The 44375-nt window shown below is 75.0% G+C and carries 43 protein-coding genes and 1 pseudogene; 23 read left to right on the plus strand and 21 right to left on the minus strand.

Going from position 1 to position 44375, the window contains the following annotated elements; genetic code table 11:
- The first annotated feature begins 148 nt into the window (after window positions 1-148).
- Window positions 149-1777, plus strand: coding sequence for an alkaline phosphatase D family protein (locus ACPFP2_RS27355; RefSeq protein WP_424092744.1), 1629 nt, complete (start codon window positions 149-151; stop codon window positions 1775-1777).
- 93 nt (window positions 1778-1870) lie between these two features.
- Here ACPFP2_RS27355 and ACPFP2_RS27360 read toward each other — a convergent pair whose 3' ends face one another.
- The 3 genes from ACPFP2_RS27360 to ACPFP2_RS27370 form a co-directional block, all read right to left on the minus strand.
- The gene (locus ACPFP2_RS27360) at window positions 1871-2569 is read right to left on the minus strand and encodes a hypothetical protein (protein WP_424092746.1); all 699 of its coding nucleotides are present in this window, start codon (window positions 2567-2569) and stop codon (window positions 1871-1873) included.
- A 245-nt stretch (window positions 2570-2814) separates the two neighbouring features.
- Entirely contained in the window at window positions 2815-3924 is a 1110-nt protein-coding gene (locus ACPFP2_RS27365) for a DUF3626 domain-containing protein (protein ID WP_424092817.1), read from the minus strand.
- A 73-nt stretch (window positions 3925-3997) separates the two neighbouring features.
- A complete protein-coding gene (locus ACPFP2_RS27370) occupies window positions 3998-4471 on the minus strand; it encodes a VOC family protein (protein WP_424092747.1) in 474 nt (157 codons plus the stop codon).
- Window positions 4472-4612: 141 nt separating this feature from the next.
- On the opposite strand from ACPFP2_RS27370, the gene ACPFP2_RS27375 reads away from it, so the two are divergent.
- From ACPFP2_RS27375 to tsaA, 3 genes are read left to right on the plus strand one after another with little or no spacing between them, the layout of a single operon-like run.
- The gene (locus ACPFP2_RS27375; protein WP_424092748.1) at window positions 4613-5473 is read left to right on the plus strand and encodes an MEDS domain-containing protein; all 861 of its coding nucleotides are present in this window, start codon (window positions 4613-4615) and stop codon (window positions 5471-5473) included.
- Window positions 5470-6432 carry an anti-sigma factor RsbA family regulatory protein gene (locus tag ACPFP2_RS27380; protein WP_424092750.1) on the plus strand — a complete coding sequence of 321 codons (963 nt, stop codon included), beginning with the start codon at window positions 5470-5472 and terminating at the stop codon, window positions 6430-6432. The genes ACPFP2_RS27375 and ACPFP2_RS27380 overlap by 4 nt, the downstream gene beginning before the upstream one ends.
- Window positions 6429-6842: a tRNA (N6-threonylcarbamoyladenosine(37)-N6)-methyltransferase TrmO gene (gene tsaA, locus ACPFP2_RS27385; RefSeq protein WP_424092752.1), complete on the plus strand. Its 414-nt coding sequence runs from the start codon at window positions 6429-6431 to the stop codon at window positions 6840-6842. Before ACPFP2_RS27380 ends, tsaA begins: the two co-directional genes overlap by 4 nt.
- 61 nt (window positions 6843-6903) lie before the next feature.
- On the opposite strand, the gene ACPFP2_RS27390 is transcribed toward tsaA, so the two are convergent.
- The 6 genes from ACPFP2_RS27390 to ACPFP2_RS27415 form a co-directional block, all read right to left on the minus strand.
- Window positions 6904-7533, minus strand: coding sequence for an MBL fold metallo-hydrolase (locus ACPFP2_RS27390; RefSeq protein WP_424092753.1), 630 nt, complete (start codon window positions 7531-7533; stop codon window positions 6904-6906).
- Entirely contained in the window at window positions 7530-8618 is a 1089-nt protein-coding gene (locus ACPFP2_RS27395) for an S-(hydroxymethyl)mycothiol dehydrogenase (RefSeq protein ID WP_424092755.1), read from the minus strand. Before ACPFP2_RS27395 ends, ACPFP2_RS27390 begins: the two co-directional genes overlap by 4 nt.
- A 240-nt stretch (window positions 8619-8858) precedes the next feature.
- On the minus strand, window positions 8859-9965 hold the full coding sequence (locus ACPFP2_RS27400) for a CapA family protein (RefSeq protein WP_424092757.1): 1107 nt from the start codon (window positions 9963-9965) through the stop codon (window positions 8859-8861).
- Window positions 9966-10135: 170 nt separating this feature from the next.
- Window positions 10136-11035 carry an alpha/beta fold hydrolase gene (locus ACPFP2_RS27405; protein WP_424092759.1) on the minus strand — a complete coding sequence of 300 codons (900 nt, stop codon included), beginning with the start codon at window positions 11033-11035 and terminating at the stop codon, window positions 10136-10138.
- Window positions 11032-11928 (minus strand): SDR family NAD(P)-dependent oxidoreductase, encoded by an 897-nt coding sequence (locus tag ACPFP2_RS27410; RefSeq protein WP_424092761.1) that lies wholly within the window; start codon window positions 11926-11928, stop codon window positions 11032-11034. The genes ACPFP2_RS27405 and ACPFP2_RS27410 overlap by 4 nt, the downstream gene beginning before the upstream one ends.
- Window positions 11929-11989: 61 nt before the next feature.
- A complete protein-coding gene (locus tag ACPFP2_RS27415) occupies window positions 11990-13495 on the minus strand; it encodes a flavin-containing monooxygenase (protein WP_424092763.1) in 1506 nt (501 codons plus the stop codon).
- Between the two features lie 113 nt (window positions 13496-13608).
- On the opposite strand from ACPFP2_RS27415, the gene ACPFP2_RS27420 reads away from it, so the two are divergent.
- A complete protein-coding gene (locus tag ACPFP2_RS27420; RefSeq protein WP_424092765.1) occupies window positions 13609-14265 on the plus strand; it encodes a TetR/AcrR family transcriptional regulator in 657 nt (218 codons plus the stop codon).
- 9 nt (window positions 14266-14274) lie between these two features.
- Here the strand turns inward: ACPFP2_RS27420 and ACPFP2_RS27425 are convergent, their stop codons facing one another.
- On the minus strand, window positions 14275-15753 hold the full coding sequence (locus ACPFP2_RS27425) for a PLP-dependent aminotransferase family protein (RefSeq protein ID WP_424092766.1): 1479 nt from the start codon (window positions 15751-15753) through the stop codon (window positions 14275-14277).
- Between the two features lie 29 nt (window positions 15754-15782).
- On the opposite strand from ACPFP2_RS27425, the gene ACPFP2_RS27430 reads away from it, so the two are divergent.
- Together ACPFP2_RS27430 and ACPFP2_RS27435 are read left to right on the plus strand one after the other, a co-directional pair.
- Entirely contained in the window at window positions 15783-16394 is a 612-nt protein-coding gene (locus ACPFP2_RS27430; RefSeq protein ID WP_424092768.1) for a LysE family translocator, read from the plus strand.
- A gap of 7 nt (window positions 16395-16401) precedes the next feature.
- The gene (locus ACPFP2_RS27435) at window positions 16402-17124 is read left to right on the plus strand and encodes a B3/B4 domain-containing protein (RefSeq protein ID WP_424092770.1); all 723 of its coding nucleotides are present in this window, start codon (window positions 16402-16404) and stop codon (window positions 17122-17124) included.
- A 46-nt stretch (window positions 17125-17170) separates the two neighbouring features.
- On the opposite strand, the gene ACPFP2_RS27440 is transcribed toward ACPFP2_RS27435, so the two are convergent.
- Together ACPFP2_RS27440 and ACPFP2_RS27445 are read right to left on the minus strand one after the other, a co-directional pair.
- Entirely contained in the window at window positions 17171-17773 is a 603-nt protein-coding gene (locus ACPFP2_RS27440; RefSeq protein ID WP_424092772.1) for an MBL fold metallo-hydrolase, read from the minus strand.
- Window positions 17774-17921: 148 nt separating this feature from the next.
- On the minus strand, window positions 17922-18260 hold the full coding sequence (locus tag ACPFP2_RS27445) for a hypothetical protein (protein WP_424092774.1): 339 nt from the start codon (window positions 18258-18260) through the stop codon (window positions 17922-17924).
- 71 nt (window positions 18261-18331) lie between these two features.
- Here ACPFP2_RS27445 and ACPFP2_RS27450 point away from each other — a divergent pair, with 71 nt between their 5' ends.
- The gene (locus tag ACPFP2_RS27450) at window positions 18332-18745 is read left to right on the plus strand and encodes an archease (protein WP_424092775.1); all 414 of its coding nucleotides are present in this window, start codon (window positions 18332-18334) and stop codon (window positions 18743-18745) included.
- A gap of 96 nt (window positions 18746-18841) precedes the next feature.
- On the opposite strand, the gene ACPFP2_RS27455 is transcribed toward ACPFP2_RS27450, so the two are convergent.
- Entirely contained in the window at window positions 18842-20260 is a 1419-nt protein-coding gene (locus tag ACPFP2_RS27455; protein ID WP_424092777.1) for an RtcB family protein, read from the minus strand.
- A 341-nt stretch (window positions 20261-20601) separates the two neighbouring features.
- On the opposite strand from ACPFP2_RS27455, the gene ACPFP2_RS27460 reads away from it, so the two are divergent.
- The 4 genes from ACPFP2_RS27460 (at window position 20602) to ACPFP2_RS27475 (ending at window position 23185) form a co-directional block, all read left to right on the plus strand.
- Window positions 20602-21009 (plus strand): SSI family serine proteinase inhibitor, encoded by a 408-nt coding sequence (locus ACPFP2_RS27460; RefSeq protein WP_424092780.1) that lies wholly within the window; start codon window positions 20602-20604, stop codon window positions 21007-21009.
- A 146-nt stretch (window positions 21010-21155) separates the two neighbouring features.
- Entirely contained in the window at window positions 21156-22031 is an 876-nt protein-coding gene (locus tag ACPFP2_RS27465) for a pentapeptide repeat-containing protein (RefSeq protein WP_424092782.1), read from the plus strand.
- Between the two features lie 38 nt (window positions 22032-22069).
- On the plus strand, window positions 22070-22324 hold the full coding sequence (locus ACPFP2_RS27470) for a hypothetical protein (RefSeq protein WP_424092783.1): 255 nt from the start codon (window positions 22070-22072) through the stop codon (window positions 22322-22324).
- Between the two features lie 132 nt (window positions 22325-22456).
- The gene (locus ACPFP2_RS27475; RefSeq protein ID WP_424092785.1) at window positions 22457-23185 is read left to right on the plus strand and encodes a tyrosine-protein phosphatase; all 729 of its coding nucleotides are present in this window, start codon (window positions 22457-22459) and stop codon (window positions 23183-23185) included.
- Here the strand turns inward: ACPFP2_RS27475 and rnhA are convergent.
- Entirely contained in the window at window positions 23151-23645 is a 495-nt protein-coding gene (gene rnhA, locus ACPFP2_RS27480; RefSeq protein ID WP_424092787.1) for a ribonuclease HI, read from the minus strand. The two genes, ACPFP2_RS27475 and rnhA, sit on opposite strands and share 35 nt — an antisense overlap.
- Before the next feature lie 129 nt (window positions 23646-23774).
- Here rnhA and ACPFP2_RS27485 point away from each other — a divergent pair, with 129 nt between their 5' ends.
- Window positions 23775-24878, plus strand: a complete 1104-nt coding sequence (locus ACPFP2_RS27485; RefSeq protein ID WP_424092789.1) for a serine hydrolase domain-containing protein — start codon at window positions 23775-23777, stop codon at window positions 24876-24878.
- A 24-nt stretch (window positions 24879-24902) separates the two neighbouring features.
- Here ACPFP2_RS27485 and ACPFP2_RS27490 read toward each other — a convergent pair whose 3' ends face one another.
- Window positions 24903-26108, minus strand: a complete 1206-nt coding sequence (locus ACPFP2_RS27490) for a lycopene cyclase family protein (RefSeq protein ID WP_424092791.1) — start codon at window positions 26106-26108, stop codon at window positions 24903-24905.
- A gap of 80 nt (window positions 26109-26188) precedes the next feature.
- On the opposite strand from ACPFP2_RS27490, the gene ACPFP2_RS27495 reads away from it, so the two are divergent.
- Window positions 26189-27295, plus strand: a complete 1107-nt coding sequence (locus ACPFP2_RS27495) for a hypothetical protein (protein WP_424092793.1) — start codon at window positions 26189-26191, stop codon at window positions 27293-27295.
- A 63-nt stretch (window positions 27296-27358) separates the two neighbouring features.
- Entirely contained in the window at window positions 27359-28417 is a 1059-nt protein-coding gene (locus ACPFP2_RS27500) for a Gfo/Idh/MocA family protein (protein WP_424092795.1), read from the plus strand.
- Here the strand turns inward: ACPFP2_RS27500 and ACPFP2_RS27505 are convergent.
- Entirely contained in the window at window positions 28407-29657 is a 1251-nt protein-coding gene (locus ACPFP2_RS27505; protein ID WP_424092797.1) for an MFS transporter, read from the minus strand. The genes ACPFP2_RS27500 and ACPFP2_RS27505 overlap by 11 nt on opposite strands.
- Before the next feature lie 101 nt (window positions 29658-29758).
- Here ACPFP2_RS27505 and ACPFP2_RS27510 point away from each other — a divergent pair, with 101 nt between their 5' ends.
- The 3 genes from ACPFP2_RS27510 to ACPFP2_RS27520 are packed head-to-tail and all read left to right on the plus strand — an operon-like array spanning window position 29759 to window position 31907.
- Entirely contained in the window at window positions 29759-30583 is an 825-nt protein-coding gene (locus tag ACPFP2_RS27510; RefSeq protein ID WP_424092799.1) for a class I SAM-dependent methyltransferase, read from the plus strand.
- A gap of 42 nt (window positions 30584-30625) precedes the next feature.
- The gene (locus ACPFP2_RS27515; protein ID WP_424092801.1) at window positions 30626-31357 is read left to right on the plus strand and encodes a class I SAM-dependent methyltransferase; all 732 of its coding nucleotides are present in this window, start codon (window positions 30626-30628) and stop codon (window positions 31355-31357) included.
- Window positions 31358-31388: 31 nt separating this feature from the next.
- Window positions 31389-31907, plus strand: coding sequence for a pyridoxamine 5'-phosphate oxidase family protein (locus tag ACPFP2_RS27520; protein ID WP_424092803.1), 519 nt, complete (start codon window positions 31389-31391; stop codon window positions 31905-31907).
- A gap of 107 nt (window positions 31908-32014) precedes the next feature.
- Here ACPFP2_RS27520 and ACPFP2_RS27525 read toward each other — a convergent pair whose 3' ends face one another.
- Window positions 32015-32542, minus strand: coding sequence for a hypothetical protein (locus ACPFP2_RS27525; RefSeq protein WP_424092805.1), 528 nt, complete (start codon window positions 32540-32542; stop codon window positions 32015-32017).
- A 448-nt stretch (window positions 32543-32990) separates the two neighbouring features.
- Between ACPFP2_RS27525 and ACPFP2_RS27530 the strand changes: the two genes are divergently transcribed.
- The 3 genes from ACPFP2_RS27530 (at window position 32991) to ACPFP2_RS27540 (ending at window position 35380) form a co-directional block, all read left to right on the plus strand.
- Window positions 32991-33479, plus strand: coding sequence for a hypothetical protein (locus ACPFP2_RS27530; RefSeq protein ID WP_424092807.1), 489 nt, complete (start codon window positions 32991-32993; stop codon window positions 33477-33479).
- A gap of 94 nt (window positions 33480-33573) precedes the next feature.
- Window positions 33574-34197, plus strand: a complete 624-nt coding sequence (locus ACPFP2_RS27535; protein ID WP_424092809.1) for a class F sortase — start codon at window positions 33574-33576, stop codon at window positions 34195-34197.
- A 73-nt stretch (window positions 34198-34270) separates the two neighbouring features.
- Window positions 34271-35380 carry a magnesium and cobalt transport protein CorA gene (locus ACPFP2_RS27540; RefSeq protein ID WP_424092811.1) on the plus strand — a complete coding sequence of 370 codons (1110 nt, stop codon included), beginning with the start codon at window positions 34271-34273 and terminating at the stop codon, window positions 35378-35380.
- A gap of 7 nt (window positions 35381-35387) precedes the next feature.
- On the opposite strand, the gene ACPFP2_RS27545 is transcribed toward ACPFP2_RS27540, so the two are convergent.
- Window positions 35388-36392 (minus strand): phosphotransferase, encoded by a 1005-nt coding sequence (locus ACPFP2_RS27545; protein ID WP_424092813.1) that lies wholly within the window; start codon window positions 36390-36392, stop codon window positions 35388-35390.
- Between the two features lie 89 nt (window positions 36393-36481).
- Between ACPFP2_RS27545 and ACPFP2_RS27550 the strand changes: the two genes are divergently transcribed.
- Entirely contained in the window at window positions 36482-37249 is a 768-nt protein-coding gene (locus ACPFP2_RS27550; protein WP_424092819.1) for an SGNH/GDSL hydrolase family protein, read from the plus strand.
- Window positions 37250-37447: 198 nt separating this feature from the next.
- Entirely contained in the window at window positions 37448-38215 is a 768-nt protein-coding gene (locus ACPFP2_RS27555) for a TIGR02452 family protein (RefSeq protein WP_424092814.1), read from the plus strand.
- A gap of 31 nt (window positions 38216-38246) precedes the next feature.
- Here the strand turns inward: ACPFP2_RS27555 and ACPFP2_RS27560 are convergent, their stop codons facing one another.
- The 3 genes and pseudogenes from ACPFP2_RS27560 to ACPFP2_RS27570 form a co-directional block, all read right to left on the minus strand.
- Window positions 38247-38864: a disulfide bond formation protein DsbA gene (locus tag ACPFP2_RS27560; RefSeq protein ID WP_424092816.1), complete on the minus strand. Its 618-nt coding sequence runs from the start codon at window positions 38862-38864 to the stop codon at window positions 38247-38249.
- 140 nt (window positions 38865-39004) lie between these two features.
- Entirely contained in the window at window positions 39005-42376 is a 3372-nt protein-coding gene (locus tag ACPFP2_RS27565) for a DUF7507 domain-containing protein (RefSeq protein WP_424092821.1), read from the minus strand.
- 78 nt (window positions 42377-42454) lie between these two features.
- Window positions 42455-43849: pseudogene (locus ACPFP2_RS27570) on the minus strand (choice-of-anchor A family protein); the annotation flags it as partial.
- Window positions 43850-44375: the final 526 nt, after the last annotated feature.

Here is a 44375-nt window from a genome sequence, read left to right on the forward strand (position 1 = left end):
GGCCACCCCGCCCACGACGCAGCCGCACGCCACAGCCGCAGCACGAAGCCGAACGAGAGCCCGAGGGCGAAACCACAGTGGAAGGACAGGCGAACACTCGCCGCACGGGGCAGCGCGCACACCCCTCACCCCGGTAGACACATAGACCATGACGAACACCCTCGACCGTCGTACCCTCCTGCGTCTGGCCGGCGCATCCGCCGGCACCGCGGTGCTCGCCGGCGCCACCCTCGCCGGCACCGCTCCCGCCCACGCCGACAGCGCGGCCTTCCTGCACGGTGTCGCCTCGGGCGACCCGCTGCCGGACGGGGTGCTGCTGTGGACCCGGCTCACCCCCACCCCCGACGCGACACCGGGCTCCGGCGTCGGGCCGGACGTTCAGGTGGGCTGGCAGGTCGGCACCGACCCGGACTTCGCCACGGTGGTCGCGCAGGGCAGCGTGGCGACCGGCCCGGAGCGCGACCACACGGTGAAGGTCGCGGTGACCGGGCTGGCCCCGGCGACGACGTACTGGTACCGGTTCGGCTACGGCGACGGCTGGTCACCGACCGGCCGGACGATGACCGCCCCGCCCGTCGACGCCCCGGTCGACCAGCTGCGGATGGGGGTGGTGTCCTGCGCCAACTGGGAGGCCGGCTACTTCTCGGCGTACCGGCGGCTGGCCGACCGGGGCGACCTGAACCTGGTGGTCCACCTCGGCGACTACCTGTACGAGTACGGCACCGGCGAGTTCGACGCGGGCGGCACGGTGGTACGCCCGGTGCAGCCGCCCCACGAGACGCTCACCCTGGCCGACTACCGGGTGCGGCACGGGCTCTACAAGTCCGACCCGGACCTGCGGGCGCTGCACGCGGCGCTGCCCTGGGTGATCACCTGGGACGACCACGAGACCGCCAACGACGCCTGGTCCGGCGGCGCGGAGAACCACACCCCGGCCACGGAGGGCGCCTGGGCGGACCGGGTGGCCGCAGCGCGGCAGGCGTACCAGGAGTGGATGCCGGTGCGCATCGGCGAGGACGGCGCGATCTACCGCCGGTTCCGGTTCGGGCAGCTCGCCGAGCTGTCCATGCTGGACCTGCGGTCGTACCGCTCGCAGCAGGCCTCGGGGACGGCGGTGGACGACCCGCGACGCACCATCACCGGCGACGCGCAGATGGCCTGGCTCAAGCAGGGGCTGGCGTCGTCGACGGCGCGGTGGAAGCTGGTCGGCAACCCGGTGATGATGGCCCGGGTGGACGTCGGCGCGCTGCCGGCCTGGCTGCTCGGCCCGCTGGGCACGCTGCTCGGCATCCCGCAGAACGGCGCGGTGCTCAACGCCGACCAGTGGGACGGCTACAACGCCGACCGCAACGAACTGGTCGACCACCTGCGGGCCACCGGCACCCGCGACGTCGTCTTCCTCACCGGCGACATCCACACCTCGTGGGCCAACGAGGTGACCACGAAGTCGACCGGCCTGCTCGCCCCGGCCGCGGCGGAGTTCGTGGTGCCGTCGGTGACCAGCGACAACGTCAACGACTTCCTGAAGCTGCCGGCCGGCAACGGGCTCAGCGTGCTGGGCGCCTCGCTGATCCGGTCGACCAACCCGCACGTGAAGTGGACGGAGCTGGACGGGCACGGGTACGGCGTGCTGGAGGTGACGCCGCAGCGCTGCCGGATGGACTGGTACCACCTCGCCGACCGGACCCGCCGTGACAGCGCCAGCCGCTGGGTGTCGGGGTTCTCGGTGGGCGCGGGCTCGGCGAAGCTGCGCCGGGAGAGCGCGCCGTCGGTGTGAGTGGCCGCCGGGCGGGGGTCACTCAGCTCCCCCGCCCGGCGGTGAGACGCGGACCGGCCGGCCCCCGTGGTGCGGGGACCGGCCGGTCATGGGTCACCAGTGCTGCTGGACGATGTCCGCGGCCTGCTCCTCCCACTGCGCGTACGCGAACGGGAAGGCCGAGACCTGGACGGTCTGCGCGGCCGTGGTCAGCGGCAGTTCCTGCCAGCCGTGCACGTTCTTCAGCGCCTCGAAGAACGCCTGGGAGGCGTACTCGGGGTCGGTGATCTGGTCGGGCGTGCCCCAACCCGACGACGGGCGCTGCTGGAACAGGCCCTGCGAGTCGTGGTCGTTGTAGGCGCCGAGGTGGCCCAGGTTGTACAGCTTGGACTCCTGCAGCGAGGTGGCGATGCCGATCACCGCGCCGCGCTCCCCCACACCGGTCTCCTTGGCCTCGGCGATGATGGCCTTGGCGTTGGCGAGCTGCGCGTCGTCCAGCGGGATGCGCGACTGCGCGCCCTCGACGCCGTGCGGGATGAGTTCGTCCCGGCTCGGCTTGCCGGCCGGGACCTCGGTGGTCCGGCTGCCGGTGGTGAGCGCCGACTCGACCGTGGTGCCCTGGCGGCTCTTGCTCTTGCCGGTGGCCAGGTCGATGGCGGCGACGGCGCCCGCGTGCGGGGCGCTGGTGACGGGGGCGGCCACAGCCGCGGGGCCGAGCGCCAGACCGCCCAGGGCGGCGACGCCCGCGATGCTCAGTACGGTCCGGCGGTTCTTCGCGATGGCCGGGAGCCATCGAGTGAAGTCCTGCTTCACGATGGTTGCCCTTTCGATCGTGTCGACGCGCTCCGGGGTGAGCGCCCTGCGGGGGTGTTGCCTCGCCGACCGGGGTTTGCGGTGCCGGCGTACTGGGGACACAACCAGCTTGCCTGTGTCCGTCATTCCGGAAATGCCGCCCCGGCCTGCGGGTGCGACACGGGTCACCCGACGCTCCGGACACCTGGGCACGTTCCGCCCTTCGGGGTGACGGGCGATACCGGACGGCAGCCGCAGCCGCGACGTCAGGGGCGGGAAGCGCCGAACCGGACGAGCACGTGCCAGAGCATCTTGAGGTGCTGGAGCGTGTCCGCGCCCGGTCCCCGGTCCGCCCAGCGCTCGGGCTCGCGGACCACCGAGGCGGCGGCGCGGCCGATCACGGCGGCGTCGAGCAACTCCCCCGGGCGGGCGAACTCGGCGTGCACCCGGGCCGCGAGGGGCGGGATGTCCGGACCCCGGAACTCCGGGTCGACGTCCTGCACCGGCAGCGCGAACCCGGTGTGGAAGAGCAGCGCGACACCGTACCGGTCGGCGATGCCGGCCAGCACCCGCCCGGTGTCGGTGCCCCGGAACGACGGGTCGACGACCAGTGCCTGCACGTCCCGGGCCAGGTCGATGCCGCCGTGGATCTGCGCCTCGACGTAGTCGTCCAGGGCCCGACCGGCCGCGCCCGGCCGCCACGCCTCCCGCTCCCGCCGGCTCAGCAGGGCGGCCGCCAACCGACCGGTGTCCATCCCGGCGACACCGAGGCTGATCCCCGTCCCGGCGGTCGCCTCCAGCAGGGCGGCCAGGATCGGCTCGCACACGTCGTGGGTGCCGAGGTGCTTCGGGCCGAGGTGGCTGTCGCCGAAGCAGAAGGTGCTGCGCGCCAGCACCTCTGGGCGCAGCCGCAGGTGGCAGGAGCCGAAACGGGGGCACGCGCCGTCGGGGTGGTCGAGCAGGTTCAACCCGCCGTACGCGGGCCGCTCCTGCGGTCGTACGCCCGGCTGCTGGTACGCCCCGCCGAACAGCTGCTCCTCCCAGCGGTCCCGGTCCCCGCCCGGGTACGCGGTCAGCCCGCCGTTGGAGATTCCGGTGACGAACTGGCTGCGGTAGACCCCCTCGTCGGCCAGCGCCTCGGCCACGGTCCGGCCGCCGGCGAGCAGCCGGTCCGGGTGGAAGTTGACCGTCAGCCGCCCGTGCCCGGTGACCGCCGCGATCAGCTGCTCGGGCCGGTGACCGGCGCCGGACCCGGCCAGCCGGCGGGCGATGGCCGCCAACGCCACCGGACGGTCCCGCAGGGCCGTCTCCCGCACGTGGCGCAGCGCGGCGGACTGTGCCGGGGTCAGGACGACGGGGCGGGTGGCGGTCGACATGATCAGCAGTATCGGCACCGGCCCGACCGGAGTCGAGCGGGTTGCGGACCCGCCCGGCGGTGCGGCGGGCGGGTCAACGCGACCGGTGCCGATCGGTGCCGAATCCGTCCATGGTGGCCCGTTCGTCGAGGTCGCGCAGCTCCTGGAAGAGGGTGAGCTGAAGGCCCGCCGGGGCGTCCAGGCGGGAGTTGAGCGAGTGCCAGGGCGTGACGGTCGGCGGGGCGATCTCGGTGGCGCCGGCGGCCACCAGCCGACCGGTGGCCGCGGTCGTGTCGTCCACCTCGAACGCCAGGCGGATGCGCGGGGCGACCTGCCGCCCCACCTCCACCTCGTCGATCATGCGCTTCTGCGCCGGGTTGGCGATCTCCAGGGTGGCCCGGCCGGCGTCGAGGATCACCACCCGGGCATCGCCGTCGCCGGTGAACGCGGCCTGCTCGGGCAGGCCCAGGGCGTCGCGGAAGAACGCGACGGCGGCGGCATGGTCCTCGGCCTCCACCACCAGGCGCAACTGTCGTACGGCCGGGGGTCGGTTGTCGTCGGTGCTCACCGGTCGATCCTAGGCCGGCCGCTGGGACGCGACCGGGCCCGTCCACCTGCGACGCAGTCGCGCAGCGGGCCGCCGGAGCGCGTTGGGGTGGGTCTGGACGAGCGGTTACAGTGAGGGCGCGCCGACCGGAAGGCGATGACGGTGACAGCAAGCGCGGTGGTCGACCAGGTCCACCTCGGTGACCACGTCTGTTGGGTCCACGACGACGAGAGCGACGGTCTACGGGCCGCCGGACGGTTCGTCGCCGGCGGGCTCCGGCTCGGTCACCAGACGCTCTGGTTCACCGACTCCCTGCCACCGGCCTCCGTCCGGGCCCACCTCGAGGGGCAGGGCGTGGCCACCGAGGCGGCGCTGGCCGGCGGCCAGCTGCGGATCGTGCCCGCCGCCGAGGCGTACGTGTCCGGCGGCCGGTTCGTGCCGGAGGCGATGCTCGACGCCCTCGCCGCCGAGATCGACCGGGCCCGGCGGGCCGGCCATCCGGGGCTGCGGGTGGTCGGCGACATGGGGTGGGCGCTGCGCCACGGCGCCTCCGTGGCCGACCTGTGCCGCTACGAGGCCGAGGCGAACCGGCTCTTCATCGACGGCCACGCGGCCGGCATGTGCCTCTACGACCGCCGGTTCTTCCCCACCGACTACCTCCTGCCGGCCTCCACCGCGCACCCGGCCACCGTCGGCCCCGGCGCCGGTCGCGCGTGGACGCCCCTGCTGCGGGCGTACCGCAGCCGGAACCCGAACGGGCTGCGGCTGGTCGGTGAGATCGACCGGAGCAACCGCGGCGCGTTCGTCGCCATGCTGGACCACGTGACCGGGCGGGCCACCAACGAGCGGGCCGTCGTGCTGGACGTCTCCGAGCTGAGCTTCGCCGACGTGGGGGCCGCGAGCGCCCTGGCCCGGGCCCGCCGCAACGCGCCCTCCCCCGTCCGTCTCGTCGGCTGCCACCCGGCGTTGACCCGCCTGCTCGACCTGGTCGACGTGACCGGCCCGGCGGGGGGCACGGCGTGACGATCGTCGGCACGACCGGACCGCGACCGGGCGGCCTGGTGCACGAGGGGCTGTTCTACCGGGACCGGACGGAGCTGCTGGCCGCCACGGTGCCGTTCGTCCGCGACGCGTTGGCGCGCGACGAGCCGGTGCTGGTGGCCGTGCCGGCCGACCGGCTCGGGCCGATCCGGGCCGGGGTCGGGGCCGACGACGGCCGGGTCCTCTACACGGACATGACCGAGGCGGGATGCAATCCGGGGCGGATCATCCCGTGGGTGCTCCAGGCGTTCCTCGACCGGCACGCCGACCGACGGGTCCGCATCATCGGCGAGCCGGTGTGGGCGGGGCGCACCGAGGTGGAGCAGCCGGCCTGCGCCCAGCACGAGGCGCTGATCAACTCGGCGTTCGCGGACCGGGACGCGCACATCCTCTGCCCGTACGACGCCGCCGCTCTCGCCGCCGGCGTGCTCGCGGACGCGTGCCGTACGCATCCGGTGCTGGTGGACGCCGAGGGGCGCCGGCCCAGCCCCGCCTTCGCCCCGGCGCAGGTGGTGGCCGGCCACAACAAGCCGCTGCCGGTGCCCGACGAGCCGGTGTCCGTGCTGCGCTACGACCTCGGCTCGCTGCCGGAGGTACGCCGATTCGTCACCGCGCACGCCGCGGAGGCCGCGCTGGACCCGGACCGGGTCGCCGACCTGCAGATCGCGGTGACGGAACTGGCCACCAACAGCATCGCGCACGCCGGTGGCGGCGGGGTGCTGCACGTGTGGCGCACCGGTGAACACCTGGTGTGCGAGGTCCAGGACGACGGTTGGCTGGACGATCCGCTGGCCGGGCGGCTCGCGCCCCGGCACGACGGCATCGGCGGGCGCGGCCTGGTGATCGTGCACGCGCTCTGCGACCTGGTGCTGGTGCACAGCACGGCGGCCGGCACCACGGTCCGGTTGCACATGCGCCGCGCCGGCGGGGCCGGCCGGTGAGCGGGGCGTACGAGCTGCGGCCGATCGGCCGGGTCGAATCGCCGCTGACCGATCCGGCGGACGCGCCCCGGCAGGGCGACGAGGGCGCGCCACAGGCCTGGCTGGTCTTCTCCCCGGCCGTCGCGACCGGGCTGCGCGACCTGCGGCCCGGCGTCGAGATGCTGGTGTTGACATGGCTGGACCGGGCCGACCGGGACGTCCTCGCGGTGCATCCGCGCGGGGACCGCAGCCGGCCGGAGACCGGTGTGTTCAGCACCCGCTCCCCGCACCGGCCCAACCCGATCGGGCTGCACCGGGTGCGGGTGCTGGCGGTGGACGGCCTGCGGCTGCGGGTCGCCGACCTGGAGGCGGTCGACGGCACGCCGGTGCTGGACGTCAAGCCGGTGCTCGGCCCGCCCGACGAGCGCTGATCTGCGGCCGGGCGGCGAGTTCGGCGCCGGCGCGGCCGGGTTCGAGGCGGGCGGGGCCCCGTCAGTGCCCTCGGGCGATCCATTCGTCGAGGTGTGGGGCCTCCGCGCCGACGGTGGTGCTGTCGCCGTGTCCGGTGTGCACGACGGTCTGCGGCGGCAGGGTCAGCAGCCGGGTGCGGATGGACTCGACGATGGCGCCGAAGTCGCTGTACGAGCGGCCGGTGGCGCCGGGTCCGCCGGCGAAGAGGGTGTCGCCGGTGAAGACCGCGCCGCGGTCCGGCACGTGGAAGCTGCACGCGCCGGGGCTGTGCCCGGGGGTGTGCAGCACCCGCAGGGTGCTGCCGCCGACTTCGACCTCCTGCCCGTCGGCCAGGTCGCCGTCGGGTGCCCGGTCGGGGTGGACCAGGTCCCAGAGCACCCGGTCGGCGGGGTGCAGCAGCACGGGCGCGCCGGTGGCCTCGGCCAGTTCGGGCGCGACCCGGACGTGGTCGTCGTGGGCGTGGCTGGCCAGGATCGCCCGTACCCGCCGGCCGCCGACGGCGCGCACGATCGCGTCGACGTCGTGCGGCGCGTCGATGACGACGCACTCGCTGTCGTCGCCGAGCACCCAGACGTTGTTGTCGACGTCGAAGGTCTGCCCGTCGAGGGAGAAGGTGCCCGAGGTGACGGCGTGGTCGATGCGGACGGTCACGGGAAGACCACCACCGAGCGGAGCACGTCGCCGTGGTGCATCCGGGTGAACGCCTCCTCGACCTGCTCCAGCGCGATCTCCTCGGTGACGAAGGCGTCGAGGTCGAGCCGGCCCTGCCGGTACAGCTCGGTGAGCAGGGGGAAGTCGCGGCTGGGCAGGCAGTCGCCGTACCAGCTGGACTTGAGCGCTCCGCCGCGGCCGAAGACGTCCAGCAGGGGCAGGTCGACGGTCATCTCGGGGGTGGGCACGCCGACCAGCACGACGGTGCCGGCCAGGTCGCGGGCGTAGAAGGCCTGCTTCCAGGTTTCCGGGCGGCCGACCGCGTCGATGACCACGTCGGCGCCGAAGCCGCCGGTGGCGGCCCGGATCGCCTCGACCGGGTCCTCGGCGGAGGCGTTCACGGTGTGGGTGGCGCCGAACGTGCGGGCCCAGTCGAGCTTGCGGGCGTCGCTGTCGACCGCGATGATCGTCGTCGCGCCGGCCAGGGCCGCGCCGGCCACCGCCGCGTCGCCGACCCCGCCGCAGCCGATCACCGCGACGGAGTCGCCCCGGGTGACCTGCCCGGTGTTCATCGCCGCACCGAGGCCCGCCATCACGCCGCAGCCCAGCAGGCCCACGGCGGCGGGCCGGGCGGACGGGTCGACCTTCGTGCACTGGCCGGCGTGCACGAGGGTCTTCTCGGCGAACGCCCCAATGCCCAGGGCCGGGCTCAGTTCGGTGCCGTCGGTGAGGGTCATCCTCCGGGCCGCGTTGTGGGTGTCGAAGCAGTACCAGGGGCGACCGCGTCGGCAGGCCCGGCACTCGCCGCAGACGGCCCGCCAGTTGAGCACCACGAAGTCGCCGGGCGCGACCTCGGTGACGCCCTCACCGACCGTCTCGACGATGCCGGCGGCCTCGTGGCCGAGCAGGAACGGGTAGTCGTCGTTGATGCCGCCCTCGCGGTAGTGCAGGTCGGTGTGGCAGACCCCGCAGGACTGCACCTCGACCACTGCCTCGCCGGGCCCCGGGTCGGGCACCACGATGGTGGTGACCTCGACCGGCGCGCCCTTACGCCGTGCAATGACTCCCCGGACGTGCTGGCTCACGCTCTCCTCCTGCTTCCCGGCCGGTGGCGGCCGCGCGTCGGTCACGCATCCCCACCGAACCTAGCGCGATCGCCTCCCGCGACCCGCCGGTCCGCCGGACACACCGCCCGCGCGCCGGTCGCGCGCCGCGACCACGCCGGCTCCCTCCCGGGTACGCGGACAGCCCCACCCGGTGTGGCCAGGTGCTGCCGGTCCACCGTCCGGGCACCCCGTCGTCGGTCGCTTCCCGTGACCCGGCGGTCAGGCCGGCCGCAGGCCGATCAGGCCGTCCCCGTCGAGCGCGAAACCGGTCCGGAACGGGCCGCCGAGGCGGTCGAGCAGGTCGGCGAGCCAGCGCGCCTCGGCCGGCGCCGCCCGTCGCAGTCGCATCCGGCGCATCCGCATCGGGGCCAGGCGCAGCCGGGCCAGTCCGTCGGCGTCGAACGTGGGCAGGTGCAGCAGCCGCAGCTCCGGGCGGTACGACTCCTGCCCGCCGATCCCCTCGTAGTCGTCGACCAGGTCGCCGGCGCCGTACAGGATCAGCGCGCCCCGGTGCACCTCGATCGGGCGGGGATGGTGCGAGGAGTGGCCGTGCACCAGGCGTACCCCCGCCTCCACCAGCCGGTGCGCGAACCGCACCTGCTCGCGTGGCACGTCGTACCCCCAGTTCGATCCCCAGTGCACGGAGACCGCCACCAGGTCCTCCGGGCCCGCCTCGCGGTCGATCCGCTCGACCAGCACGGCGGCGCACGCTTCGCTCGCCTCCGGCAGGTACGCCACCCCGGCCCGCCGGTCGGTGGCCGCCCAGTGCGGCGGCACACCGCTGGACGGGGTGCCCACCGACCAGAGCAGCAGGCGGCGACCGGCGGCCAACTCGACCCGGGCGGGGCGCCACGCCTCGTCCTCGTCCCGGCCGGCGCCCACCGGCATGATGCCGACCCGACGCAGCGCGTCGAGGGTGTCGGCGAGCCCGTCCGGGCCGAAGTCGAGCACGTGGTTGTTGGCCAGCACGCAGACGTCGAGCCGGGCGGCGGTGAGGCAGGCCAGGTTGTCCGGGTGCATCCGGTAGTGGATCCCCTTGCCGGGGGCGAAGTCGTCCCGGCCGGTCAGCGCGGTCTCCAGGTTGACGATCCGCGCGTCGGGCCGCAGCTCGTCGAGGAGCCCCAGCACGTCCCCCCACGGCCAGTCCGGCGACGCCGGGCGGGGGATCGGCCCGGACACCGACTCGGCCAGCTCCACGTACCGGCGGGCGTCGGTGACGGCCTGCTCGCGCAGCTCCGGCGGGCCCGGCCGGGGCAGGATCTGGTCCACGCCCCGGCCGGTCATCACGTCCCCGCTGAGGAAGAGGGTCACCTCGTCGTCCGGCACGCCGCCGCATTCCCGCCGAGAGCCGCTTCGCACCCCGAGGGCCACGGGAATCGCCCGGACGGGGCGTGAGCGGCGGCCCACCCACAGGCCCGGCTGGTCCGGCTCGGGGCGAACCCCGGGGCGGGCACCGCCCGCAACGTCGGGGTGGCGCTGGCCCCCGACGCGTCGGGTCAGTCGGTCGCCGTGACCGTCGCCGGCCGGCCGCCGCCGACCGGCCGGGCCTCGGCGGTGGCGAGGAAGTCGACCAGCATCCGGTGGAACTCCTCGGCCCGCTCGACCTGCGGCAGGTGGCCGCAGTCGGTGAACAGGTGGGTACGGGCCTTCGGCAGCCGGGCACGGGCCGCGTCGAGGTGCGCGGCCGGGAGGATCAGGTCCCGATCGCCCCAGACGATCAACGTGGGGATGTCCCGCTCGGCCACCCGGGCCAGCAGCTCCTCGCGCCACTGGGGCCGTACGCCCCGGAAGGTGCCGAGGTGCCGGCAGGTCTCCAGCATCACCCGCGCCGTGTACGGCTGCCCGGCCAGCTCCAGCGCGTGCGCGATCCGCTCGTCGGTGGCGAAGGACGGGTCGTGGAAGAGGGTGCGCTCCACGCGGCGGGCGGCGGCGCGGCTCGGGCGCAGCAGCAGCCGGCCCAGCGGGCGTAGCGTCAGCAGCCGCAGCGCGAGGGTCACCTCCGGCCCGAAGCCGGCGCTGTTGACCAGCGCGAGGCTGGCCACCCTTGCCGGTTCGGCGGCAGCGACCTGCATGGCGACCGCCCCGCCGAGGGAGTTGCCGACCAGGTGCGCGGGCTGGTCCACGCCGACCGTGTCGAGGTACCGCCCGACGAAGCGGCCCAGCGCCGGCAGGGTGCACGGCTCGGCCATCGGCATCGAACCGCCGTAGCCGGGCAGGTCGACGCTGTGCACCCGGAACCCCGACGCCAGCAGCTCGTGCTGGTCGGTGAAGTCGCGCAGCGAACGTCCGATGCCGTGCAGCAGCACCACCGGCGGGCCGTCGCCGTCGACGCGGTGGCGTACCCGCCGGCCCTCGACCGTGACGTGCCGGGGACGCGGCCCGGCCCCGGCGCTCACGCCCGCTCCCCGGTGGAGAGGTCCGGCGTGGCGGCCGGGCGGGTGGCCCGACGGGCCGGGTCGGCGGCGGCCCGGTTCAGGCCGACGGCGAGGATCCGCCCGTACGAGGCGGGGGCGACCCGGGCGAGCAGGTCGGGCAGCTTCGCCGACCAGCCGATCAGCACCCGACCCCGGCGCCGCCGCACGCCGCGCAGGATCACCTCGGCCGCGGTGGCCGGTGGGATGGACAGCAGCTTCTCGAACTGGCGCAGGCCGGTCTCGTACTCCTCACGGGCCACGCCGCTGCCCACCCGGGCGTTGCGGGCGATCGCGGTGGCGATGCCGCCCGGGTGCACCGAGGTCACCCCGACGCCGTCGTCGCTCAGTTCGTGGCGCAACGCCTCGGTGAAGCCGCGCACGGCGAACTTGCTGGCCGAGTAGGCCGCCTGCCCGGCCGGGGCGATCAGTCCGAAGAGGCTGGAGACGTTGACCAGATGGGAGCCGGGCTCGGCCTTGAGCGCCGGCAACAGCGCGTGGGTCAGCCGGACCACCGCCCGGAAGTTGATGTCGAGCACCCAGTCGAACTCGTCGAGGGTGACCTGGTCGAAGCGCCCGCCGAGGGCGACCCCGGCGTTGTTGGCCAGCAGCCGCAGCCGGGGGTGGCGGGCGCGGATCTCCTCGGCGACCCGGTCGGTGGCGGCCGGGTCGGCGAGGTCGACCACGTGGGTGTCGACCTGGCGCTCGGGGTGCGCGGCGCGGATCGCCGCCGCCACCGCGTCGAGCCGGTCGGCGTCCCGGTCGAGCAGGACCAGGTGGCTGCCGCGGCGGGCGAGCCCGTGGGCGAGGGCCTCCCCGATCCCGCTCGCGGCGCCGGTGACCACAGCGGTCCCGGCGGTGAAGACGAATGGTCGCACGCGGCCTCCTTGCGGCGCGGATGGTGCCTGGTGGTGGTGTGGTACTGGGCGTGGGGCCCGGTCAGGCGACCGGCGCCCCGGCGGTACGGGTGTCGGCGGACGCGGCCGATCCGGTGGCCCGGGAGAAGCGGACCCCCTCGTCGACGAGCCGGCCGTGCTTCATCAGGATGACGTCGCGCGCGTAGTTCTGGTAGAGCCGCCACGGGGCGCGGGTGCCCTGCTTGGGCAGCGCGTCGAGGCTGCGCAGCACGTACCCGGACTTCAGGTCGATCAGCGGCGCCCGCGCGGCGTCGGCCGGGGCGAGCGGGGTGACGATCTGCTGGCCGGTGTCGTCGAGGTGGCGCAGCAGCCGGTTGACGTACGTGGCGACCAGGTCGGCCTTGAGCGTCCACGACGCGTTGGTGTAGCCGATCGTCATGGCGAAGTTCGGCACGCCGGAGAGCATCATCCCCTTGTACGCCACGGTCCGGCCCAGGTCGACGTCGACGCCGTCCACGACGAGGCGCATTCCGCCGAGGGCGAGCAGGTTGAGCCCGGTGGCGGTGACCACGACGTCGGCGGGCAACTCCTGCCCGGAGCCGAGCCGGACGCCGTGCGGGGTGAAGGTGTCGATGGTGTCGGTGACCACCGAGGCGCGTCCCGCCGCCACCGCGTCGAAGAGGTCGCCGTCGGGCACCACGCAGAGCCGCTGGTCCCAGGGGTCGTAGCGGGGTGCGAAGTGCCGGTCCACGTCGTACCCGGCGGGGAGCCGGCCCTTCGCGGCGCGGCGCAGGAAGGCCTTCACCATCTTCGGCGCGCGCCGGCTGAGCTGGAAGTTGGCGGTGCCGAGCAGCACGTTCTTCCAGCGCACCACCGGGTAGACGGCCTTCTCGGGCAGCCAGCGCCGCAGCGTGTCGGCGACCACGTCGCGCGACGGCAGCGAGATGACGTACGTGGGTGAGCGCTGGAGCATGGTGACGTGCGCGGCCCGCTCGGCCAGCGCCGGCACCAGGGTCACCGCCGTGGCGCCGCTGCCGATCACCACCACCCGCCGGCCGGTCACGTCGAGCTGCTCCGGCCAGTGCTGGGGGTGCACCAGCTGCCCGGCGTACCGGTCGACGCCGGGGAACTCGGGGGTGTAGCCGGCGTCGTACCGGTAGTAGCCGGAGCAGGTGTGCAGGAACGAGCAGGTCAGCACGACGGCCTCGTCGGTGTCGTCGCGGTGGGCGTGCACGGTCCAGCGGGCGGTGGCGCTGTCCCATTCGGCGCGCACGACCCGGTGGTGGAAGCGGATGTGCTCCTCGACGCCGTACTCGCGGGCGGTCTCGCGCACGTAGTCGCGGATGGCGTCGCCGTCGGCGATCGCCTTCGGGTTCGTCCACGGCTTGAAGGAGTAGCCGAGGGTGAACATGTCCGAGTCGGAGCGGATGCCGGGGTAGCGGAACAGGTCCCAGGTACCGCCGATCGCGTCGCGCGCCTCCAGCACGGCGTACGTCGTGTCGGGACGGTCGCGGCGGAGGTGGCAGGCGGCGCCGACGCCGGACAGGCCGGCGCCGACGATGAGCACGTCGACGTGGTCGCAGGCCATGGCATCTCCCGGGGCGAGGCAGTGGACCGGACCCTATCCACCGGCGTCGACATGCGTCAACACCCTGTCGAGAAGGATCGACACCGCGTCGAGCGCGGGTATCATCGACGCCCATGACGACCGCCCGCACCCCCGCGCCGACTCCGACCGGCCGCGGACGCCGCTCCGGGCGCTCGGCGGGCGACGACCGTGAGTCGGCCATCCTCGCCACCGCCGAGCGGCTGCTGGGACAGCGGGCCTTCGGGGAGATCTCCATCGACGACCTGGCCCGTGGCGCGGGCATCTCCCGGCCGACGTTCTACTTCTACTTCCCGTCCAAGGACGCGGTGCTGCTGACCCTGCTGGACCGGGTCACCGAGGAGGCCGACCGGGCCGCCGGCGACGTGCTGGTGCACCTCGCCGACGACCCGCGCGCCCGGTGGCGGGAACTGATCAGCCGGTTCCACGCCACCTTCGGCGCGCACCGGAACGTGGTGCTCGCCTGCGCCGAGGTGCGCGGCACGAACGCCGAGGTGCGCCGGCTCTGGGCGACGGTCCTCGAACGCTGGGTGCAGGCCGTCGAGGCGGCCATCGAGGCGGAACGCCGCCGGGGCGCGGCCCCGCCCGGCCTGCCCGCGCGGGACCTGGCGATAGCGCTGAACTCGATGAACGAGCGGGTCTGGTACGCCACCTTCGCCGGGGACGGGCCGGCGGTGGCCGAGCGGGACGTGGTCGACGTGCTGCTCGACGTCTGGCTGACCGGCATCTACCGCACCACCGCCCCGGCCTGAGCGCACGGCTCACCGGCCGCGCAGCACCGCGCCGAGGGTGGCGATCCCCTCGTCGATCTCGCCCGGCGGGTTGGCCGCGTAGCCGAGGACCAGCCCGGCCGGGTACGGGCGCTGGGCGTGCCAGGACAGCGGTTGGGTCTTGACGCCCCGGCGCAGCGCCTCGGCCGCGAGCACGACGTCGGGCGGGCCGGCAGGGTAGGTGACGGTCAGGTGCAGCCCGGCCGCCGCGCCGTGCACGGTGGCCCCGGGCAGGTGCCGGACGACCGCCCGGATCATCGCGTCCCGGCGGCGCACGTGCCGGCGGCGCAGCAGGCGCAGGTGCCGGTCCAGGTCGCCGGAGGACATCAGCTCGGCCAGCACCAGCTGCGGCAGGACGGCGTTGCCCAGATCGGCCATCCGCTTCGCGGCCACCAGCGCGTCGCGCTGCCGTGGCGGCGCCAGCACCCAGCCCACCCGCAGCGCGGGGGCGAGCAGCTTGGACACGCTGCCGGTGTACCAGACCTGCTCGGGCAGGGCGGCCCGCAGGGCCGGCACGGGCGGGCGGTCGTACCGGTGCTCGGCGTCGTAGTCGTCCTCCAGCACCAGCCCGCCGCCACGCGCCCACTCCCGCAGCTGCCGCCGGCGGTCGCCGTGCAGCACCACGCCGGTCGGGAACTGGTGCGCCGGGGTGAGCAGCACGGCGGGGTGCCCGGCGGCGGCCAGCGCGTCGACCCGCAGCCCGTGCTCGTCCACCGGCACCGGTGGGGTGTCCAGCCGCCAGTTGCGCAGGTGCTGGCGCACGCCGAGCGAGCCCGGGTCCTCCACGGCGACGGTGTGCACGCCCTCGTCGTGCAGGACCTGGGCGAGCAGGCCGAGGGCCTGGGAGACGCCGGCGACGACCACCACCTCGTCCGCCTCGGCGCGGATCCCCCGGGTGCGGGCCAGCCGCTGGGCCACCGCGAGGCGCAGGGCCGGGGCGCCGCGCGGGTCGCCGTACCCGAGGGCGGCGGCGTCGAGGTGGCGCAGCACGACGCGTTCGGACCGCAGCCACGCCGCGCGCGGGAAGGCCGCCAGGTCGGGTACGCCGGGCGACAGGTCGATGCGGGCGGGTGCGGTGCGCAGCGCGTCGAAGATCTCGACGCCGGGCGACGGCACGAACAGCGCCTCCGGCGGTGGCGGGGCGGGGGCGACGGGCGCGAGCGGCGCGGCGGCCGGCGCGGCGACGACGACGGTGCCGGCCCGGCCCCGGCCGGCGACCTGCCCCTCCTCGGCGAGCCGCTGGTACGCCTCGACGACCACGCCCCGGGAGACCCCGAGTTCGTCGGCGAGCACCCGGCTCGCCGGCAGCCGGGCGCCGAGCGGGACCTGTCCGTCGGCGATCGCGGCGCGGAGCCGGCCGGCGAGCCAGTCGGCCCGGCCACCGGACGGCGCGGTCCCGACGTCGAGGTGCAGGAAGTCGGAACCGGCCGTTATGGACCTGTCGGTCCGGTCAGGTTTGGCCCTGGGCACCGGACCATTGTGGCAGCAGGGTGGAGGGCGTGAGCATCGCCTTCCTGTTGGCCACGCTGGCCGTGGTCGCCACCCCGGGCACCGGGGTCGTCTACACCCTCTCCGCCGCGCTGTCGCGGGGGCGACGCACCGGGGTCGTCGCCGCGTTCGGCTGCACCCTCGCGGCGATCCCACACCTGGTGGCGGCGGGCACCGGCCTGGCCGCGCTGCTGCACGCCAGCGCGACCGCCTTCGACGTGGTGCGGTACGCGGGCGTCGGGTACCTGCTGTACCTGGCCTGGGTCACCGCCCGGGACCGCGCCGGCCTCGTGCCCACCGACTCGCCGGCCGACCGCCCCGCGCACCGGGTGATCGTGTCGGCGGTGCTGGTCAACCTGCTCAACCCGAAGCCGACGCTGTTCTTCGTCGCGTTCCTGCCGCAGTTCGTCCCTGCCGGCGCGCCCGACGGCACCACCCGGATGCTGCTGCACGGCGTGGTGTTCATGCTGGTCACCTTCGTGGTGTTCACCGCGTACGGCCTCTTCGCCGCCGCCGTACGCGACCGGGTGCTCGTCCGGCCACGGCTGACCGACTGGCTGCGCCGCGCCTTCGCCGGCTCGTTCGTGGTGCTCGGCGTCTCCCTGCTGTTCGCCGAGAGGTAGGACCACCATGCGTTTTCAGCACAGCGCGACTGTCCGGTCGGCGCACCCGACCCTGGTGGCCGCCGCGCTCACCGCCGACGGGCTGACCCCGCACGTCGACGTGCGCGAACGGGTGGCGCACCTCCTGGCCACGGCTTGCGACCGGCTGTCCGAGGGCCCGGAGGGCGGCCTGCCCGAGATCCAGGCCTGGCGGCGCGCCTTCGCCGCGACCGGGCTGGCGCCGACGCGGTACCGGTGCGCGGCCGAGTCGCTGCTGCGCCGCCTGCGCCGCGACGGCGACCTGCCCCGGCTGCACCCGCTGGTCGACCTGTGCAACGCGCTCTCGGCCGCGTACGCGATCCCCGTCGCCGCGCTGGACCTGGACCGCGTAGACGGCGATCTGGTGGTACGGCCCGCGACCGGCGACGAGGAGTACGTCACCTTCACCGGTGACGTCGAACGTCCCGAGCCCGGCGAGGTGGTCTTCGTCGACACGGCGGGCCGGGCGCACTCGCGGCGGTGGACGCACCGGCAGAGCGGCTGGTCGGCGGTGCGTGACTCGACCAGCCGGGTGCTGGTGGTCGCCGAGGCGCTGCACGTGCGCGCCGGTGCGGACGTGCCGGCGTTACGGGACGCCCTCACCGGCGCGCTGGCCGAGGTGTGGCAGGTCGACGCGCACGGCGCCGTGCTGACGGCCGACGCGCCGGTGTTCGACGTGACCGGGCGCGGCGACCCGGGTCGCGTGACCTGATCCGTCCCGGTCAGCCGGTGTCACGGCGGCGGTGGCGCGACGGCGCTCAGGCCGTCTCGCCCGGGGCCAGAGGGCGGTAGCCGTGCACCGTCTCGCCGAACCAGCCGTGCACGCTGGCCATGCCCCGCTCGTTGAGCTGGGCGTCGTGGATCGGGTACGCCCGCTCGGCGCCGACCGCCCGGGCGAAGCCGATCGCCTCGGTCAGCTTCAGCCAGGAGCCCTGTGCGGGCAGCAGCAGCGTACGCACCGGCTGCTGCGGCAGGTGCAGGGCGTCGCCGGGGTGGTAGACCTCGCCGTCGATGACGTACCCGAGGTTGGCACAGTCGGGCTGGTCGTCGTGGATGACGGCGTGCCGGCCACCCACGGCGGTGACGGTGAAGCCGGCCGCGTCGAACCGCTGCCCGGCGCGGACCCGGGTCACCGGCAGCGGGGCCAGGGCCGGCAGGTCGGCGTCCTCCGGGGCGAAGACCGGCACGCCGAGGCCGACGAGGCGGAGCACGTCGACGTGGTCGGTGTGCTCGTGGGTGACCAGGACGGCGTCCGCGCCGGCGAGGGCGCGCGGCTCGCTCCAGGTGCCCGGGTCGACGACCAGCACCCGCCCGTCGCGTTCGAGCCGGACGCAGGCGTGGGTGTACTTGGTGATCCGCATCGGCCGACGCTATGCCCTGCGCCCCGCTCCCGCCGCCCCCGTCCACGCCCGACTGCGCGACTTCGTAGACCCGTGACCGCGTCGGTGGGGCTCGCCGTGGCTCCGGCCGGCCCCACCGACGCCTCCGCCCCGGCCCGGGACGCGGCGATCAGGCCGGGACGGCGCCGCCGCCGTCGTCGTCGCGCATGATCTGGTCGAACTCGCCGGAGGTGATCTCCTGCCGGCGCAGCCGGCGGGCGTTGGCGGCGAACCGGCCGATCGCCGCGCCCCGGGCGGAGACGTCCTCGTCCTCGGCGGGCTCCGGCTCGCCGTGCAGGCGCCGCAGCGCGGCGGCCAGCTCGGCGTCGGCGGCCGGGCCCGCGCCCCAGTGGCGGGCCAGCTCGACGGTGCGACCCAGGGTGTCCTCGCCGGGCCGCTCGGCCCGCAGGGCGGCGCGCATCATCAGCTGGAAGGTGACGGCCAGGGCGTCCGCGTCGTCGGCGATCATGGCCACGACGGTAGCGCCGGAGTGCGACAGTTCCGCCGGAGCGGGCCGTACGCGACCGGCATGATCGGGGCATGGACCGAGGGCACCGCGCCGTCCCGCACACCGCCGACGTACGCGTCGAGGCCTGGGCGCCCGACCGCGAGGGCTGCCTCGTCGAGGCGGTCGCCGCGCTGGTGGAGACCTTCGTCGACACCGCCGGCGCGCACCCGCACGGCGAGACGACACTCGAGCTGCCGGCCGGCGACGACACCGACCTGTTGGTGGGGCTCCTCGACGAGGTGATCTTCCGGTTGGAGACCGAGGGGACGCTGCCCCTGGTGACCGAGGCGCAGGCCGCCGACGGCGGGCTGCGGGTGCGGTGGCGCACGGTGGACGCCGACGCGGTGGAGCTGGTCGGCGCGGTGCCGAAGGCGGTCTCGCTGCACGGGCTGCGCTTCACCCGCGACGGCACGGGTTGGTCCTGCGTGGTGACCGTCGACGTGTGACCCGGCGCCCGCCCGCCACGGGACACGGGGCGGCCCTTCGACGTGCCGGGGAACACCGTGCGCCGACCTGCGGTCGGCCGGTCGCCGACCAGCGGCTCAGCCCTTGACCACGCCGATCGGGACCAGTCGCGCCACCCGCCGGCACAGCCCGGCGCCCTCGGCCGCCTCGACCACCGCCGCGACGTCCTTGTAGGCCGCCGGCATCTCCTCGGCCAGGCCGCGCCGCGACGCCCCGCGTACGGCGATGTCCCGGGCCTCGATCTCCCGGCGCGGGTCGTGCCCGCGGACCGCCTTGGTGGCCTGCCGGCGGCTCTGCACCCGGCCCGCGCCGTGGCAGGTGGAAGCGAAGGCCGGCGCGCCGGGCACCCCGGTCAGCACGTACGAGCCGGTGCCCATCGAGCCCGGGATCAGCACCGGCTGGCCGACCGGACGCAGGTCGTCGGGGAGGTCGGGATGCCCGGGCGGCAGGGCCCGGGTGGCGCCCTTGCGGTGCACGCAGAGCCGCCGGGTGTCCCCGTCCACCCGGTGCTGCTCGATCTTCGCCAGGTTGTGCGACACGTCGTAGACCAGGTCCAGCGCGCGTCCGGTGCGGGTGGCGAAGACCCGGCGGGCCGCCTCGGCCAGCACCTGCCGGTTGGCCCGCGCGTAGTTGGCGGCGGCGGCCATCGCGCCCAGGTAGGCGCGCCCTTCCGGCGACGACACGGGCGCGCAGGCGAGCTGCCGGTCGGGCACCTCGATGCCGTACCGGGGCATGACCTGCTCCATGGCGCGGACGTGGTCGGTGCAGATCTGGTGCCCGAGGCCGCGCGAACCACAGTGGATCATGACGCAGACCTGACCGGGCCGCAGCCCGAAGGCCGTTGCCACCTGCGCGTCGTAGACCTCCTCGACGGCCTGCACCTCCAGGAAGTGGTTGCCGGAGCCGAGGCTGCCCACCTGCTGCTGCCCGCGCTGCACGGCCCGTTCGCTCACCTGGGCCGGGTCGGCGTCGTCGACCGCGCCGTAGTCCTCGCAGCGTTCCAGGTCGCGGGCGTTGCCGTGGCCGCGTTCGACGGCGTACCGGGAGCCGCCGCGCAGCACCGCGTCGAGTTCGGCGCGGTCGGCGAGCTGCCACACCGCGCCCCGGCCCATCCCCCGCGGCGTGGCGACGCTCAACCCGTCCATCACCGCGTCGAGGTGGCCGGCCAGCTCGGCCCGGTCCAGGTCGGCGGCGAGCAGCCGCACCCCGCAGGAGATGTCGAAACCGACGCCACCGGGCGAGACCACGCCGTCGGTGGCCAGGTCGGTGGCGGCCACCCCGCCGATCGGGAAGCCGTACCCCCAGTGCACGTCGGGCATGGCGTACGAGGCGCCGACGATGCCGGGCAGGGTGGCGACGTTGGCCACCTGCTCCAGCGACCGGTCCCCCGCCGCGTCGGGCAGCAGGGACCGCGACGCGAACACCACCCCGGGCACCCGCATCGGATCGTGCCGGTCGATGCGGAACCGGTACGGCGCCTCCTCGACCAGGTCCATGCCCCGCGGCTACCCGCCGCGCCGGCCGTCACACCTGACGGACCCGCAGGCCGGCGCGCACCTGCGCCGGAAGGAGTGGCGGGCGGGCCGGGCGCGGGTCGCCGGTAACACCGGCGCAACCGATGGGTCGGGCCGGAGACCTTTGCGACAGCCGGCCCGGTGAACGGACGACCAACCGGGCAGCGTGTCACACCTGACGTCCTCACGGAGACAGGCGGTGTAACAACTCGTGACGCTTCGCGTTCACACCGTCCTCCTAGGGTTTGCCCCGGCCCGGCCACACGACGGCCCGGCCGTCCACCGGCCCCCACCAGGGGCCCCGCAACCGGAAGGACGTCACCATGTCCCTCGCCCGACGCGCCGCCGCCGTCGTCACGGCCGCCATCCTCGCCGTCGCCGCGGCGATGCTGCTCCCCCGGCCGGCCGAGGCCGCCCCACGGGTCGGCCCGCACACCCCGTCGGTGCTGGTGTTGCAGACCGAACGGCAGGACGAGCAGCGCACGGCCCTGCTGCTGTGCGGCCCGACCGGCGGCACCCACCCCGACGCGGCGACCGCCTGCCGTACCGTGGCCCGCGTCGACGGCGACCTCGCCGCGCTGGAGTTCGACGAGGGGCCCTGCACCTACGAATACGCACCGGTCACGGTCCACGCCTGGGGGTACTGGCAGGACCGGCCGGTGAACTGGTCGGAGACGTACGGCAACCGGTGCCTCATGCTGCGCGGCACCGGCGCGCTGTTCGACTTCTGACCGCAGCGGCGCGGCGCCCGTTCCTGGGGAGCGGGCGCCGCGTCCCGCCCCTCCCCGCCGCCGGCACTGCCTGCCGCCGGACGGACAATGGGCCGGGGCCCGATCCGGCGGCCCGGAAACGCCGAAACCGTGGGAGACCGCTCACCGTGTCCGGAACACCCCCGGAAGGGGAACTGCGCGCCGACTGCGCCCGCTGCGTCGGGCTGTGCTGCGTCGCCCCGGCGTTCGCCGCCTCCACCGACTTCGCCCTGGACAAGCCCGCCGGGCAACCGTGCCCGAACCTGCGCCCGGACTCGCGCTGCGACATCCACGACCAGCTGCGCGAGCGGGGCTTCCCCGGCTGCACCGTGTTCGACTGCTTCGGCGCCGGGCAGCAGGTCACGAGCACCTTCGGTGGACAGGACTGGCGCGACGACCCGAGGACCGCGACAGCGATGTTCGCCACCTTCACCGCCGTACGACCGCTGCACGAGCTGCTCTGGTACCTCACCGAGGCGGTGACGCTCACCCCCGACGGCCCGCTGCGCGACGAACTGCGCGACGCCGTGCGGCGGACCCGGCAGCTCACCAGCGGCAGCCCGGACGAGCTGCGGGCGATGGACGTCGACGCGTACCGGGGGCAGGTCAACCCGCTGCTCGCCCGGGCCAGCGAGCAGGTCCGGGCCGGCCACGACGGCGTCGACCACCGGGGGGCGATGCTGCTCGGCGCCGACCTGCGCCGGGCGTACCTGATCGGGGCGAACCTGCGCGGGGCCTGCCTGGTCGGCGCGGACCTGCGCGGCGCGGACCTGCGGGCCGCCGACGTCACCGGCGCGGACCTGCGCGGGGCCGACCTGCGCGGCGCGGACCTGCGCGGCACCCTCTTCCTGCACCAGTCCCAGCTCGACGCGGCCCGCGGCGACCGGGGCACCCGGCTGCCGGCGGCGCTGCGTCACCCCGGGCACTGGTCGGGGCTGACGCTCACCCCCGTGCACCGACCGCGCCCGCCCGGGCGCGCCGGGGCGGGCCGACGCGGCCGGTGAGGTGTTTGCCGGCCCACCAGACGGGCAGGTAGGTCGGCATGACCGACGAACAGCGCACCGACCGGGCCAGCACCGACGAGCCGGACGGCACCTCGGCGTACGAGGCGTCGCTGCGCCCGCCGGGCGACTCCCTGCGCGGCACCGAGGACACCGGCGACGACTTCGCGGACCTGCCCGCCGAGGAGCACCTGTCGGCACGGGAGACCAGCCGGGCAGGGTACGACGTGGACGCGGTCACCGGGGCGGGTGACCCGTCCGAGGAGGAAGCGGTCAACCCCGCCAGCGAGGTGTAGCCGGCCCGACAGGCGTGGGCCCGGTCGGCGTCGTCCGGCCGGGCCCGACGTGTGCCACGGCTCGCCGTGATCACCGCCGTGTCCGGCGTCGTGGGACCACGCCGCCGACGGCGGATCGGTAGGGTGCGGCGGGTGGGCAGGCAGATCCCGTTCGACCGGTTACACAACTTCCGGGACCTCGGCGGCTGGCGGGCCGGTGACGGGCGCACGGTGCAGTGGGGGCTGCTGTACCGGTCCGACTCGCTGCACAAGCTGACCGGGGCCGACCTCGACCGGTTCCGGGCGCTCGGCGTACGCACCGTGATCGACCTGCGCTACCCGTCGGAGATCGCCGCGCGCGGCCGGGCGCCGCAGCTGCCCGACCTGAGCTGGCACAACCTCAGCGTCGAGCACCGCCCCTACGATCAGGCCGAGATCGACCCGGACGCGGACCCGTGGCGGTACCTCGCCGACCGGTACGCCGAGGTCGCCGTCGACGGGGCCGGCGAGCTGCGCCAGGCGCTGGAGACGATCGCCGCCGCCGACGGGCCGCTGGTGTTCCACTGCGCGTCCGGCAAGGACCGCACCGGCCTGCTCGCCGCCCTGCTGCTGGCCCTGCTCGACGTCGACGAGGAGCAGATCGCCGAGGACTTCGCGCTCACCGAGGCGGCCACCGACCGGCTGGTCGCCGACTGGCGGGCCGCCCACCCGGGGCGCACGCTGCGCTGGCCCTGGTACGGCCGCGCGCCGGCCGACGTCATCCGGCTGTTCCTGGCCGACCTGACCGCCACGCACGGCTCGGTGCGCGGCTACGCCCGCGACCGGCTCGGGGTGGACGACGCCCTGGTCACCGCCCTGCGCGGGCGGCTGCTGGCACGCTGAGGGCGGCCCGCGCCTCGGCCATCCCCCGGTTGGCCAGCGCGTCGGCCCGCTCGTTCTCCGGGTGGCCGTTGTGCCCCTTCACCCACAGCCAGGTCACGTCGTGCCGGGCGCAGGCCGCCTCCAGCCGCTGCCACAGGTCGGCGTTCTTCACCGGCTGCTTCGCCGCCGTCCGCCAGCCGTTGCGCTTCCACGAGGCCAGCCAGCTGGTGATGCCGTTGCGCACGTACGTGCTGTCGGTGTGCAGCCGGACGGTGACCGGCCGGGTCAGCGTCTCCAACGCCTCGATCGCGGCGGTCAGCTCCATCCGGTTGTTCGTGGTCGGGGTCGCCTCACCGCCGCACAGCTCCCGCTCGTGGCCGCCGTAGCGCAGCACGACGCCCCAGCCTCCCGGACCGGGGTTGCCGCTGCACGCCCCGTCGGTCCAGATCTCCACGACCTTGTCGCACTCCGCCTGCGCCATGCCGCAGAACCTACCGGTGCCCGCTGCCGCCACCGGCGCGCGGTCGCTCCGGCGGCGCGTCGCGCCCGGCTCTCCGCCGGGCGAAAACCGGCGGCGTGCCGGCGGCGGGCTCTGGCAGAGTCGGCGTCCATGACCGATGGACCGGACGGACTACGCGCCGAGGTGCGCGCGACCCTCGACGACCTCGTCGGCAGCGGCCGGGAGACCGGGGTGCAGGTCGCGGCGTACCTGCGGGGCGAGCCGATCCTCGACGAGGTGGCCGGCGTCGCCGACCGGGTCACCGGACGCCCGATGACCGCCGACACGCCGATCTTCGGCGTCTCCACCGCCAAGGGGCTCACCGCCACCGTGGTGCACGTGCTCGCCGAGCGCGGCGCACTCGACTACGACCTGCGGGTGGCGGACGTGTGGCCGGAGTTCGCCCGCCACGGCAAGGACGGCGTCACGCTGCGGCACCTGCTCACCCACACCGCCGGGCTGCCCACCCTGCCGGCCGACGTGACGCCGGAGGACTTCACCGACTGGGACCGGATGTGCGCCCTGATCGCCGACGCCGTCCCGCTCTGGACGCCCGGCGCGCGGATCGCGTACCACGCGTGGACGTTCGGCTGGCTGGTCGGCGAGGTGGTCCGCCGGGTCACCGGACGCCGCATCTCCCAGGTGCTCGCCGAGGAGGTCGCCGCGCCCCTCGGGGTCGCCGGTGAGCTCTTCTTCGGGGTGCCCGAGGCGGACCTGGACCGGCTGGCCCGGCTGGAGGACGCCGGCCTGTCCGCGATGCTCGACGTCGCCGGCGCGCACCTGCCGAACCTCGACCGGGTCGCGCCGCCCGCCGTCCGCCCGGACGCGACGATCGGCAGCCGGCCCGACGTCCTGCGGGCGGACGTCCCGGCGGTCGGCACCCTCACCGCCCGCGCCGCCGCCCGCACGTACGCGGCACTGATCGGCACGGTCGACGGGGTGCGCCTGATCTCCGCCGAGCGGCTGCACGCGGTGTCCACGGTGGCGGCACACGGCACCGAATGGGTGTTCGGCGCCCCGACGGCGTTCGGCCTCGGCTACGCCGTCGACGACGACGGGGCGTTCGGCACCGCCGGCAGCGGCGGCAGCCTCGCCTACGCGTACCCGGAGCTGGGGCTGGCGGTGGCGGCCACGCGCAACCGGCTCGGCGCGAACGACGGCGACCCGATGGAAGGGCTGCGCAGGCTGATCCGCGACGCGGTGCGCGCCGGCTGAGCCCGGCTCGGCGACGACCGGAGGCTAGGCGTCCGCGCGGCGGCGGTCCCGGGACCCCGACGCCGGCGTCAACCGGGCACGCAGCCGGCCGGCGGCGTCACCGAGCACCGCCGAGGTCATCGGCAGCAGCGGGCTGGACCGCATCACCGCCAGGTCCTCGGCGACGCCGGTGGCGCCGTCGAGGAACCGCAGCACCCGCTGCGGCGGGTTGCGGTCGAAGAGCCGGTCGAAGAACTCCGGGCCGCCGACCGCCCGACGGTCCAACGCCCGCAGCGCGACCGCGTCCATCCACAGGTGACGACCCGGGTACGCCGGTCGGGGCACCGGGGCCCGGCCGGCCGCCACCGCCCGGGCCACCTGCTCGGCCTGCCGGCGCATCGCGGAGAAGGTGAACCCGGTCGACGGGCGGGTGGCCCCACCGGCGGTGCCGAGGCGGACCACCCGGGCCGACGGCCGGCGCTCGAACGGCGCGTCGGTCATCGGGATCACCCCGTCCTCCACCTCCCGTACGGTCAACGCGCCCAGGTCGAGCCCGAGCAGCGCGGCGTAGCCGCGCAGCGCCGCGTCGTACGCCGCGTCGTCGATCGGCGCCGGGGAGAACTCGGTGTACTCGACCAGGGCGTACCGGTCGCTGACCGGCAGCACGTAGCCGAAGGAGACCCCCCGGGCCGGCTGCGGGGTGCGGAAGTCCATCAGCACCGCCCGGTCCGGGTCGAACACCGGCGTGGCGGACTCCAGCCACCAGCCACGGAAGTGCTGCAACCAGCTCGTGCGGCCGGATCGACGGGGCGGCCGGGGGCTGGAGTCGAGGACCCAACGGGCCCGCAGCAGCGCCGCACCGTCGCCGTCGCGGACGGTCACCCCGGCGCCGTCGTCGTCGAGCGCGTCGACCGCCGCGTCGATCCGGGTGGCGCCGAGCCGCCGCTCCGCCTCGGCGGCGCGCTCGTACAGCGGGCCGGAGCGCAGCATCGCGTACCGCAGCGGGGCGAGGTCGAGCACCCGCCGCCGGGCCGTCGTGGTCACCTCCACCCGCCGCCAACTGGCGCTGAGCATCGGCTCCAGGTCCGCGTCCGGGGCGCCCCAGAACGCCCAGGTGCGGTCCTGGCCCCGCTTGCGCACCGGGTCGAGCACGGCGACGCGCAGCCCGCGCAGGTCGTGCCGGTCCAGCGCGGCGAGCACCAGGGAACCGGCGCCACCGCCACCGACGAGGGCCAGGTCGACGTTCTCCACCCGCCCACGCTGTCACACCTGCCTGCCCCGCCGGGCGCGGCCCCCACGGCGGTCGCCCCGGGCCGGTACGGTGCGGCGGCATGAGCGTCCGACACGCCAACGCCCTCACCGCCCGCTGGACGTCGCACCTGGACGACCGGCAGAGCGTGCTCTCCGGCGCGGGCGCGTACCCGCTGCTCGCCCTGCTCGCCCGGCACGCGGCCGGTCCCGCCCGCGACGAACTACGGGCCGTCGCCCCCGACCTCGGCGACCTCGGCCTCGACGGCTCCCCCACCACCCGGCTCGCCGTCGGCTTCTGGTCCCGCCGTGGGCTGCCGCTGGGCGAGGCGTGGCGGCGCGACGTGCCCGCCTCGATGCGCGGCGAGCTGACCGGCGACCCGACGGTCGACCAACCCGTCCTGGACCACTGGGCGGCCACCCGCACCGACGGGCTGGTCGACCGGATGCCGGTGCGCGTCGACCGCGGCACGGCGCTGGTGCTGGCCGCCGCACTGTCGGTGCGCACCGACTGGACCACCCCGTTCGGCGAGGGCTGGTCGCAGCCCCGGCAGGGCCCCTGGCAGGGCCGCCGGCTGGCCACCCTGCGCCGCAGCGACGGCGACCTGACCGCGCTGCGGGTGGCACGGACCGAGGCCGGAGCGGTCAGCCTGCTGACCGTGCCCGGCGACGCCGACGTCGACGTGGTGCTGGCCCTCGGCGAGCCCGGCCGCCCGGCGCCGGCCGTCCTGCCGGCCGCGATCGGCGCGCTGACCGGCGGCCCGACCCTGCCGCAGCCCGCCGGACCCGGCGTCACCGAACAGACCGTCGAGGCGTTCGACGACCGCCCCGAACTGCGCGTCGCCACCGTCGCCTTCGCCGTCGACGCCGACCACGACCTGCTGCGCCGGCCCGACCTGTTCGGGCTGGCCGCCGCCACCGGCGACGGCGACCACTTCCCGGGCATCTCCCCACAGCTCAGCGTCGACCAGGCCCGGCAGACCGTACGGGCCGAGTTCTCCGCCACCGGGTTCCGCGCCGCCGCGGTCACCGCCGTCGCCGCGCGGGCCGGCTCCGCGCCGCCCCGGCACACCGTGCCCAAGCGGGTCCTCCGCCTCGATGTCGACCGCCCGTTCGGGTTCCTCGCCGTGCACCGCGGCACCGGCCTGGTGCTCGTCGCCGGCTGGGTGACCGACCCGACTCCCGGCTGACCGCACCGGCCCGCGCCCCGCCCGGGGCGTAGGTTCGGAAGTCGGACCGGCGGAGGGGGCACGATGAGCGACGCGCTGCGGGTGGGGCTGCTGGGGTACGGGATCGCCGGCCGGGTGTTCCACGCCCCGCTGATCGCCGCCACCCCGGGGCTGCGGCTGCACGCCGTGGTCACCACCGACCCGGACCGCCGCGAGCAGGTCCGCCGGGAGCACCCCGACGCCCGCCTGGTCGACGACGCCGACCTGCTCTGGCGTACCCCACTGGCACTGGACCTGGTCGTGGTGGCCACGCCGAACCGGCAGCACCTGCCGATGGCCCGGGCCGCGATCGACGCCGGCCTGCCGGTCGTGGTCGACAAGCCGCTCGCCGCCACCGCCGCCGAGGGCCGGGCGCTGGTCGACGAGGCGCACCGGCGAGGCGTCCCGCTGACCGTCTTCCAGAACCGCCGCTGGGACGGCGACTTCCGCACCGCCCGACGACTCGTCGCCAGTGGCGAGCTGGGCCGCGTCACCCGCTTCGAGTCCCGCTTCGAACGCTGGCGACCGGCGATCAAGGCGGGCTGGCGGGAGAGCGCCGCCCCCGGCGAGGCCGGCGGCGCCCTCTACGACCTCGGCGCCCACCTGATCGACCAGGCGGTACAGCTGTTCGGGCCGGTGCGCACCGTGTACGCCGAGGTGGACCGACGCCGGCCCGGCGCGCTCGTCGACGACGACGCGTTCGTGGCGCTCACCCACACCGGCGGGGTCCGCTCCCACCTGTGGATGAGCGCGGTCGCCGCGCAGCTCGGCCCCCGGATGCGCATCCTCGGCGACCGCGCCGCGTACACCACCTACGGGCTGGACGTGCAGGAGGAGGCGCTGCGCGCCGGAGGCCGGCCGGACACGCCCGGCTGGGGCGAGGTCCCACCCGAGCGCCACGGCCACCTCGGCGTCGACGGCGAGCTGCGCCCGCTGCCCACCGAACCCGGCCGCTACCAGGACTTCTACGCCCAGCTCGCGACGGCGCTGCGCGACGGCGGCCCGCTGCCGGTCGACCCGGCCGACGCCGTCGCCACCGTCGAGCTGATCGAACTGGCGCACCGCTCCGCCGCCGAAGGGGTGGTGCTGCCGGTCAGCTCATGACCGGCTGCCGGGCCGGCGGGTCGGCGTACGCGGCGGCGACCGTGGCCCGGTCGAACACCCGCCAGGTCGCGGCCGACACCGCCACCGCCACGACGAACCCCACCCAGTACGGCGCGGTCAACCCGAACGCGCCGGCCACCACCCCGCCGAGCAGCGCCCCGGCGCAGTTGCCACCCGCGGCGACGAACAGCGTCGTCGCGCTCACCCGGCCCTGCAACGCCGACGGGGTCAGCCGCTGCCGCAGCGAGCTGAACACGATGCCCCACAGCGCCCCGTGCACCCCGAAGGCGAACAGCGCGGCACCGATCAACCAGGCGCTGGTCGAGGCGGCCAGGGCCAGGTGCAGGCCGGCCTCGACGAGCAGGCCGACCCGCACCGTCCAGGTCGCGCTCACCCGGGCGACCAGGCGGTCGCCGACACTCGCGCCGAGCAGCCCACCGACCGACATGCAAGTGAAGAGCAGTCCGTAGCCGACCGAGTCCAGGCCCAGGCGGTCGGTGGCCAGCAGGACCAGCACCGCCATGGCCGCGGTGAGGGTGAGGTTGAGCAACCCGATCAGCACCGCCATGGTGCGCAGCAACCGCTGCCCCGCCAGGAAACGGAACCCTTCGACGATCTCCGCGCGCACCGACCGGGTCGCCGGGCGGTCGGCGTCGGCGACCCCCCGGTACGACCCGGCGACCAGCGCGACGAGGACGGCGCTCAGCGCGTAGGTGCCGGCGTTGACCGCGAACGGGATGCTCTCGGCGACCACGAAGAGGAACCCGCCGAGCGGGCCGGCCAGCATCCCGTTGGCCAGCGTGGTCCCACCGCCCAGCCAACCGTTGGCCCGCTCCAGCCGCGCCCGGGGCACCACCGCCGGCAGCATCGCCTGACTCGCCGCCCGGAACACGATCTCACCGCTGTTGAGCAGGAACAGCACCGCGTAGAGCAGCGGCACCCCGGCCCGGCCGGTGAGCATCGCGCCGGCCAGCACGGCGAGGGCGAGCACCCGCACCACGTCGATGACCACCATCAACCGACGGCGGTCCACCCGGTCGGCGAGCACCCCGCCGGGCAACGCGAACAGCAGCCAGGGCAGCCACGCCACCCCGGCGGCCACCGACACCACCAGCGGGTCGTCGGTGCGCGCCGCCACGTACAGCGGCGCGGCGACCGTGGCCATGCCGCTGCCCAACGCCGACAGGGTGCTCGCCGCCCACAACCTGGCGAACCGCCCGTCCAGTCTCTCCCCCGTCACGGCCAGGCAACCTACCAGCGCCGACCCGCCCCGCCCGAGGCGTTATCCGGACAGCCGAATCGCCGTTGTACGCCCACCTCACCGTGTGGCACGGTCTGCCGGTGACCGACTACCGCGACCTCAACCGGGCCAACTGGGACGAGCGCGCCCCCGCCCACGCCGCCTCCTCCGACTACGCGGTGCGACGCTTCGCCGCCGACCCGGCGTACCTCAGCGAGGTGGTCCGCTTCGACCTGCCGCGCCTCGGCGACGTGGCCGGGCTGCGCGGCGTGCACCTGCAGTGCCACATCGGCACCGACACCGTCTCGCTGCACCGGCTCGGGGCGCGGATGACCGGGCTGGACTTCTCCGGCGCGTCGCTGGCCGAGGCCCGCGCCCTGGCCGAGCGGGCCGACGCCGCCGTCGACTTCGTCCAGGCCGACGTGTACGACGCCGCCGGCGTGCTCGACCCGGGCGGCTTCGACCTGGTCTACACCGGTGTCGGGGCACTGTGCTGGCTGCCCGACGTCCGCCGCTGGGCGCGGGTCGTCGCCGCGTTGCTGCGCCCCGGCGGGCGGCTCTTCCTGCGCGAGGGGCACCCGATGCTGTGGGCGTTGGACGACGCCCGCCCGGACGGGCTGCTGGTGGTCGACCACCCGTACTTCGAGCGCCCCGAGCCGACGGTGTGGGACGAGCCCGGCACGTACGTCGACACCGACGTGACGTTCCGGCACAACACCACCCACGAGTGGAACCACGGCCTCGGCGAGGTGGTGACGGCGCTGCTCGACGCCGGCCTGGAGCTGACCATGCTGGTCGAGCACGACAGCGCTCCCTGGGACGCGTTGCCCGGCCGGCAGGTGAAGGACGCCCACGGCGAGTGGCGGTTGACCGACCGGCCCTGGCGGCTGGCGCAGACGTACACCCTGCAGGCCCGGCGGCGGTAAACCGGTGGCCTGCTCAGCCTCGTCGATGCTTGGCTGCACGGTATGAGCGGACTGAACGACCCGGCCTTCTTCGACCGGTACGCCCACGAGTACGACGTGCGGGACAATCCCGATCCCGCCCCCGCCGTCGAGTTCCTGGCCGCTCTCGTCCCCGCCGGTGGGCGGGTCCTGGAGCTGGCGATCGGCACCGGCCGGGTCGCCGTGCCGCTCGCCCGGCGCGGTGTCGCCGTGGAGGGGATCGAGGGTTCGCCGGCGATGCTGGAGCGGATGCGGGCCAAGCCGGGCGGCGAGGACATCCCCGTCGTCGCCGGCGACATGGCCGATGTCGACGTGGACGGCCCCTTCCACCTCGCCTATCTGGTCTTCAACACCCTGTTCAACCTGCCCGACCAGGATCGGCAGGTGGACCTGTTCACCGGGGTCGGCCGGGTCCTCGCCCCCGGCGGGCTGTTCGTCGTCGAGGCGTTCGTCCAGGACCTGCGCGACTTCGACCGCGACCAGCGGGTCGCCACCCGCCGGATCACCGAGGACTCGGTGCAGATGGAGTTCCTCCAGCACGACCCGGCGGCGCAGGCGGTCACCTACCAGCGGGTGACCTTCGACGCGCAGGGTACGACGCTGCGGCCGCTGCGGCTGCGCTACTGCTGGCCGGCCGAGTTGGACCTGATGGCCCGCCTCGGCGGCATGCGGCTGCGGGAGCGGTGGAACGACTGGGACCGCAGCCCGTTCACCGCCGCCAGCCGCCAGCACGTCTCGGTGTACGAGCGGGTCTGACGACGCGGCGGCGACGATGGGAGGATCTGGCATGCCCGTCACCAACCCCTGGCTCGCCGGCCCCGCCCCCACCGCCCGCCTCGACCGCGACCGCCTCGAAGAGCGCATCCTGAACCTGCTGTCGTCGCAGAACATGTGCGTCCTCGCCACCGCCGGGCCGCACGGTCCACTCGCCACCCCGGTGCGCTACTTCCACCTCGACTTCACGGTCATGTTCACCGCCGCCGCCGACTCGCCGAAGATGCGCAACATCGCCGCCGACCCGCGCGTCTCGGTCGGGATCTTCGCCCCGCTGGTCGGGCAGGCCAGCAGCCGGGGCGCGCAACTGTTCGGCCGGGCCGGGGTGCGGCACCCGGGCGACGCCGACTTCGACCACCACTGGCCCGCCGTGCGTTGGCAGTCCGACCACGTGGAACGGTCCCGGTCGTTGGACGATCCGCCGACCGGCCCGCTGGTCGTCGTCGAGGTGGAGCGGATCGTCTACACCGAACACTGGCTGCGCCGCGACGGATACGCCCCACGCCAGTTCTGGCGCCGCGTCCCACGGTAGCCACCGCACGGCCGGCGCTCTCGCGCCGACGCCCGGTCAAGTCCCCCTCTTCGCGAGGCTGAAGGCCGTGCCGACGGCATGGGTGACGTCACCGCCCCTAGTGCATCCTAGGAGGCTAGCTGCCCGACTACGCCGGTCAGGCGCGCGGGTGGACAGGCAACCAGGCGGCTGCCTGTGGTGGACAAGCAGCCGAATGGTTGCCTCGTCCGGTAGCGGCGCTCCGCCTCCGCCGCGGACCCCATCCACCGCTGGTCCCGGGCGATCCCGCGCCGCAACACCTCGTCGAACCCGATGTCGACCCAGATCCGCAGGTCCCACCACGGATCCAGCTCCGGGCGCTGGAGGAACACCCCGTCGGCGAGCAGCACCGCGTTGTCCGCCGCGACGTGCCACGGCCCGTCGACGGCAGCGCGTGCCGGCAGGTCTGCGACCGCGTCGCGGTAGCGTCGGTCGCCGCCGGGGCCGAGGGGCCGCAGCAGCAGGTCGCGGATCGCGGTGTGGTCCCAGGAGTCGAGGTAGTAGCTCTCCGGCGAGTCCTGCGGGTACGCGGTGCGCCGCGCGACGAGTCGCTTGAAGTGGTCGATGCCGACCCGGACCACCTGCCGATCGGTGCGACCCCGCACCGCCTCGGCCAACTCGTCGGCGAGGGTGGTCTTCCCCGCCGGAGCCCGGTCCTGCCCCGGTTCGGCCCTGCCCGCACCGTCCTGCCTGGAGCAGGCACTCGTCCCTTTCCCGCCGACTCGTCCCCGGCCACGACTGCGGGCACCGGTCCGCCGACGATTTCCGGCGATCCGGGCCGGACCTCGCGCACGGATACGACCGCCCCGGACGGCCGCAGACCGGCCGAACCGGACGAGGGGGCACGCCCCGGAGCAGCCCGACGGGTGGTGTGTGCGTTCCTGGCCGGGCATTTCCGCAGCTCCCGGCCAGACAGAAAACACGTGACGGCAACGAGGATTTCTCATTTTGGCCGACCTCGGGGCCCAACCCTCCTAGTGTTGGCCACACCGGTGCTAGTTACGGAGTTGGCCACCCGAACGACGTCCCACGCAGACAGCGGACGAAAAGTGAGGGAAGACGCGTATGAAGGCACAGAGAGTTCTCGTATCGGCAGCGCTCGGCGTGGGACTCGGCATGCTCGCCCTGCCCGCCGCCGCGCTCGCGCAGACCACGGTGTCCCCGTCCACGACGCCGGTCGGCGGCACGGTGGTGCTCACCGCGACGGGCTGCAATCCGAAGGCCGGAGATGCGATCTTCCGCGTCACCGGGCCGAACCGGGACCAGAACGTCCGCTCGACCACCGCCGCGGCCGGCGGCGGGCTGAGCGCCGAACTCTTCACCGCCGGCTTCACCCTCGGCACCTACACGGTGACCGCCACCTGCGGTGACGGCAGCTCCGCCGGCACCGCCACGTTCACCGTCACCCCGATCGGCGGGGCGCCCGCCGGTGGTGGTGGCGGCGACGGCGCCCCTGCCGGCCTGCTCGCCGCGGGGGGCGCGCTGGCCGGAGCCGCCGCGATCGGGGCGACCGTCCTGGTGCGCCGTCGACGCCGGGCGGCCACCGTCGCCTGACCGCAGACACCACACGAACCATCCCTCGGGACGGGTGCCCGCGCCGCAGACGGCGAGGGCACCCGGACCACATCGCCATCGGGGAGGCGCGGCGATGACCCGTTTCACCCGTACCCGGGCGGCGGTGGCCGCGACGACCGTGGCCGCCACGGCCGGGATCGCCCTGATCGCCGTGGGGCTGACCGCGACCCCGGCGGCTCCGCCGCAGCCCGGCGCGGACGCCCGCGGCACGGACCGCGGCAGCTCCCCGGGACCCGTGCTGCCCCGCTCGGAGCCACGGCGCATCGAGATCCCCGCGATCGGCGTACGCGCCGAACTCGTCCCGGTCGCCGGCGACCCGAACGGCACCCTGGAGGTGCCGCCGCTGGACCAGCCCGCCGTGGCCGGCTGGTACCTGCCGGGCGCGAGCCCCGGCGAGGCCGGCAACGCCGTCGTCGTCGGACACGTCGACACCCGCGACGGGCCGGCGGTCTTCTTCGAGCTGGGCCGGCTGCGCCCCGGGGACACCGTCCTGGTCACCCGCGGCGACGGCCGGGTGGTGACCTTCGTCGTGGACGGCGTCGGGGCGTACCCGAAACGGAACTTCCCCACCGCGATGGTCTACGGCCCGGGCGGGCCCGGCGCGGCGCTGCGGCTGGTGACCTGCGGCGGGCGCTTCGACGAACGCTCCCGCGACTACTCCGACAACATCGTGGTCCGCGCCACCGCCGTGTCCTGATCCACCCCGCGGCCGGCTGCGGCGCCGCCGTACTACGGTGGGCCCTCGGCAGGGCGAGGCGGAGGTGGACCGGGTGCGACGGCGAGCGGTGGCGGCACGGCTGGTCCCCCGGCTGGGATCGCTGGTCGGGCGGCTGCTCCGACTCGACGAGGGGGTGGACGCCCCGGCCGCCCGACGGTCCAACCCGGACGCCGTGGTCGACTGCGCGGTCTACGCGCACGGCCGTCGGGAACCGGGACGCCCGCACTACGCCGACGCCCACGCCCGCTCCCGCCGGGGCCGCGGCACCTTCGTCTGGCTCGGCCTGCACGACCCGGACCCGGCGGTGATGGCCCAGGTGGGCGAGGTCTTCGGCCTCGACGAGCTCCTCGTGGCCCAGGCCCTCACCGACGGGCACCGCCCCACCGTGCAGCGGCACGGCGACGTGACGCTGCTGGTGGCGCGTACCGCCGGGTACGTCGAGCACAGCGAACTGACCGCCACCTCGGAGGTGGTCGACACCGGGGACGTCATGGTCTTCCTCGGCGACCGGTTCGTGGTGACCGTCCGGCACGGCGCCTCCGGCGCGTTGGCCACGGTCCGCGAGGAGCTCCAACGCCGCCCGTCGGTGCTGGCCCAGGGGCCGTGGGCGGTGGCGTACGCGGTGACCGACCGGATGGTGGACCTGTACCTGGAGGTCGCCGCCCACCTGGAGCACGACCTGGAACGGGTGGAGGAGAGCGTCTTCGCCCCGGACCGCTCCCCCGACATCCAGCACGTCTACCAGCTCAAGCGGGAGCTGGTGGAGTTCAAGCGGGCGGTGCTGCCGCTGGCCGAGCCGATCCGCGCGCTGGTCGCCGTCCGTGACGGTGGGCCGCCGCCCGGGCTGCGCCGCTGGTTCGTCGACGTCGAGGGGCGGCTGGCCCGGGCGGTCGACCGGGTCGCCGCGTACGACGAGCTGCTCAACTCGGTCCTGCAGTCCCGCCTCGCCCAGCTCGCCGTCGAGCAGAACAACGACATGCGCAAGATCGCGGCCTGGGCGGCGATCGCCGCCACCCAGACCGCCGTGGCCGGGGTGTACGGGATGAACTTCGCGCACATGCCCGAGCTGAAGTGGACGTACGGCTACCCGGCCGCGCTGCTGGTGATGGCGACCGCCGCCATCACCCTGCACCGGCTGTTCCGCCGCTCCGGTTGGCTCTAGCACCCCGTCACGGCCGGTCGAGGTCGGCCAGTTCCCGGGCGAGCTGAGCGGCGAGCCAGGCGACCCGGCCCGGATCCGATCCGACGGTGATGCCGCGGCTGGGCATCTCGACGGTCATCAGCAGGTAGAGGTGGAGCCGGTAGAGGCCGCAGCGGCGGCGCGCCCCGTCGTCGTCCAGCCCGACCGCAGGGCCGGCCGTCCGGTAGCCGCGCAGGAAGGCGTCGTCCGGCTCGTCCTCGGTCCGGCGCCCGAGCAGCGGTGAGACCAGGTCCATCACCGGGTCGCCCCACAGGTGACGCTCACCGTCGACCAGGCCGGTGAGCCGGTACGCGCCGTCCGGGCCGGCGTCGGCGAGGACGTTGCCGGCCCAGCCGTCGAAGTGCAGCAGCGCCGGACGGCGTACCGCGTCGAGCACACCGGCGTGCCGGTCGACCAGTTCCCGCAGCCGGGACGCGGGCACGGGCAGCGGCACCGCCCAGTCGACCGCGTCGGCGAGCAGGTCGTCCAGCATCGCGGTGAACGCCGCCCGCCAGGTCGGCCCGGACGCCCGGCCGTCGTCGTAGCCGTACCGGTCGCCGGTGACCCGGTGCAGCGTGGCCAGCGCCGCGCCGAGTTCCGCCCGGACCGACTCGGCGGGCACCCCGTCCGCGGCGAGGTCGGCCAGGGTACGGCCGGACAGGTGACCGACGAGCAGCCAGTCGCCGAGGTCGGCGTCGCTGCCGTGGTGCAGCAGTGGCGGGACCGGTACGCCGGGCGCCCGCTCGGCGACGAGCCGCAGGTAACGTGCCTCGGCGGCGATCAGTCCTCGCTCGTAGCGCAGCAGCGGCACCTGCGGCGGTGGTCCGACCTTGAGCACCACGGTGCGCCCGTCGTCGAGGGTCACCCACCAGACGGCGGCGAAGCCGCCCCCGGTCAGCGGTCCGCAGTCGGTCACCCGGACGGCCGCGCCGAGCGAGGCGGCGACGTAGCGGCGTACCTGGCCGGGGTCGAGCAGGCGTCGGGTGGGGCTCATCCGGCGTACGCTATCCGCCCGGCGGCCCGGCCGTCGCCCGCCGCGGGCCCACCGGGCACGTCGACGGACGCCCTAAGCTGGCGGTCGTGATGTGGCGGCGGTACGTGGCGATCGGTGACAGCACCACCGAGGGACTGGACGATCCGGACGGCGCCGGCGGCTACCGTGGCTGGGCCGACCGGTTCGCCGAGGCCGTCGCCCGCGCCCAGGGCGGCCTGGAGTACGCGAACCTGGCGATCCGGGGCCGCACCACCGCCCGGATCCTCGCCGAGCAGTTGCCGTCGGCCCTCGACCTCGCCCCCGACCTGTGCACGGTGGTCGCCGGCATGAACGACGTGCTGCGTCCCTCCTTCGACGCCGCGCGGATCGCCGCCGACGTCGGGACCATGCAGCGGGCCCTGGTCGGCCAGGGCACGACCGTGCTGACGTTCACGCTGCCCGACCCGGTGCCGGTGATGCCGCTGGCCCGTCCACTGCGCGGCCGGATCGTCGCCCTCAACGCGGCGCTGCGCCGGGTCACCGCCGACACCGGCGCCACCCTGGTGGACTTCGCCGCACACCCGGTCGCCTCCGACCCTCGACTGTGGAGCGACGATCGCCTGCACGCCAACAGCGCCGGCCACCAGCGGATCGCCGCGGCGCTGGCGTACACCGCCGGACTGCCCGGGCACGACGACTCGTGGACCCGCCCGTTGGATGTCCTGCCCCGGCGGCGCGGCCACGAGGTGCTCCGCGCCGAGCTGGCCTGGACCCGCCGGCACCTGCTGCCCTGGCTGGGGCGGCACCTGCGGGGGCGGTCCTCCGGCGACGACCGGGTGGCGAAGCGTCCGGTGCCGCTCCCGGTCGAGCCGGCCTGAGTCGGCATCGACGTCGCCGGGCGCGGCGGTGACTGCACGCCGCCCGGGCCGGTGGGCGCGGCGGCCTGCGGCGCCGGGCGGTGGCGGCGGGCCGGGACAGGCCGACGCCGGGTCGCGGACGGGGCCGACACCAGGCAGATGCCGGGCCGGGGAGAAAAGCCGGCGGACAGGATCGTCTCGGGTCGGCATGATGGCCCGGTGAACCGCACCCAGCGGGCGGCGCTGGCCGCCGAGACCGACCGCCTGGTCGCCGAGGGCCGGTACGGCCCGGTGCCCGCCGCCACCCTGCACCTGCCCGACGAGCCGCTGCCCGAGCCCGGCCCGGTCGGGGCGTCCACGGTGCAGGTGACCGACGAGACCACCCTCGCCGCCGCCCGACGGCTCGCCGCCACCGGCGCCGACCCGGTCGCCTGCCTGAACTTCGCCTCGGCGAAGCACCCCGGCGGCGGGTACGCCACCGGCGCGCAGGCCCAGGAGGAGAGCCTCGCCCGGTCGTCCGCGCTGGTCGCGAGCCTGCGCACGGCCCCGCAGTTCCACGAGCACCACCGGACGCTGCGCGACCCGCTCTACACCGACCGGGTCGTGCACTCCCCCGACGTGCCGGTGTTCCGCGACGACGCGGGGCAGCTGGTCGAGCCGTACCGGGTGGCCTTCCTGACCGCGGCGGCGCCGAACGCCGGGGCGCTGCGTCAGCCGGCCGACCTGGCCGGGGCGCTGCGCCGGCGGGCGGCGCGGGTGCTCGGCGTGGCGCTGGCGCACGGGCACCGGCGGCTGGTCCTCGGGGCGTGGGGCTGCGGCGTGTTCCGCAACGACCCCGCGCAGGTGGCAGCCGCCTTCGCCGATCTGCTCGGCCCGGACGGCCGGTACGCGGGCGCGTTCGACCTGGTGGTCTTCGCGGTGCCGGACGCGACGAACCGCGGTCCGTTCGCCGCCACGTTCGGCGGCGGCGAACGGTCGGCGGGCTGAACGGCGTGGCGCGGTCGGCGGGCTGCGCGGCTCAGCGCTCGATCGGCGGTCGGGTGCGGGCGCGCTTGAGTTCGAAGAAGCCGTCGGTGCCGGCGACCAGCACCACGCCGTCCCAGAGCCGGCCGGCGTCCTCGCCGCGCGGGATCGGGGCCACCACCGGCCCGAAGAACGCGGTGTGCCGCCCGGCCGGGTCGGTGACGTGGATGGTCGGGGTGCCCAGGTCCTCGCCGACCGGGTCCAGGCCCGCGTGGTGGCTGGCGAGCAGCGCCTCGTCGTACCCGGTCTGCTCGGCCGCGTCGGCCAGGTCGACGGGGAGCCCCACCTCGCGCAGCGCCGCCTCGTAGAGCTCCCGCCCGATCGGGGCGCGGTCGTGGTGGATCCGGGTGCCCAGGGCGGTGTAGAGGTCGCGCAGCACCTCGTTGCCGGCCTTCTGCTCCGCCGCGACGGCGACCCGGACCGGGCCCATGCCCGGCTCCAGCCACTCCCGGTACCACTGTTCGAGGTCGTCGCGGCCGTCGTTGAGCACGCTGAGGCTCATCACGTGGAAGCGGACCCGCACCGGGCGGACCCGCTCCACCTCCAGCAGCCAGCGGGAGGCGTTCCACGCCCACGGGCAGCGCGGGTCGAACCACATGTCGGCCGTCGTCATCGTCGGTCCTTCCAGGATCGGTGTGCGTACCGTCGATCCTGGCGATCGGATCGGCCCAGCAGGAGTGCCGATCCGCGTCGGTCGGAGTGGGCCGATCCCGGCCGGGCCGGCGTCACCGCCGGCCCGGCCGGGCCGTCCGGTCAGGCCGGGTCGCCGGTGCGGCGACGGCGGGTGAGGAGCACCAGCGCCACCCCGAGCAGCAGGGCCACCACGGCCGCGCCCGCGAGCACCGGTACGGGGAACACATCGCCGGTCACCGGCAGCTTGCCGCCCTTGACCGGGATGGTCAGCCGCGACTCGGGCGAGACCGGGGCCGGCCCCGCCGGCGGGGTGCCGGTCGCCGTCGCGGTGTTGGTGATCGACCCGTGGCGCACGTCGGCCCTGCTGACGGTGTAGACCGCCTGGCAGGTCACCGACGCGCCGGCGGCCAGCGTCACCGATCCGTTCGGGGCCCGGTCCGGCCCGCAGGTGATCGGGCCGAGGTTCGCCGGGTCGGCGGGCGCGACCAGGGTGTCGGTGACGGTGACCCCGGTCAGCGCGACGGCCCCGACGTTGCTCACCAGGAATTGGTACGGCACCCGTTCGCCCGCCCGGTGCGCCTTGTGGACCGGCGAGGACTTGACCACCGTGATCGCCGCGTCCCGGGTGGCGGTGACCGTGGCCGAGGCCGGTTCGGAGCGGACCGGGTCCAGCGGCGGCGCGCCCGGCACGTCCGGCGGAGTGCCGGTGGCGACGGCGGTGTTGGTGATCCGGCCTGCCTTCAGGTCCGCCTTGGTCACCGCGTAGGTGGCGGTGCAGGTGACGCTCTGGCCCGGGTCGAGGGATACCTCCCCGTTCGGCACGTCGCCGCAGCTGATCGCGGGCGACGGCCCGGTGCCCGAGAAGCTGGTCTCGTCGACCGTCACGGAGGTCAGCGTGGTGTTGCCGGTGTTGGTGACCACGTACCGGTAGGTGACGGTGTCATCGGGGCGGGACACCACCTGCGGACTCACCGACTTGGTCAGGCCGATCGACGGCTTGAGCACCGGCAGGTCCAGCGGCGACGGCGGGGACACCGGCCGCGGGCCGAACGGCGGGGTGCCGGTGGCAGTGGCCACGTCGAGCAGGGACGCCTGCGCGTAGTCGGCCGGCGAGACCGTGTACGTGGCCCGGCACTCGATCGACTCACCGGGGGCGAGGGTGACCTGCCCGTTCGGGATGTCGTCGGGGCCGCACACGATCGGTGACAGGAAGGCCCGGTCCGCCGGGAAGAGCAGGGTGTCGTTCACCGTAACCCCGGTCAGGGTGAGTCCACCGGTGTTGACCACCAGGTACCGGTACCGGACCTGCTGCCCCACCTCGGTGATGCCGGTGGTGGTGGAGGCCTTGACCACCTGGACGGCCGCCTCGATGTCGGCGTCGGGAATGGTGAGCGACGACGGCGAGGACTCCACCGGCGCGGTGGCGCCCGGCGCGGTGCCCCGGGCGACCGCCGTGTCGCTGACTCCGCCGTTGTCCAGGTCGGCCTGGGTCACCGTGTAGGTCGCCGTGCAACTCGTCGAGGCGCCCGGGGCCAGGGTCGTGGCCGCGCAGCTGACCGGGCCGAGGTTGACGTTCGACGACGGCGGGGTCTGGGTGTCGACGACGGTCACGTCCGTCAGGGTGAGCCCACCGGTGTTGACCACGTGGAAGTCGTACGGCACCTGCTGCCCGACCGCGTTGATGGTGACGGTGGTGGACGCCTTGACGACGGCGATCGACGCGCCCACCTCGGTGGCCGGGATGGTCAGCGAGGACGGCGGGGACTCGACCGGCGTGGTGGCGCCGGGCGGGGTGCCTCGGGCGATCGCCGTGTCGCTGACCGCGCCGTTGTCCAGGTCCGCCTGGCTGACCGTGTACGTGGCGGTGCAGGTGGTGGACTCCCCGGGCGTCAGGGTCGTCACCGGACAGGTGACCGGTCCCAGGTTCGCATTCGACGAGGGCGGCGTCTGGGTGTCGACGACGGTCACGTCCGTCAGGGTGCGCCCGCCGGTGTTGGTGACCAGGAACTCGTACGGCACTTGCTGTCCCACGGCGTCGATGGTCGTGGTGGTGGAGTGCTTGACCACGGCGATGCCGGCCACCACGTCCTCGGCCGGGATGGTCAGTGCCGACGGGGCGGACTCGACCGGTGTGGTGGTGCGCGGCGGCGTGCCCCGGGCGACCGCGGTGTCGGTGACGCCGTCGTTGTCGAGGTCGGCCTGGGTGACGGTGTAGGTGGCGGTGCAGGTGGTGGACTCCCCCGGGGCGAGCGTGGTCACCGGGCAGGTGATCGGCCCCAGGTTCGCGTTCGACGAGGGCGGCGTCTGGGTGTCGACGACCGTCACGTCGGACAGCGTCTGGTTGCCGGTGTTGGTGACCAGGAACCGGTACGGCACCTGCTGGCCCACGGCGTCGATGGTGGTGGTCGGCGAGTGCTTGACCACCGCGATGGCGGGTGTCGGCTCGCCGGTGACGGTCAGGGACGACGGCGGCGAGACCACCGGGTCGCCACCGCCCGGCGGCGTGCCCCGAGCGGTGGCGGTGTCGGCGAGCACCCCGGCGTCGAGGTCGGCCTGGGTGACGGTGTACGTGGCGGTGCAGGTGGTGGACTCCCCCGGGGCGAGCGTGGTCACCGGGCAGGTGATCGGCCCCAGGTTCGCGTTCGACGACGGCGGCGTCTGTACATCGGTCACCGCCACCTGCGTCAACGTCAACCCGCCGGTGTTCACCACCAGGAACCGGTACGGCACCTGCTGCCCGACCGCGCTGATGCCGGTCGTCGTCGACGACTTGGTCACCGCGATCGAGGCGGTCACCCCGGCCTGCGGGATGGTCAGCGTCGACGGCGGCGACTGCACGGGGGTGGTGCTGCCCGGCGGGGTGCCGCGCGCGGTCGCGGTGTCGGTCACGCCGTCGTTGTCCAGGTCGGCCTGGGTGACGGTGTACGTGGCGGTGCAGGTGGTGGACTCCCCCGGGGCGAGCGTGGTCACCGGGCAGGTGATCGGCCCCAGGTTCGCGTTCGACGACGGCGGCGTCTGTACATCGGTCACCGCCACCTGCGTCAACGTCAACCCGCCGGTGTTCACCACCAGGATCCGGTACGGCACCTGCTGCCCGACCGCGCTGATGCCGGTCGTCGTCGACGACTTGGTCACCGCGATGGACGCCTCGATCCCCGAGTCGGGGATGGTGAGCGTCGACGGTGGCGAGGTGACGGGGGTGGTGCTGCCCGGCGGGGTGCCCCGGGCGGTGGCCGTGTCGGTGACCCCGCCGTTGTCCAGGTCGGCCTGGGTGACCGTGTAGGTGGCGGTGCAGGTGGTCGCCGCCCCGGGCACGAGCGTGGTCACCGGGCAGGTGATCGGCCCCAGGTTCGCGTTCGACGACGGCGGCGTCTGCACGTCCGTCACCGCCACCTGCGTCAACGTCAACCCGCCGGTGTTCACCACCAGGAACCGGTACGGCACCTGCTGCCCGACCGCGCTGATGCCGGTCGTCGTCGACGACTTGGTCACCGCGATCGACGCCTCGACGCCGGCGACCGGGATGGTGAGCGAGCTGGGGTCGGAGAGGACGGGGCTGGTGGTGCCGGGCGGGGTGCCCCGGGCGGTGGCCGTGTCGCTGACCGCGCCGTTGTCCAGGTCCGACTGGGTGACCGTGTACGTGGCCGTGCAGGAGGTGGACGCGCCGGGATCCAGGGTGGTCACCGGGCAGCTGACCGGGCCGAGGTCGCCACCGGACGACGGCGGGGTGCGGACGTCGGTGACGGCGACGTCGGTGAGCGGCACCGTACCGGTGTTGACCACCTGGTACGTGTACGGCACCTGCTGGCCGACGGTGTCGACGGTGACGGTGGTCGAGGACTTCACCACGGCGATGCTGGCCTGGGTGGCGCCGTCGCAGGCGAGGGTGGTGCTGAACGGGAAGTAGTGGATCTCGCCGCCGCGGTGGTCGAGGGTCCGGGTGATGATGCTGCCCTCGGTGTTGCTCGCCGACAGGTCGATCAGGTCGGCGTTCGGGGCGTAGATGCTGCCCTCGATGGTACGGGCGGCAGGGGTGAGGGTGATCCGGGTGGCGGTCGGGAAGTTGATCAGGATGTAGCGGGCCTCCTCGCCGCCGATGCCGGAGAAGTTCGGCGCGGTCCAGGCGAAGTCGTTGCCGACACCGGTGGTGTCCACGTTGATCAGCAGCGGGGTGCTGGCGGTGGGCCGGCTGGCGAAGGTCAACGTCTCGATGTTGCCGAGGTCGGTGGCGCTGATGTTCAGCACGTTCGTCACGCCGGGGGCGAGCGTCACCACGGCGTTGCTGCCCGGCGGGATCGGCCGGGGCAGCACGTCACCGTTGGGGGTCCGCAGCACCACGGTGTTGTCGCAGGTCGCCAGGCCGGTGGAGGTGCTGCGGAAGTCGGCGAAGGCGGCCTCGAAGTTGATTGGGGAGGTGGGGCCGACGCTGCTCGGCGCCTGCCGGGTGGTCAGTTCGACCCGGGGCGTGGCGTCGTAGTCGTTCGTCGGCAGGATGCGGGTGTTCACCTGCGCGCCGTTGTTGTCGGTGTCCCGGACGAAGGTGCCGGTCAGGTCACCGACCTTGGCGTACCCGCCGGAGAGGACCTGGAGCCGGGAGCCGGGGACGCTGCCGGCGAAGTCGACCCGCCCGCCCACGACCAGGGCGGTAGGGCGGGTGTCCCCGGGCGCGACGAAGGAGCCGACGCTGTTGTTGGCGAGCTGGTAGGTGCCGAAGGTGAGGTTCCCCCCGACGGCCATGGTGCCCTCGTTCTCGGCGCTGATCGCGCTCACGTCGCCCTCGGTCATCACCCCGAAGCTGAGCGCCGGCGCTACCGGGTTGACCGGGCCCACACCTGAGACGGCGACCAGCCGGTTGTCCGGCCGGTACGACGGTGGCGCCACCGAGCCGCTGACGAGCAGCATCCCGATCGCGGCGACGGCGGCCAGGGTCCGCCGCCGAGGTCTGGTACAGAACAGCCTTTGCATTTTGCCCCCGTTTGTCCGACTCGGTGCGCAGCGTATCCGTGGGGCGGCTGTGACGAGGAGTGTTCGGAGATCATGAGGGCGCTTCCAGGCGGTCACCGGCTCGGCTCGTGCCGTCTGACGGGTGAGCCGGCCTGTCACCGGATATCCGGTCTGACCTGCGGGGTCCCGTGGTCGGGGCCACCCCGGTGGCGGAATCGGCGACGGGGCCGGGGCGTTGTACATGGCATAACCACCGGCGCTCCCGCACGGGACGCCCGACAACGCGGGCCACCGGGTCGGTCAGGCCGAGGAATGCGGGCGTCGCCGGGCGGGTTACATTACCGGGCACTAGGCAAGGCAACCGCATCCCCGGCCCTCGAGACCCCCCCCGGAATGCAGGCCCGGCCGGATCGGTTACATCCCCCGGACACCCGAGCAGGCCCCGCCGCCAGGCGTCCCCCCGGACCCCGCGCAGGCACCGCCGCCGGAGACGTCCCCCGAACCTCCCCCTTTGCGGCACACCGCCCCCCAGCGCACTGCCGCATCC

Source organism: Micromonospora citrea (assembly GCF_049629545.1).
In the GTDB taxonomy this organism is placed as follows: Bacteria; Actinomycetota; Actinomycetes; order Mycobacteriales; family Micromonosporaceae; genus Micromonospora; species Micromonospora citrea_A.

What these genes read in the sequence shown, in the direction of transcription:
- ACPFP2_RS27355 (WP_424092744.1), top strand. Translation starts at nt 149, where the DNA reads ATGACGAACACCCTCGACCGTCGTACCCTCCTGCGTCTGGCCGGCGCA.
- ACPFP2_RS27365 (WP_424092817.1), bottom strand. Translation starts at nt 3,924, where the DNA reads ATGTCGACCGCCACCCGCCCCGTCGTCCTGACCCCGGCACAGTCCGCC.
- ACPFP2_RS27415 (WP_424092763.1), bottom strand. Translation starts at nt 13,495, where the DNA reads ATGGCCTGCGACCACGTCGACGTGCTCATCGTCGGCGCCGGCCTGTCC.
- ACPFP2_RS27420 (WP_424092765.1), top strand. Translation starts at nt 13,609, where the DNA reads ATGACGACCGCCCGCACCCCCGCGCCGACTCCGACCGGCCGCGGACGC.
- ACPFP2_RS27435 (WP_424092770.1), top strand. Translation starts at nt 16,402, where the DNA reads ATGCGTTTTCAGCACAGCGCGACTGTCCGGTCGGCGCACCCGACCCTG.
- ACPFP2_RS27440 (WP_424092772.1), bottom strand. Translation starts at nt 17,773, where the DNA reads ATGCGGATCACCAAGTACACCCACGCCTGCGTCCGGCTCGAACGCGAC.
- ACPFP2_RS27445 (WP_424092774.1), bottom strand. Translation starts at nt 18,260, where the DNA reads ATGATCGCCGACGACGCGGACGCCCTGGCCGTCACCTTCCAGCTGATG.
- ACPFP2_RS27450 (WP_424092775.1), top strand. Translation starts at nt 18,332, where the DNA reads ATGGACCGAGGGCACCGCGCCGTCCCGCACACCGCCGACGTACGCGTC.
- ACPFP2_RS27455 (WP_424092777.1), bottom strand. Translation starts at nt 20,260, where the DNA reads ATGGACCTGGTCGAGGAGGCGCCGTACCGGTTCCGCATCGACCGGCAC.
- ACPFP2_RS27460 (WP_424092780.1), top strand. Translation starts at nt 20,602, where the DNA reads ATGTCCCTCGCCCGACGCGCCGCCGCCGTCGTCACGGCCGCCATCCTC.
- ACPFP2_RS27470 (WP_424092783.1), top strand. Translation starts at nt 22,070, where the DNA reads ATGACCGACGAACAGCGCACCGACCGGGCCAGCACCGACGAGCCGGAC.
- rnhA (WP_424092787.1), bottom strand. Translation starts at nt 23,645, where the DNA reads ATGGCGCAGGCGGAGTGCGACAAGGTCGTGGAGATCTGGACCGACGGG.
- ACPFP2_RS27485 (WP_424092789.1), top strand. Translation starts at nt 23,775, where the DNA reads ATGACCGATGGACCGGACGGACTACGCGCCGAGGTGCGCGCGACCCTC.
- ACPFP2_RS27495 (WP_424092793.1), top strand. Translation starts at nt 26,189, where the DNA reads ATGAGCGTCCGACACGCCAACGCCCTCACCGCCCGCTGGACGTCGCAC.
- ACPFP2_RS27500 (WP_424092795.1), top strand. Translation starts at nt 27,359, where the DNA reads ATGAGCGACGCGCTGCGGGTGGGGCTGCTGGGGTACGGGATCGCCGGC.
- ACPFP2_RS27515 (WP_424092801.1), top strand. Translation starts at nt 30,626, where the DNA reads ATGAGCGGACTGAACGACCCGGCCTTCTTCGACCGGTACGCCCACGAG.
- ACPFP2_RS27520 (WP_424092803.1), top strand. Translation starts at nt 31,389, where the DNA reads ATGCCCGTCACCAACCCCTGGCTCGCCGGCCCCGCCCCCACCGCCCGC.
- ACPFP2_RS27530 (WP_424092807.1), top strand. Translation starts at nt 32,991, where the DNA reads ATGAAGGCACAGAGAGTTCTCGTATCGGCAGCGCTCGGCGTGGGACTC.
- ACPFP2_RS27535 (WP_424092809.1), top strand. Translation starts at nt 33,574, where the DNA reads ATGACCCGTTTCACCCGTACCCGGGCGGCGGTGGCCGCGACGACCGTG.
- ACPFP2_RS27545 (WP_424092813.1), bottom strand. Translation starts at nt 36,392, where the DNA reads ATGAGCCCCACCCGACGCCTGCTCGACCCCGGCCAGGTACGCCGCTAC.
- ACPFP2_RS27550 (WP_424092819.1), top strand. Translation starts at nt 36,482, where the DNA reads ATGTGGCGGCGGTACGTGGCGATCGGTGACAGCACCACCGAGGGACTG.
- ACPFP2_RS27560 (WP_424092816.1), bottom strand. Translation starts at nt 38,864, where the DNA reads ATGACGACGGCCGACATGTGGTTCGACCCGCGCTGCCCGTGGGCGTGG.